General features: G+C 66.4%; 48 protein-coding genes, 4 tRNA genes, 1 pseudogene and 1 riboswitch. Of the genes and pseudogenes, 29 read left to right on the top strand and 24 right to left on the bottom strand.

Features of this window, described 5'->3' with window-relative positions:
* Positions 1-30 precede the first annotated feature (30 nt).
* A complete protein-coding gene (locus Q9R30_RS17715) occupies positions 31-777 on the bottom strand; it encodes a phosphoglyceromutase (RefSeq protein ID WP_104996822.1) in 747 nt (248 codons plus the stop codon).
* 111 nt (positions 778-888) lie between these two features.
* On the opposite strand from Q9R30_RS17715, the gene Q9R30_RS17710 reads away from it, so the two are divergent.
* A complete protein-coding gene (locus tag Q9R30_RS17710) occupies positions 889-1,746 on the top strand; it encodes a class I SAM-dependent methyltransferase (RefSeq protein ID WP_199775321.1) in 858 nt (285 codons plus the stop codon).
* Between the two features lie 15 nt (positions 1,747-1,761).
* On the opposite strand, the gene Q9R30_RS17705 is transcribed toward Q9R30_RS17710, so the two are convergent.
* Positions 1,762-2,121 (bottom strand): DUF2516 family protein, encoded by a 360-nt coding sequence (locus Q9R30_RS17705; protein ID WP_104996821.1) that lies wholly within the window; start codon positions 2,119-2,121, stop codon positions 1,762-1,764.
* Between the two features lie 10 nt (positions 2,122-2,131).
* A complete protein-coding gene (locus Q9R30_RS17700) occupies positions 2,132-3,334 on the bottom strand; it encodes an aminotransferase class I/II-fold pyridoxal phosphate-dependent enzyme (RefSeq protein ID WP_311218405.1) in 1,203 nt (400 codons plus the stop codon).
* 116 nt (positions 3,335-3,450) lie between these two features.
* Between Q9R30_RS17700 and tmk the strand changes: the two genes are divergently transcribed.
* The 6 genes from tmk to Q9R30_RS17670 all read left to right on the top strand — a co-directional run bounded on the left by tmk (position 3,451) and on the right by Q9R30_RS17670 (position 9,062).
* Complete coding sequence (gene tmk, locus Q9R30_RS17695; protein WP_311218404.1) at positions 3,451-4,149, top strand: dTMP kinase; 699 nt, start codon at positions 3,451-3,453, stop codon at positions 4,147-4,149.
* Positions 4,146-5,288 (top strand): DNA polymerase III subunit delta', encoded by a 1,143-nt coding sequence (locus Q9R30_RS17690; RefSeq protein WP_104996818.1) that lies wholly within the window; start codon positions 4,146-4,148, stop codon positions 5,286-5,288. The genes tmk and Q9R30_RS17690 overlap by 4 nt, the downstream gene beginning before the upstream one ends.
* A gap of 16 nt (positions 5,289-5,304) precedes the next feature.
* Positions 5,305-6,870: an alpha/beta hydrolase gene (locus tag Q9R30_RS17685; RefSeq protein ID WP_311218403.1), complete on the top strand. Its 1,566-nt coding sequence runs from the start codon at positions 5,305-5,307 to the stop codon at positions 6,868-6,870.
* Positions 6,871-6,974: 104 nt separating this feature from the next.
* Positions 6,975-7,047 (top strand) — tRNA-Thr (locus Q9R30_RS17680).
* 395 nt (positions 7,048-7,442) lie between these two features.
* Positions 7,443-8,009 carry a hypothetical protein gene (locus Q9R30_RS17675; RefSeq protein WP_311218402.1) on the top strand — a complete coding sequence of 189 codons (567 nt, stop codon included), beginning with the start codon at positions 7,443-7,445 and terminating at the stop codon, positions 8,007-8,009.
* A 105-nt stretch (positions 8,010-8,114) separates the two neighbouring features.
* Positions 8,115-9,062, top strand: coding sequence for a DUF6454 family protein (locus tag Q9R30_RS17670; protein ID WP_311218401.1), 948 nt, complete (start codon positions 8,115-8,117; stop codon positions 9,060-9,062).
* Positions 9,063-9,399: 337 nt separating this feature from the next.
* Here the strand turns inward: Q9R30_RS17670 and Q9R30_RS17665 are convergent, their stop codons facing one another.
* Positions 9,400-10,995, bottom strand: coding sequence for an alkaline phosphatase D family protein (locus Q9R30_RS17665; protein ID WP_311218400.1), 1,596 nt, complete (start codon positions 10,993-10,995; stop codon positions 9,400-9,402).
* Between the two features lie 191 nt (positions 10,996-11,186).
* Between Q9R30_RS17665 and Q9R30_RS17660 the strand changes: the two genes are divergently transcribed.
* From Q9R30_RS17660 to Q9R30_RS17650, 3 genes are all read left to right on the top strand, one after another.
* Positions 11,187-12,890, top strand: coding sequence for a phosphodiester glycosidase family protein (locus Q9R30_RS17660; RefSeq protein WP_311218399.1), 1,704 nt, complete (start codon positions 11,187-11,189; stop codon positions 12,888-12,890).
* A 70-nt stretch (positions 12,891-12,960) separates the two neighbouring features.
* Entirely contained in the window at positions 12,961-13,929 is a 969-nt protein-coding gene (locus tag Q9R30_RS17655; RefSeq protein ID WP_311218398.1) for a hypothetical protein, read from the top strand.
* A 38-nt stretch (positions 13,930-13,967) separates the two neighbouring features.
* Positions 13,968-14,153 carry a hypothetical protein gene (locus Q9R30_RS17650; RefSeq protein ID WP_104996811.1) on the top strand — a complete coding sequence of 62 codons (186 nt, stop codon included), beginning with the start codon at positions 13,968-13,970 and terminating at the stop codon, positions 14,151-14,153.
* Positions 14,154-14,261: 108 nt separating this feature from the next.
* On the opposite strand, the gene Q9R30_RS17645 is transcribed toward Q9R30_RS17650, so the two are convergent.
* From Q9R30_RS17645 to Q9R30_RS17610, 8 genes are all read right to left on the bottom strand, one after another.
* Complete coding sequence (locus Q9R30_RS17645; protein WP_104996810.1) at positions 14,262-15,107, bottom strand: aldo/keto reductase; 846 nt, start codon at positions 15,105-15,107, stop codon at positions 14,262-14,264.
* A gap of 63 nt (positions 15,108-15,170) precedes the next feature.
* Positions 15,171-15,647, bottom strand: a complete 477-nt coding sequence (locus tag Q9R30_RS17640; protein WP_311218397.1) for a hypothetical protein — start codon at positions 15,645-15,647, stop codon at positions 15,171-15,173.
* A gap of 7 nt (positions 15,648-15,654) precedes the next feature.
* Entirely contained in the window at positions 15,655-16,287 is a 633-nt protein-coding gene (locus Q9R30_RS17635) for a bacterial proteasome activator family protein (protein WP_104996808.1), read from the bottom strand.
* Positions 16,288-16,365: 78 nt separating this feature from the next.
* Positions 16,366-16,569, bottom strand: coding sequence for a YbdD/YjiX family protein (locus Q9R30_RS17630; protein ID WP_104996807.1), 204 nt, complete (start codon positions 16,567-16,569; stop codon positions 16,366-16,368).
* Positions 16,569-18,869: a carbon starvation CstA family protein gene (locus Q9R30_RS17625; RefSeq protein WP_311218396.1), complete on the bottom strand. Its 2,301-nt coding sequence runs from the start codon at positions 18,867-18,869 to the stop codon at positions 16,569-16,571. Before Q9R30_RS17625 ends, Q9R30_RS17630 begins: the two co-directional genes overlap by 1 nt.
* 224 nt (positions 18,870-19,093) lie before the next feature.
* Positions 19,094-19,378, bottom strand: coding sequence for a DUF1540 domain-containing protein (locus Q9R30_RS17620; protein ID WP_104996805.1), 285 nt, complete (start codon positions 19,376-19,378; stop codon positions 19,094-19,096).
* Between the two features lie 94 nt (positions 19,379-19,472).
* A complete protein-coding gene (locus Q9R30_RS17615; protein ID WP_311218395.1) occupies positions 19,473-20,006 on the bottom strand; it encodes a PadR family transcriptional regulator in 534 nt (177 codons plus the stop codon).
* A 51-nt stretch (positions 20,007-20,057) separates the two neighbouring features.
* On the bottom strand, positions 20,058-21,041 hold the full coding sequence (locus tag Q9R30_RS17610) for an NAD(P)H-quinone oxidoreductase (RefSeq protein WP_104996803.1): 984 nt from the start codon (positions 21,039-21,041) through the stop codon (positions 20,058-20,060).
* Positions 21,042-21,148: 107 nt separating this feature from the next.
* Here Q9R30_RS17610 and Q9R30_RS17605 point away from each other — a divergent pair.
* Positions 21,149-21,236, top strand: a tRNA-Ser gene (locus tag Q9R30_RS17605).
* 111 nt (positions 21,237-21,347) lie between these two features.
* Here the strand turns inward: Q9R30_RS17605 and Q9R30_RS17600 are convergent.
* On the bottom strand, positions 21,348-23,288 hold the full coding sequence (locus Q9R30_RS17600) for an FAD/NAD(P)-binding protein (RefSeq protein ID WP_311218394.1): 1,941 nt from the start codon (positions 23,286-23,288) through the stop codon (positions 21,348-21,350).
* Positions 23,289-23,373: 85 nt separating this feature from the next.
* Here Q9R30_RS17600 and Q9R30_RS17595 point away from each other — a divergent pair, with 85 nt between their 5' ends.
* From Q9R30_RS17595 to Q9R30_RS17580, 4 genes are all read left to right on the top strand, one after another.
* Entirely contained in the window at positions 23,374-25,617 is a 2,244-nt protein-coding gene (locus Q9R30_RS17595) for a prolyl oligopeptidase family serine peptidase (RefSeq protein WP_311218393.1), read from the top strand.
* Positions 25,587-26,174 carry a GNAT family N-acetyltransferase gene (locus Q9R30_RS17590; protein WP_311218392.1) on the top strand — a complete coding sequence of 196 codons (588 nt, stop codon included), beginning with the start codon at positions 25,587-25,589 and terminating at the stop codon, positions 26,172-26,174. The genes Q9R30_RS17595 and Q9R30_RS17590 overlap by 31 nt, the downstream gene beginning before the upstream one ends.
* 70 nt (positions 26,175-26,244) lie before the next feature.
* Positions 26,245-26,332: transfer RNA gene (locus Q9R30_RS17585), tRNA-Ser, on the top strand.
* A gap of 124 nt (positions 26,333-26,456) precedes the next feature.
* Complete coding sequence (locus Q9R30_RS17580) at positions 26,457-27,890, top strand: MFS transporter (protein WP_311218391.1); 1,434 nt, start codon at positions 26,457-26,459, stop codon at positions 27,888-27,890.
* Between the two features lie 30 nt (positions 27,891-27,920).
* On the opposite strand, the gene Q9R30_RS17575 is transcribed toward Q9R30_RS17580, so the two are convergent.
* On the bottom strand, positions 27,921-30,131 hold the full coding sequence (locus tag Q9R30_RS17575) for a RecQ family ATP-dependent DNA helicase (protein WP_311218390.1): 2,211 nt from the start codon (positions 30,129-30,131) through the stop codon (positions 27,921-27,923).
* A gap of 143 nt (positions 30,132-30,274) precedes the next feature.
* On the opposite strand from Q9R30_RS17575, the gene Q9R30_RS17570 reads away from it, so the two are divergent.
* From Q9R30_RS17570 to Q9R30_RS17555, 4 genes are all read left to right on the top strand, one after another.
* Complete coding sequence (locus tag Q9R30_RS17570; protein ID WP_104996798.1) at positions 30,275-31,693, top strand: phosphomannomutase/phosphoglucomutase; 1,419 nt, start codon at positions 30,275-30,277, stop codon at positions 31,691-31,693.
* Between the two features lie 6 nt (positions 31,694-31,699).
* Positions 31,700-32,188, top strand: a complete 489-nt coding sequence (locus Q9R30_RS17565; protein WP_104996797.1) for a hypothetical protein — start codon at positions 31,700-31,702, stop codon at positions 32,186-32,188.
* A 15-nt stretch (positions 32,189-32,203) separates the two neighbouring features.
* Positions 32,204-32,653, top strand: coding sequence for an Rrf2 family transcriptional regulator (locus Q9R30_RS17560; protein ID WP_311218389.1), 450 nt, complete (start codon positions 32,204-32,206; stop codon positions 32,651-32,653).
* 142 nt (positions 32,654-32,795) lie between these two features.
* Entirely contained in the window at positions 32,796-33,956 is a 1,161-nt protein-coding gene (locus Q9R30_RS17555; protein ID WP_311218388.1) for a globin domain-containing protein, read from the top strand.
* A gap of 78 nt (positions 33,957-34,034) precedes the next feature.
* On the opposite strand, the gene Q9R30_RS17550 is transcribed toward Q9R30_RS17555, so the two are convergent.
* Entirely contained in the window at positions 34,035-35,870 is a 1,836-nt protein-coding gene (locus Q9R30_RS17550) for a phosphoenolpyruvate carboxykinase (GTP) (protein ID WP_311218387.1), read from the bottom strand.
* A 277-nt stretch (positions 35,871-36,147) separates the two neighbouring features.
* Between Q9R30_RS17550 and Q9R30_RS17545 the strand changes: the two genes are divergently transcribed.
* From Q9R30_RS17545 to Q9R30_RS17520, 6 genes are all read left to right on the top strand, one after another.
* Positions 36,148-36,224 (top strand) — tRNA-Arg (locus Q9R30_RS17545).
* 82 nt (positions 36,225-36,306) lie between these two features.
* Positions 36,307-37,758, top strand: a complete 1,452-nt coding sequence (locus tag Q9R30_RS17540) for a dihydrolipoyl dehydrogenase family protein (RefSeq protein WP_396136742.1) — start codon at positions 36,307-36,309, stop codon at positions 37,756-37,758.
* A gap of 80 nt (positions 37,759-37,838) precedes the next feature.
* Positions 37,839-38,525 (top strand): ABC transporter ATP-binding protein, encoded by a 687-nt coding sequence (locus Q9R30_RS17535; RefSeq protein ID WP_234005503.1) that lies wholly within the window; start codon positions 37,839-37,841, stop codon positions 38,523-38,525.
* Positions 38,522-40,558: a YhgE/Pip domain-containing protein gene (locus tag Q9R30_RS17530; protein WP_311218385.1), complete on the top strand. Its 2,037-nt coding sequence runs from the start codon at positions 38,522-38,524 to the stop codon at positions 40,556-40,558. Before Q9R30_RS17535 ends, Q9R30_RS17530 begins: the two co-directional genes overlap by 4 nt.
* Positions 40,555-41,253, top strand: coding sequence for a TetR/AcrR family transcriptional regulator (locus tag Q9R30_RS17525; protein WP_311218384.1), 699 nt, complete (start codon positions 40,555-40,557; stop codon positions 41,251-41,253). Before Q9R30_RS17530 ends, Q9R30_RS17525 begins: the two co-directional genes overlap by 4 nt.
* 8 nt (positions 41,254-41,261) lie before the next feature.
* Complete coding sequence (locus Q9R30_RS17520) at positions 41,262-41,972, top strand: hypothetical protein (protein ID WP_104996790.1); 711 nt, start codon at positions 41,262-41,264, stop codon at positions 41,970-41,972.
* Positions 41,973-42,002: 30 nt separating this feature from the next.
* Here the strand turns inward: Q9R30_RS17520 and Q9R30_RS17515 are convergent, their stop codons facing one another.
* Together Q9R30_RS17515 and Q9R30_RS17510 are read right to left on the bottom strand one after the other, a co-directional pair.
* A complete protein-coding gene (locus tag Q9R30_RS17515; protein WP_104996789.1) occupies positions 42,003-42,533 on the bottom strand; it encodes a histidine phosphatase family protein in 531 nt (176 codons plus the stop codon).
* An 81-nt stretch (positions 42,534-42,614) separates the two neighbouring features.
* Positions 42,615-43,481, bottom strand: coding sequence for a winged helix-turn-helix domain-containing protein (locus tag Q9R30_RS17510; protein ID WP_104996788.1), 867 nt, complete (start codon positions 43,479-43,481; stop codon positions 42,615-42,617).
* A 660-nt stretch (positions 43,482-44,141) separates the two neighbouring features.
* On the opposite strand from Q9R30_RS17510, the pseudogene Q9R30_RS17505 reads away from it, so the two are divergent.
* The 3 genes and pseudogenes from Q9R30_RS17505 to Q9R30_RS17495 all read left to right on the top strand — a co-directional run bounded on the left by Q9R30_RS17505 (position 44,142) and on the right by Q9R30_RS17495 (position 47,388).
* Positions 44,142-44,881 (top strand): annotated as a pseudogene (locus tag Q9R30_RS17505) (response regulator transcription factor).
* 8 nt (positions 44,882-44,889) lie between these two features.
* Complete coding sequence (locus tag Q9R30_RS17500) at positions 44,890-46,419, top strand: HAMP domain-containing sensor histidine kinase (RefSeq protein WP_311218383.1); 1,530 nt, start codon at positions 44,890-44,892, stop codon at positions 46,417-46,419.
* Positions 46,420-46,514: 95 nt separating this feature from the next.
* A riboswitch (cyclic di-AMP (ydaO/yuaA leader) is annotated at positions 46,515-46,675 on the top strand.
* 5 nt (positions 46,676-46,680) lie between these two features.
* On the top strand, positions 46,681-47,388 hold the full coding sequence (locus Q9R30_RS17495; RefSeq protein WP_311218382.1) for a hypothetical protein: 708 nt from the start codon (positions 46,681-46,683) through the stop codon (positions 47,386-47,388).
* Between the two features lie 32 nt (positions 47,389-47,420).
* Here the strand turns inward: Q9R30_RS17495 and Q9R30_RS17490 are convergent, their stop codons facing one another.
* The 3 genes from Q9R30_RS17490 to Q9R30_RS17480 are packed head-to-tail and all read right to left on the bottom strand — an operon-like array spanning position 47,421 to position 49,564.
* The gene (locus tag Q9R30_RS17490) at positions 47,421-48,101 is read right to left on the bottom strand and encodes an HAD-IA family hydrolase (protein WP_396136741.1); all 681 of its coding nucleotides are present in this window, start codon (positions 48,099-48,101) and stop codon (positions 47,421-47,423) included.
* Between the two features lie 32 nt (positions 48,102-48,133).
* Entirely contained in the window at positions 48,134-48,769 is a 636-nt protein-coding gene (upp, locus tag Q9R30_RS17485) for a uracil phosphoribosyltransferase (RefSeq protein ID WP_104996783.1), read from the bottom strand.
* A 12-nt stretch (positions 48,770-48,781) separates the two neighbouring features.
* Complete coding sequence (locus Q9R30_RS17480; protein ID WP_104996782.1) at positions 48,782-49,564, bottom strand: phosphatase PAP2 family protein; 783 nt, start codon at positions 49,562-49,564, stop codon at positions 48,782-48,784.
* Between the two features lie 83 nt (positions 49,565-49,647).
* Between Q9R30_RS17480 and Q9R30_RS17475 the strand changes: the two genes are divergently transcribed.
* Positions 49,648-50,148 (top strand): nucleoside deaminase, encoded by a 501-nt coding sequence (locus Q9R30_RS17475; protein ID WP_104996781.1) that lies wholly within the window; start codon positions 49,648-49,650, stop codon positions 50,146-50,148.
* Here Q9R30_RS17475 and Q9R30_RS17470 read toward each other — a convergent pair.
* From Q9R30_RS17470 to Q9R30_RS17455, 4 genes are all read right to left on the bottom strand, one after another.
* Positions 50,145-51,209, bottom strand: coding sequence for a glycosyltransferase family 4 protein (locus tag Q9R30_RS17470; RefSeq protein ID WP_199775320.1), 1,065 nt, complete (start codon positions 51,207-51,209; stop codon positions 50,145-50,147). The two genes, Q9R30_RS17475 and Q9R30_RS17470, sit on opposite strands and share 4 nt — an antisense overlap.
* Before the next feature lie 4 nt (positions 51,210-51,213).
* The gene (locus tag Q9R30_RS17465; protein ID WP_104996779.1) at positions 51,214-51,627 is read right to left on the bottom strand and encodes a 6-carboxytetrahydropterin synthase; all 414 of its coding nucleotides are present in this window, start codon (positions 51,625-51,627) and stop codon (positions 51,214-51,216) included.
* 4 nt (positions 51,628-51,631) lie between these two features.
* Entirely contained in the window at positions 51,632-52,708 is a 1,077-nt protein-coding gene (locus tag Q9R30_RS17460) for a zinc-binding alcohol dehydrogenase (RefSeq protein WP_311218380.1), read from the bottom strand.
* Between the two features lie 135 nt (positions 52,709-52,843).
* On the bottom strand, positions 52,844-53,831 hold a 988-nt coding region (locus Q9R30_RS17455), incomplete at its 5' end, for a DUF222 domain-containing protein (protein WP_311218379.1).

Below are 53,831 nucleotides of genomic sequence, written 5' to 3'. Positions count from 1 at the left end.
AAGTGACCGGCCCGCCGTCGTATGTACTGCTTACTTCTTGCCCTGGTTGGCGACTGCCAGGATGGCCTGTTCCGCGGCTTCCGGGTCAAGGTAGGTTCCGCCGGGCTTGATCGGCTGGAAGTTTTCGTCGAGGTCGTACACCAACGGGATGCCGGTGGGAATGTTCAGGCCGGCGATGGCTTCGTCGCTGATGCCGTCCAGGTGCTTGACCAGTGCGCGCAGCGAGTTTCCGTGGGCCGTGACCAGGACGGTCTTGCCGGCTTTGAGGTCCTCCTTGATGTCCGATTCCCAGTACGGCAGGAGGCGGACCAGGACATCCTTCAGGCACTCGGTGCGGGGAAGGGCGTCTCCGAGGTCTGCATAGCGGGGATCGTGCGCCTGGGAGAACTCGGAGTTGTCGTCCAGGGGCGGCGGCGGGGTGTCGTAGGAGCGGCGCCACTCCATGAACTGTTCCTCGCCGTACTCGGCAAGGGTCTGCGCCTTGTCCTTGCCCTGCAGCGCACCGTAGTGGCGTTCGTTCAGCCGCCAGTCGCGCTTCACCGGGATCCAGCCGCGGTCGGCCTTGTCCAGGGCGATGTTCGCGGTGTTGATGGCACGCTTCAACAGCGAGGTGTAGAGGATGTCCGGGAGAACATTATTCTCAACCAGCAACTCCCCTCCTCGTGCTGCCTCCTCGCGGCCCTGATCGTTCAGGTCAACGTCCACCCAGCCGGTGAACAGGTTCTTTGCGTTCCATTCGCTGTGGCCGTGGCGCAGCAGAATCAGCTTGTAAGTCATGATTTTCATCCTAGCCGAGCAGTGTTGCCGCCCGCCCAGCGTTACAAGCGATGCCCGGTTAGGCGTCACCTATTGGTGCAGGACCTAGTGCTGCAGGGATAAGGTTGGGCGGTGGTGCAAAAGGCTGAACGGGTAACCGCCCCGCAAATTTTGGGCAGGAATACCGGCAGGCCGGGCAGGCCGGTTGGCAACGTCACCCGCGGCACCACCAACCCCAACCGGATGCGCCGGGTGGACCGTTGGCTGACGGGACCGCAGGCCTGGCGGCTCCGGAACGCCGCGGATCCGCTGGTGGTGGACCTGGGCTACGGCGCTGCGCCGGCCACCGCCGTCGAGCTTTATGAACGGCTTTCTGCCGTCCGCCGGGATGTCCGGGTCTTTGGAATCGAAATCGAACCGGAGCGCGTCCGCGCGGCTATTCCCCTGGAGCGGCCCGGGCTCAGCTTCCGTGTGGGCGGCTTCGAACTGCCCGTGCCTGGCCAGCCGGTCCTGGTGCGCGCGTTCAACGTCCTGCGGCAGTACGAGGAAGCGGACGTGGCCGGAATCTGGCGACTGGTGCAGGACCGGCTGGCCCCCGGCGGCCTTTTCATCGATGGCACCTGCGACGAGATCGGGCGGCGGGTGACGTGGGTGGCACTGGATGCGGAGCGGCCGCTGTTCCTGAGCATCTCCGTCAGGTTCGGCAGCTTCGTCCTTCCCTCGGACGTTGCCGAAAGGCTGCCCAAGGCACTGATTCACCGCAATGTCCCGGGCGAACCGGTGCACGCGCTCTTGCAGGCCATGGACCGGGCCTGGCTTGAGTGCGCGCCGCTGGCGTCCTTCGGGAACAGGCAGCGCTGGCAAGGCATGTGCAGGAGCCTGCGGGACACGGGCTGGCCAGTCCAGGACGGGCCTTCGCGGTGGCGGCTCGGGGAGCTCACCGTGGACTGGGATGCCGTGGCACCCCTGGCCGGCGGAGGCGCCGGCTAATTCACCCCGGCTAATTCACCAGGGGCCGTAGGGCCCCGTGTTGCGGCTGCCGCCCCTGCCCGCGTCCTTAACGGCCGGCCGTACGTCCGCCAGGTAAACCGAGGCAGCAACGACGGCGGCGAGCCCGAACAGCCCAAAGGTTCCGAAGAATGCACCGCCACCACCGCTATACAACGAGAGGGCGCCGATCAGGGCCGCGCCGCCGGTCAGTGCCAGCCAGAAAGCCTTGGTCCGCTTGCCCGTGGCCTCGAACGCGTTTGCACGGTGCCGGGCACAGTCCGCCACCGCCCAGAGCTCCAGCCCCAGCGCAACCAGGGCAAGGATAAAGAACAGGGCCTTCTCAACAGGCTGGATGATAACGAGTTCAACGTCCACAAGCCCAAGCCTAGCCGTCCAGCGAGTCCAGCGCCTGCTTCACATCAGCCCAGAGATCCTCCACGTTCTCAATTCCCACACTGAGCCGCACCAGGTTCTCCGGGACGCTGGCCGGCTCAGCGGTGTGCCGCCGTCGCCGTTCAATGAGTGACTCCACACCGCCCAGCGATGTGGCGGGCAGCCACAGCTGGACTGCGGCAACCAGTTTGTCGGCTGCGTCAGCGCCGCTCATGCCCGCCGCCGGACGTACCTGGATACAGATGATGGATCCGAAGCCCTTCATCTGCGCCTTGGCGCGTTCATGGCCGGGATCCGCGGACAGGCCCGGGAACCGGACGGATTCCACCGCAGGGTGGTCGCCAAGCCGCTCGGCCAGGACCATTGCAGAAGCCTGGGACCGTTCGATCCGCAGCGCCAGCGTCCTCAGGCCGCGCAGCGCCAGCCATGCTTCGAAGGGCCCCGCAATCGCACCGTGGATAGTCCGGTGATGGAGCAGCGCGGACCGGATGTCCGGGTTGGAGGTGGCCAGGGCGCCAAGGACGACGTCGGAATGGCCCGCAAGGTACTTGGTCACCGAGTGCAGGACGACGTCGGATCCGAGCAGCAGGGGCTGCTGCACCAGGGGTGTAGAGAAAGTATTGTCCGTGACGACGATGGCCCCGACGGCGTGGGCGGCGTCGGTGAGGGCGGAGACATCCGCGATGCCGAGCATGGGGTTGGTAGGGCTTTCGAGCCACAGCATCGCCGCCGGCCGGGCCTGCGGCCCCGCAGCGGGGCTGCGGGGTGCGAGGGCCTCCCGGACCGCGCCGGTGTCCGCAATGTCTACGGTCCGGAGCTCGATGAAGCCCTTCTGGGCGAGCTCAGCGGCCATGACCAGCGACCCGGAGTAGCTGTGCGTGGGCATGACCAGCACTCCCCCGGCAGGGATCAGGGACAGTGCCGAACTGACCGCCGCGAGTCCTGACGCGTAGAGGAGGCCCGGCAGTTCTGAGCCCTCCAGCTGGCCGAGCGCCTCTTCGAAGGGGTCCCAGGTGGGATTGGAATACCGGCCGTAGCCGCGGTCGCCGTCGCCGAGTGCCCCGGTACCGAAGTATGTGGAGGAAAGGACCACAGGGTGATTCACCGGCTGGTCGCGTTCCCGCGGGGGACGCCCCGCCGCAACCACAACCGTCTCGGCTGACAGGGCCGCCGCCTGCTGTTCAGAAAGACTCATGGTGACAGCGTACTGTCCGCCGGGGACGGCCCGGAAAGCCGTTACCCGCCCGATGGCGCCCGCGGGAATCCACAGCTGAATCGGGAATTGCCGGCGGGGGTCGGTAGGCTTGGGTGGTGAGCAAACAGAGTGCCGGTCTTTTCATCGCGTTTGAGGGCGGCGACGGCGCGGGCAAGTCCACGCAGGCTGCACGCCTTGCAGAAGTCCTCGAATCCCGTGGCCTGACTGTCCTGCTGACCCGCGAGCCGGGCGGGACCCCCATCGGCGAGAAACTGCGCTCCCTTGTGCTGGACCACGGTCACGGGGAAATTGATGCGCACACGGAGGCCCTGATTTTTGCCGCCTCCCGGGCAGCGCACGCCAGCCAGGTGATCCGGCCTGCGCTTGAACGCGGCGAAATAGTCCTGACGGATCGGTACATCGACTCGTCGGTGGCATACCAGGGTGCAGGACGCGCCTTGGGCGAGGACGCGGTGCGGTCCCTCAACGAGTGGGCCACTTCCGGCCTGCAGCCCCACCTCACTGTCCTGCTGGACGTTGATCCAGCGATAGGCCGCCGCCGCCGCACGGCCGGCGAGACGGCGGAGGACCGCCTGGAGTCCGAAACTGACGAGTTCCACCTCCGGATCCGGGAGGCCTTCCTGGAACTGGCGCACCGGCGTCCGGAGTCCTACCTCGTGCTGCCTGCCCACGAATCCGTCAGCGGGCTGTCCGCCCGGATCCTGGAGCGGGTGAATACCCTCCTGGCCGAACAGGACGAAACACCGGCGGGCGCATCGCAGGCCCGGGCCACGGCGGCCGGGGGCGCCCCGTGACGGTATGGGACGACCTTCAGGGCCAGCCCGCCGTCGTCGAACAGCTGCGGCAGGCCTCCAGCGGCGAGGGACTGACGCATGCCTGGCTTTTCACCGGCCCGCCGGGTTCCGGGCGTTCCAATGCGGCCAAGGCCTTTGCCGCAGCACTGAACTGCGACCAGGAGGACGTCAGCCTGCGCGGATGCGGGCGCTGCCCCGCGTGCCTGACCATCCTGGGCGAGACCCATTCGGACGTCACTTTCGTCCGCACCGAGAAGGTCACCATCACCATTGACGAAGCCCGTGAACTGGTAGCCACTGCCGGGAACCGGCCCTCCGCGGGCCGCTGGCGGATCATCGTGGTGGAGGACGCCGACCGCATGGCCGAGCGCACCACGAACGTCCTGCTCAAGGCCATCGAGGAGCCAACTCCCCGGACTGTGTGGATGCTGTGCGCACCGTCCCCGGCCGACGTCCTGGTGACTATCCGGTCGCGCTGCCGCAGCGTGGCGTTGCGGTTGCCGCCGGCTGCGGACGTCGCCGCCCTGCTGGTCAAGCGCGACGGCGTGGATCCGGCCCTCGCGGAGCGCGCCGCGCGGGCAGCTCAAAGCCACGTGGGCATCGCCCGCCGCCTTGCCCGCGATCCTGCGGCCAGGGAACGCCGGCTGGAAACCGTGCGGTTTCCGCTTGGCTTGCGGGGCGTTACGGCTGCCGTGATGATGGCGGACAAACTAGTCAAGATCGCCACCGCGGAGGCCACCAGCTCCAACGAAGAACGGGATGCTGCCGAGAAGGCCGCCTTGCTGGCAACACTGGGCGCACCCGAGTCGGGGACGCTCCCGCCTGCCATGCGCAGCCAGGTCAAGCAGCTGGAGGAAGACCAGAAGCGCCGGGCCAAGCGGTCCATCACGGATTCCCTTGACCGGACGCTGACGGATCTCCTCTCCTTTTACCGGGATGTGCTGATTATCCAGCTCGGGAATGCCGTGGAGCTGGTGAACGTTGAGCTGAGGAGCGAATTGGAGGATTTCGCCACCCGCTCCACGCCGGAATCCACTCTTGCCCGGATGGATGCCATCAACAAAGCCCGCGAACGCATCACCACCACCAACGTTGCACCGCTGTTGACCATTGAGTCCATGGCAGCCAGCCTGATCTAGTCCTTCAAGGAGACCGATGACTGCCCGCCCCCTGCCCGCACGGCCGCGATCCGTGGCGCTTGGCGTCCGCGCCCTTGGGGCCATGGTCCTTGCCATGGTTCTGGCGTCCTGCAGCCTCCTCACCGGCGGCGGCCGCAGCGAGGAGGCTGCCACCGCCAAGGCCGACCCGTCGATCGTTGCTTCTGCTCCCGCCGGGCTGGAGAAGTTCTATTCCCAGGAGGTCGTTTGGGAACCGTGCGAGGGCGAGTTCCAGTGCGCCAAGGTGACTGTGCCCATGGACTACGGCAATCCCGACGGCGGTACAATCCAGCTCGCAGCGCTGAGGGCTTCGAGCACGGGGAAAAAGACGGGCAGCCTGCTGGTCAATCCGGGCGGTCCCGGCGCCTCCGGCTACGACTTCGTCAAGGATGCCGCTGGAACCCATTTCTCCCAGGCTGTTCGCGATTCGTTCGACGTCGTGGGCTTCGACCCGCGGGGCGTGAAGCGGTCCGCCCCCGTGAGCTGCATGACGGACGCGGAACGGGACGCAGCCAGGGCGAAGATCTACGACCTCGAAACGGATGCCGGCCTGGCTGCCGCCCTGGCGGACAACAAAGCGATCGCCACCCAGTGCGGGGAGCAAACCGGCCCGGTGCTGGGTCACATCGACACCATCAGCTCCGCGAAGGACCTGGACGTCCTCCGGGCCGTGGTCAATGATGCGAAGCTCAACTACCTCGGCTACTCCTACGGCACCTTCCTGGGGTCCACGTACGCTTCGCTCTTCCCTGACAATGTTGGCCGGATGGTCCTCGACGGTGCCCTGGATCCGTCCATCAGCAATGAGGAACTGACCAGCGGCCAGGCCCGCGCCTTCGAAAGGGCCATTCGGGCATATGTAGCCAGCTGCCAAGGCCAGGACGGATGCCCGCTGAGCGGGGATGTGGAGGCGGGCGTCCAGCAGATCCGCGACCTGATTGCCGCCGTCCAGCAGACTCCGCGCACGGCAAAGGACGGCCGTGTAGTCAATGCCACCACGTTCGTCAGCGGCCTCATCACGCCGCTGTACAACGACCAGAGCTGGCCCGCCCTGACGCAGGCGTTGGAAGCGGCAATGACCGGGGACGTAAGCCTTATGCTGCGGCTCGCGGACCTCGGCGCAGACCGCTCATCCGACGGAACGTACACATCCAATTCGACCTTTGCGTTCAACGCCATCAACTGCCTTGATTACCCCATGGTGTCCGACACTGCCGGGATGCGCGCCGAACAGCAGCGCCTGATGCAGGACTCCCCCACCTTCGGGTATTTCTTTGCCTATGGCGGCACCAACTGCGTCGACTGGCCGTACCCGAACGTGCGCACCCCCGCCCCGGTGGAATACGACGGCGGGTCCACCATCGTGGTGATCGGCACCACCGGTGACCCTGCCACGCCGGTGGAATGGGCGTCATCGCTGCGCAAGCAGTTGGGCAATGCGGCACTTATGACCTGGAAAGGCGAAGGTCACACCGCCTACGGCCGGTCCAACGGCTGCATCGAGGATGCGGTTGACGCCTACCTTGTCAGCGGAAAGATTCCCACGGACAACACGGTGTGCTGAAGGCCTCCGACTGTACCCGGGCGCCCATTTTGACCCGGGCGCGGGGACTCTATTACAGTTGACTCTTGCATGAGGCGCCCGGTTCCGCCGGAGGTTCATGCGGTGCTTCCTTAGCTCAGTCGGTAGAGCGTTTCACTCGTAATGAAAAGGTCATCAGTTCGATTCTGATAGGAAGCTCGGGATAAACCCCGGACAGCCCCTAAATCTAGGGGTTTCCGGGGTTTTTCGCTGGTTAACGCCCGTCCACCGCATAGGGCCGGGCCACACTTTGTCTCCGGTCGTCGTCATTGAGCTTCGGACATTACAGGACCTGCATCGGCACGAACCCGTGCCCCAGTCTCTATCGGCGCTGGGAGGCAGGGAAAGAGCTTACCTGGGACGATGTCGAGGCCATCCATTCGGAGTTGGATTCGAAATGAAGGCGACCGTCCCTGGCAGCAGGCATCTAACCTCCATGGGTCTATGGCTGCCGCCCTCCTATATTCGTGGCCGCTGAGGCTTTACAGCTGGCAGGCCTACGCCTCATCCTGTTGTGAAGGCTCAAGTAGCGGGGCCTCGGACAGGAGACCGGCATGGCTGATTCCACAGGCTTCCTCGGCCGCGCATTCCATCGAAACACCGCCGCAGCCCCGTCCCTGGCCGACTTACTGCCAGCATCCGGCCCGGAGTTGCGAATGCGGTTCGAACCCCGTTTGGCCGAGCTCGTGGGTACTGTCGTGGCCACACTCCGCGTCGCCGGAAGGACGCCCGTACCGGTCCACGATTCGAATGGACGGCAGTGGGCTCCCGCCTACATTCTGGGCAGGCTGGAGCAAGATCACGCCTCAACCGGTGCCGCTTCCGACACGGCGGTGGCTGAGGTGGTGGTGGACGGCTCCGGCCGCATGGTCCGCAACCACACGGTGCAGGTCATCCGCGGCGCACACCGACTGACGCCCATTAGCTGCCCGAGCCTGGCCGACCGCTACGAAGAGCTCATCCTCGCCGTCAAAATGGGAGAAGAACCCCGTGGCGACGCAATGGTTCTGACACGGCACGGGGACCTGCTGATTGTCGGCCCCGGGCAGGCGCCTATAACATTGTCCGATTACCTGAACGACCTCTGCCGTTCGGCTGTCGGGCGCGCTGTAGCTCTCTAACTCTTAATCCTCTTGACACCTGCCGTTGTCTGTCCTGCCATCCCGGGCGCCTACGTTTGAACGCGCCCGGCCACCGGGCATCCCCATCACGCACCTGGAGCAGACATGAAGATGAAGCGCGTCCTGGCCATCGCAGCCGTCGCCGCCGCCGCCCTGACAGCCGGAACCTCCGCTGTTGCCACCAACGGCCAAACACCGAATGGCCTCACGGCAGAAGCGGAAGCCTTCACCAAGGTTGACCGCAACACCCAGTGGAACCAGGTCCAGAAGCTCAAACTGGACTTCCCGACCTTCCACACGCAGGGCATGTCGCTGGTGGGAGACAAGATCTTCCTCAGCAGCGTCGAGATCATCGAACCGAGCGTGCGCTACCCGTCACCCGTGGACGGCTACGACCGCAGCGCCGGCGAGGGCCGCGGCCACGTCTTCGTCATCGACCGGCAGGGCAAGCTGCTGAAGGACATCGTCCTGGGCGAAGGCGACATCTACCATCCGGGCGGCACGGATTTCGACGGCGAAAACGTCTGGGTGCCGGTGGCCGAGTACCGGCCCAACAGCAGCTCCATCGTCTACACCATCAACCCCGACACCTACGAGGTCACGGAGCAGTTCCGCCAGGCGGACCACGTGGGCGGCGTCGTCGCCGACCGCAAGACCAAGCGGATCAGCGGCGTCAGCTGGGGTTCCCGCAAGCTGTTCACCTGGAACGGCCAGGGCGCGCTCCTGGGGACGCAGGCCAACCCCAGCCACTTCATCGACTACCAGGACTGCGAATACGCAGGAGCCGGGCACCAGCTCTGCTCGGGTGTCACCAACCTCAAGACCGCCGACGGGAAGCCGTTCCAGTTGGGCGGCCTCGCCCTGACCGACCTCGCAACGGGTGAAGTCGTCCACGAGGTGCCCTCCCAGCTGTTCTCCACCGCCGGGCACTCGATGACCCGCAACCCGGTGGCCCTCGAGTCCGACGGCGGCGTGCTGCGCATGTTCGCTGCCCCGGACGACGGCGAAGAAATCGCCGGTACAGAGCTGTTCGTGTTCGAAGCCCGCCCCTAAGCCGGCACTAATCCGTGGCCGCGGGAGGGATCGGGATTCCGGTCCCTCCCGCGGCACATCCTGGGCAGTAATCCCCGCCGATGGTGGCCGGGCAGGGCTACACTGGCCGGATAACGACGGAGTGGGGGAACCAGGGCGGCGCTGCCGTTCTTTCCGCTGGTCGGTCGGAGCCAGCGAACGCGAGGAATCCCGTGACCTTCTTCCAGGACTTTCCCATCCCGGCGTCCGGCCCCAGGCGCCCCGCCACGAGGTTTGTGCCGCCTCCTTGCCGGTTGCGGCAGGCCGCGACGGGCGTCCAGTGTTTCTGGCCGGAAGACTAGCCAGACCTGGCAAGCCGCTACGAAACCCGCACTGCGCCTGGCGTGCCGTCTTCGACCTCAAACACCGCATGCGTGTACTGTCCTGCGCTCCGTGTGCCCACTGCGGTGGCCATCCGAAGCTCCGTACGCCAACGCTCAGGAGTGACCTGGCAACGGACGTAGCCGCGCCGGTCGCCGTCGAAGAATTTAATGTGCGGGTTGAACCCGATCATGGGCTCGTAGTAGGGCCCGTAAACTGGCACGTCACCGTTAGAGCTGATGGAGGTCCCGACGAACTCGGTGGCCACCACCGGCGAATCGGGCCGGTCGAAGTCCAGGTGGACATCGTTGACGAAGGTGGAGTGCCAGTCGCCGGTGACGAACACGGCGTTGCGCACCGCAGGCCCCGCGATAACATCCAGCAGCCTTTGGCGCGCCGCCGGGAAGCCGTCCCAGGCGTCGTGCCACAGCAGCTCGCCAGCGGCACCGTCGTGGTCCAGGCGGGACACCATGACGTTGTTCCCCAGGATGTTCCACCGTACGTCCGAGTCGCGCAGGCCGGCGTAGAGCCACTGCTCCTGTTCCGGGCCGAGCATGCTGATTGAGGGGTCGTAGGCCGCTTCGCATGCCTGGGCTTCGCCCCAGCCGCAGGGCGGGGCGTCACGGTACTGTCGCCCATCCAGGACGTCCAACTGAGCAAGGCGGCCATAGCGCAACCGCCGGTAAAGCTGCATGCCCGTGTCCTGGGGCAGCGACCGTGCCCGCAAGGGCTGGTGCTCGTAGTACGCCATGTAGGCCGCGGCCCGCACTGCGGTAAAGGCCTGGGTCTGGCCCTCCCAGCCTCCGGCATAGTCATTCTGGACCTCGTGGTCATCCCAGGTCACGATGAACGGGAACCGGGCGTGGGCAGCCTGCAGGTCGGGATCCGACTTGTAGAGGGCGTAGCGGGCCCGCCACTGCTCAAGCGTTTGCGGGGCCGGCTGCGCGGCGGCAGGCACTGGTGTGCGGCGCAGGCCGCCGTCCGCGGAGATCTCGTACTCGTAGACATAGTCACCCAGGTGCACCACGAAGTCGAGTTCCTCTGCCGCCATGTGGCGGTAGGAGGGGAAGAAGCCGTCATCCCACTTCTGGCAGGAGGCGAAGGCAAAATCCAGCTGCCTGACATCCGCCCCCGGGGCGGGCAAGGTTTTGGTCCGGCCTACCGGGGACCAGTGGTTGCGGAACTTGAACTCGTAGAAGTACTCGCTGTCCGGTTCCAGGCCCTCCACTTCCACGTGGACCGAGTGCCCCAACTGCGCGGGAGCATGTGCGCTGCCGCCCTGGACAACATTGCGCATCCCGGCGTCGGTGGCTACACGCCACTCCACGACGGGGTGGCCGGGGGGCATGCCGCCGTTCGGCTCGAACGGTTTCGGGGCAAGGCGGGTCCACAGCACCACGCCGGAAGGCGTGGGATCGCCGGATGCAACGCCAAGCGTGAAGGGGTCATCCTTGCTCCGCGCGGGCGTCGTGGCAGCGTCCGCCTTGGTGGCCGGGGCGGCGGCCAGCGCGGCAGCGGCGGAGACACCGGCCACGCCGGAGAGGAAGAGGCGGCGGTCTATAAGGCGGGAGTTTCCAGGCAGGATCAAGGGCATGCTGCCAGCGTCCCCTTGAGCCTTGAACAGGACGCCTCCCGCCGGGAACTCCGAGGGAACCCGCCGGTAAACAAGCGATGAAGGGGTGCGGCAGCTGCCAGCGGAAACTAGCCGTGAACACTCCGCCACAACCTGCTGAACTCCGGCGTGTGGCTTCGTCCTCCAGCTAGGCGCCTGGCTAGGGTCGCAGCATGCAATCCCCACACAAACTCCCCGTCAAGGCTGCCGTCACCGCCCTGGTCCTCGGGCTTCCCGCAGCGTTCCTCACCACCGCCGGCCCTTCCGCAGCTACCCCGGCCCTCCCGTCAGGGGACGCCCAGGCCCTTCCCGCCGTCGAACTTAACCTCGGCGCCCAGGACCTGCCCGAAGCGCGCGACGTGACGGAACTGGCGCCCGGCCTGACCCGCACGTCGATTAGCCGCGGAACCCCCAACCCTTCCCTTTTTTGGACGGCTGAAGTGGCCATCCCGGCGAATTCACCCGACCCGGACGCCCCGTCGTCGGCCCTGTCCGGTGAGGCACAAGCCCAGTCCGTCGCCAACGCACTCATCGCAGCCGGCGTGGCAGCCAGGGTGGAGAAGGTGCGGTCCCCGCAGTTCGCCGGTGCCGGCGGTGATTTGGGTTACCGGGTGCGCGCCGGCCAGTTCGCCACGAAGGACGACGGCGCTTCCACCGTTGCGCGGATCAAGGCGGCAGGCTATTCATCGTCCGTGCTTTACACAGGATGGGACGGTGACGCCGGGAGCATTGACCAGTCAAGGGGCCAGTGGAAGCTGGAAGTCCTGACCATTGACCCGAAGGAGTTCACAGGCGAGCTGGCTTCAACATACGGCCCCGACCTGGTCAACCGGGAAACCACCAGCCAACTGGCGGCTGCCGATGGTGCTCTCGCCGGCATCAACGGGGGCTACTTCGTCCTGGACCCAAAGGCCGGCGCCCCCGGCGATCCCGCAGGAACAGCCGTGTTCAACGGCGAGGTCCTCAGCGAACCGGTCGGTGACCGGCCCTCGCTGGTGATCGACGGCAAGAAGAACGAGTCCAGCATCCAGCGGTTGGGCTGGCGGGGCACCGTGGCCGCGGTGGGCGGCGGCCCGGAGAACAACGACGGCGGCAAGGCCGCCAAGGATGCACAGCTGGCCCTGGACGGCATCAACCGTGTCCCGGGGCTCATCCGGAACTGCGGCGGAACGGGCGATGCTCCCACCGTCCTCCCGCTGCACGACTACACCTGCACGGACCCTGACGAGGTCATTGCCTTCACCGCGGACTTCGGCCCGTCCACACCGTCCGGGCCGGGGCTGGAAGTGGTGCTGGACGGCCAGGGCACAGTCACCTCGGTCAACACTTCCCGGGGCACGGCCGTGCCGGCCGGGGGACGAACGCTGCAGGCCACGGGTGCCGACGCTGCCACGCTGGGCAGCTTGGCAACGGTGGGCGCCCGCCTGGACGTCGATGCGGACCTCATCAGCGAGGACGGCAAACCCCTGAAGACCAATACGTCCACGGACGTGGTCAACGGCGGCCCGGTCCTGGTGTCCGGCGGCGCCGAAAATGTCACGGTGAAGCGGGACGGAATGGTGCGCACCGGGGACAATAACAGCTTCTACTACGGCTGGGTGCACAAGCGTAACCCGCGCACCATCGCCGGCGTTGACGGCCAGGGCCGCACGCTCCTGGTCACCGCCGACGGACGCCAGACGGCATCCCTTGGGCTGAGCATCAAAGAGGCGGCAGACGTTGCCACGTCACTGGGCATGGTGGAGGCCATCAACCTCGACGGCGGCGGATCCACCACCATGGCCGTGGGAGGGAAGGTCGTCAACAGCTCCTCCGACGCATCGGGCGAACGTCCCGTAGGCGACGCAATCCTCGTCCTCCCCCGCCGCAAGGACTGAACGCCGGCTGCGGGTGTGGCAGCCCGCGGGGCGTGCACCCGCGGCAGCCGCGGCACCTAAGATGGCGTGCATGGAAGACGAGGCCCTGGCTGGGATCGCGAGCGGGCTTTACGCCAGGCCGCTGGAAGACTTCGTGGCAGCACGCACGGCTGCGGCCAAGGAGGCTGCCGGGTCGGACAAGGACCTTGGAGCAGCAGTGCGCACCCTGCCCAAGCCGTCAGCCGCCGCGTGGGCCGTCAACATGCTGGCCCTGCACCAGCCCGGTGTCCTCGCGGAGCTGGCGGACCTTGGTGGCAGGATGCGCGAGGCACAGTCGTCCCTGGACGCCGGGGCGCTGCGGGAGCTGGGCCGTGAGCGCCGCGTCCTGCTCGCTGCCGCCGTCGAGACCGCCCGCGCTGTTGCCAGGGAGCAGGGCCGGGGCATCAGCGATGCCATGGCGGGCGACGTCGAAGAGACCCTTCGGGCCCTGACGGCCGATGAAGGGGCAGCGGCCGCCGTGCGGAGCGGGCGCCTCCTGAAGGCGTTGTCCGCCGACGGAATGAACACCGTGGACCTGGAGGGGCTTGTTGCCGTTCCCTCCGCGCTGCCGCCGGCTGCGATAGCTCCGCCTCCTGGGCCAGCAGCCACAGTAAGCAGGAAAACACGCACGACGACGGCAGGCACCGCCCGTGCCAGGCCGGACAGGCCGCGGCTAGAGGCAGTCCGCCAGGCCCCGCGTCCAGCGTCACCGCCTGCATTGGAGAAAGCCAAAGCCGCCCTGGCGGAAGCGCAGGCCGCCGAGGCTGAGGCGGCCCGGGCTGCCCGCGAACTGCAGGACCAGGCGGACCAGGCACGGACCGGGATCGCGGAACTCATTCAGGAGGCAGCTGAGCTCCGTGCCCGGCTCAAGGGCGTTGAAGAGCGGCTGGAGCGCTCCCGGAAAGTGCTGGCGGCCACCACTGCGGAGGCCAAGCAGGCGGTGCGTGCCGCGGAGAAAGCCGAGCGGACGGCGATGCTCGCGCAGGAGCGGGTCCTCCGGCTGGGCAACACGCGGGGCTGATTCCAAAGAATGTCAGACCCCGGTTGCAGACTGGATTCATGGAAAACCAACTGGTACAGGAATTTCACGTCACGTACTTCGACGCCGACTGCGGCCGTGCCCGGGCAGAGGTTTTTGACACCCTGGCCGAGGCGGAACGTTTCGCCAGCCGGCACTGCCGCGAAGAGGACGGCTGGGCCGTCGTTGACGCAGTGGCAGTCGAGCACGTCCGCACTGCCGCCTGACATGTTCCAGCTCCCTGCCGAACCCGTTTAACGCGGGCCGCCCCGGCTTGTTGGACAATCCGGGGCGGTTTGCGGGGCCGGCACCCGGGCGCGGGCGCCGGCCGCCGGCTAGGCGAAGTCGGAAACTGCAGGGTCCGCGCCGATGCGGCCTTCGCCGTTGGCGGAGCGGTCCAGCGCGTTGATTGCCTCCACGTCGTCGGAATCCAGGCTGACCTCAAGCGCTGCGAAGTTTTCCCGGATCCGGGATTCGGTGACGGACTTGGGAATCACCACGTTGCCGATTGCGAGGTGCCAGGCAATGACAACCTGTGCCGGGGTGGCGCCGTGCTTGGCTGCGATCGAAGCGACCGTTCCGTCGTCCAGCAGCTCGCCGCCTTGGCCCAGGGGCGACCACGCCTGCGTCAAAATGCCGTTGGCCGCGCCGAACCCACGCAGTTCCCGCTGGCTGAAGTACGGGTGGAGCTCGATCTGGTGGATGGCCGGAACCACGCCGGTCTCATCGATGAGCCGCTGCAGGCCCTCGACCGTGAAGTTCGAAACACCAATGGACTTGACCCGGCCGCGCTTCTGCAGCTCGATCAGCGCCTTCCAGGTGTCCACGTACTTGTCCTGCTTGGGCTGCATCCAGTGGATCAGGTAAAGGTCCAGGGTCTCCAGCCCGAGCCTGTCCATGGATTCCTCGAAGGCAACCAGCGTGGACTCATATCCCTGGTCTGCGTTCCAGAGCTTGGTAGTGATGAAGAGCTGCTCCGGGGACAGGCCGGAACTGGCAATCGCCCGGCCCACACCCGCCTCGTTACCGTAGATCTTGGCGGTATCGATGTGGCGGTAGCCCGCTTCAAACGCCTGGCGGACCACCTTTTCAGCCACGCCGTCCTCAACCTGCCACACGCCGTAGCCGAGCTGGGGGATGGTGTTTCCGTCATTAAAGGTCAAGGTAGGTGAAAGAGTCATTTGTCCATCCTGCCAAACTATCGGCTCCACCCGGAGGATACGGGCGTGAAGTAAGCCAGGCGCTTAATCGGGACTAACCGACTGCTGCGGCCCTGAATCCTCTTCGCTGAGGTGCCGTTCGGCGTCGGCCACCTGCTGGAAAACGGACTCGGCCCGGCGGCGGACGGAGGCTGCACCTACCGGGACGGGGCCAACGGCGAGCCGGAGCATGGCGGCCGCTTCCGCCGTCGTGGCCAGCGAATTGCCCGCCTTGGACAGGGCACGGTGAACCCCGGAAAGGGCCACGGGGATATCGAGGCCGTCGTTGGGCGAACGCCGCTGCGCTTCCATGCATACCAGCCGCACCCGTTCGAGGAGGCTGGCCAATTCATTGGCGATCTCCAGCAATTCGGCGTACAGCTGGTCATCCTCCACGCCCTCGAGAACCTGGTGGAAGCGGTCCAGCCCCCGTTGGAAACGGTCATGGGCCCGGCGCCACAGCCCCTGGCCCAGTTCCGCGTCGTCCTTGCGCCCCTGCCTGGCGGCGCTGAAAAAGCCCAAGCGGAGCCTACAGGTATTGTCCGGGACCGTGGTCCGGGTCGTCCCGCTGGCCAGGCCGTGCCGGGCTTCCGGAGCGCGCACCGGCGCCGGCGCGCTGTGGCTCCCCGTTCTCGCCGATGACCACTCCCGGGGCAATCATGGTGCCCGGCGGGAGCTGGCGGAGCTGCATCTGCGCGGCCGCTTGCTCACGGGCCGCGTGCTGGGCAGCAATGGCAGTCTGGATGCCGTGGAACAATCCCTCCAGCCACCCGACAAGCTGGGCCTGCGCTATCCGGAGTTCAGCGTCGGAAGGCGTACCCGCATCGGGGAAGGGCAGGCTGATCCTGTCGAGTTCCGCCACAAGTTCAGGAGCCAGCCCGTCCTCCAGCTCCTTGATGGAACGGGCGTGGATCTCGGCAAGCCTGCCCCGGGCAGCCTCATCCAGGGGCGCAGACTTCACTTCTTCCAGGAGCTGCCGGATCATGGTTCCGATCCGCATGACTTTGGCCGGTTCATCCACCAGGTCCTGGACATTGCTGCCCTTGGGCTTCCTGCCACCGGCAGGTGCGGACGGCGGGGGCACCTGCGGCTGCCACTCATCGACGGGAGTGCCCTCTACCGGGAGGTCCTCAGCTGACTGAGTGCCTTGTGGATCGCTCATGCGTTCATACTCTCATGAGCAATCCACCCGGAACCCACTGGATGATCCCTCCCGGCGGCTTGTACGCTGCAAGCTCAATCAGCAGCACCGGCCCTGGGGGTTGTTGTCCTGGCGGTCGGTCCGGTCACGCCAGAACTCACGCTCGGTCAGGGGTGCCTCCCCGTGCCCGGCCGCCCTGTGGTGCTCGAGGTAATTGGCGTAGGCGTCCGCGCCCAGGACTCCGCCAAGGTAGCGGGCGAAGCCCTTGAACCCACTGGAGAGTCCGGTGAGAGCCGCGCCCATCAGTGGTGCCCTGCCCGTTCGAAGCGGAGTTCAGCCGGAACCTTCTCCCATTCCGCCATCAGTTCACGCTCGGCAGGAGTGGGAATGAGTCCGGCAGGGGCAAAGACACGTGAAGGCTTGGCGGGATCTTCATTGTCCGTGATGACCGCTCCCGACCTGCGGCTGCGGAAAGACTTGATCGTGGCAAGCAGCGCCGTCGCGATCACAATGATGCTGAGCACCACGAAGATCACCGAGAGCCAGCCCTGGATGGCGGTGTTGCGGACCACGGCCTCCATTGCAGCCACCGTTTTGGCAGTACCGAACTCGGTCTTCCCGTCGGCCAGGGCCTTGCTGAAGGCCGCGTTGTTGGCGAAGTAGCCCACAGCCGGGGTGGACGAGAAGATCTTCTGGTAGCTCGCCGTGATGGTGACCACGGCAGCGAACGTTAGCGGCAGCGCGACGATCCACAGGTAGTTGAACGTTCCCCGCTTTGCCACGATGGCCAGGCACACGGACAGTGCAATCGCGGCAAGCAGCTGGTTGGCTATGCCGAACAACGGGAACAGCGTGTTGATGCCGCCGAGCGGATCGGTGACGCCCATGAGCAGCACGGCCCCCCAGGCCCCGACCATGACCGCGGTGCAAAGCCAGGCACCCGGCCGCCAGGAGTGCTCCTTGAACTTGGGGATGAAGTTGCCGATCGAGTCCTGCAGCATGAACCGGGCAACACGGGTGCCGGCGTCCACTGCGGTGAGGATGAAAAGGGCTTCGAACATGATGGCGAAGTGGTACCAGAACGCCATCATGGCCGTCCCGCCGATGAACTGCTGCATGATGTGGGCGAGCCCAACGGCCAGGGTGGGAGCACCACCGGTTCGCGAAACGATGCTTTCTTCGCCCACGTTGGCGGCGGTTTCACTCAGGAAGTCAGGCGTGATGTTCACCCCGGCCAGGCCCAGGCTGTTGACCCAGGTGGCTGCTGTCTCCACCGTGCCGCCGGTCAGCGCTGCCGGGGAGTTCATAGCGAAGTAAAGGCCGCGGTCGATTGATATTGCCGCCACCAGGGCCATGATGGCCACGAAGGACTCCATCAGCATTCCGCCGTAGCCGATGAAACGCGTCTGCCGCTCCTTTTCCACCAGCTTGGGTGTGGTACCTGACGAAATCAGTGCATGGAAGCCGGACAAGGCACCGCACGCAATGGTGACGAACAGGAACGGGAACAGGGCGCCCGGGAACACCGGACCGTTTTCCCTGCTGGCGAACTCGCTGAAGGCGGGTACGGTGATCTCCGGCCGAACCACGATGATGGCGAGCGCCAGCATCACGATCACGCCGATCTTCATGAACGTGGAGAGGTAGTCACGCGGCGCCAGGAGCAGCCACACGGGCAGGATGGCCGCGATGAAGCCATAAATGATGATGCCCCAGGCGATGGTCACCTTATCGAGGCTGAAGATGTCCGCGCCCCACGGGGTTTCCGCCACGATGCCGCCGCCGATAATGGCAGCCATCAGCAGGACGAAACCGATCAGCGAAACCTCCATCACCTTGCCGGGCCGCAGGTAGCGGAGGTAGATGCCCATGAACAGCGCAATCGGAATGGTCATGCCGACGGAGAAGACACCCCACGGGCTCTCGCCCAGGGCGTTGACGACGACGAGCGCCAGGATGGCCACGATGATCACCATGATGAGCAGGGTGGCGATGAGGGCGGCAGTGCCGCCGATAACGCCCAGTTCCTCGCGTGCCATCTGGCCCAGGGAGCGGCCGCCGCGCCGCATGGAGAAGAACATCACGAGGTAGTCCTGGACGGCGCCGGCCAGGACGACGCCGATGATGATCCAGAGAGTTCCGGGCAGGTAGCCCATCTGGGCCGCGATGACCGGGCCCACCAGCGGGCCGGCGCCGGCGATGGCGGCAAAGTGGTGGCCGAACAGGACATTGCGGTCCGTCCGGACATAGTCCTTGCCGTCGGCCTTGTACTCCGCCGGAGTGGCGCGGTGGTCATCGGGCCTGGTGATGTAGCGCTCGATGACCTTGGAGTAGAACCGGTAGCCGATCAGGTATGTGCACACGGAGGCGAACACGAACCAGATGGCGTTCACGGTTTCGCCGCGGATGATGGCCAGCATGAACCAGGCCACGCCGCCGAGGAGTGCAATCGCAGCCCAGAGCGCGATCTTTCCCGGTGTCCATTTCCGTTCTTCGGCCTCACGGACCTCGTCATCCACCGCTGTCGGCGGCAGCGCCGGGTCGGTGGCAGCCACGCCCCTGCCTCCGGATGCACTACCCCGCTGATCAGGCGTCTTGGCCATGTCTCCTCCTTGAGATTGTTATGCGTCTTCTGTCACGCACCCTACCAAGCCGGAGTCATAATCCGGAGGCGTTCTTCCAGCTGCCGCAGAAACGTGCGGCGAGCGGAGTGGACGCGGCGACGACCGGAGCGGGCTGCCACCGTTCCTGCACCAACGCAGAGAAGGCCCCCGTCCGGAAGGTCCGGGCGGAGGCCTTGGCTCGCGGGAAAAGCGTAAAGCTGCCCCTACGCGTGTGAGTAGGTGAGGCAGTCAGCGTTGTCCGCGCCGGGGCCTACGTGGACCTCTGCGGCCTTGCACATCAGGTGGTCATTGTGGACGCACTCGGAGCGCTGGCACGCCCCGACGTCGGCAAGGACCTTGGGCAGTCCGCCATGGATTCCGGTCTCGATGAACGTGGCGCAGTGTGCGTGGTTTTCGGCGCCGCCCACCGTGATGGCGGCGGCATTGCAGTTGGTGTGGTCGTTAAAGGAACAGTTCGTTACGCTGCAGTCGGCGACGTGCGTTGTCATGAGCTTCCTCCGTTTGTTCCACCGCCCGGCCGGACGGTTCGTGGAACTTACGGTATGCCTGTCCAGGGCATTCAAAAAGACCCAATTGTGTTACTTATTTCGCCAGCCCCTGCTGGATCATCCTGGCCTCGCACAGATCCAGCCACCGGACTTCCGCCTCCGCCTGGAATATGAGGGAGTCCAGGACCAGCAGCGATGCGATGTCACCCGCGCGCTGGTTCAGCGCCGTGTCCCGGCGGGCCTTCGAATAGTCCTGCAGGGACTTCATGGAGGACAGCCGCTGGCTCTGGATAATGGCCTTGACGTCGACGCCGGGCAGGGTGACGGCCAGCGCCAGCTTGATGGCCAGCTCGTTGCGTGGCGGGTTGTTCCGTTCCACGGGGGCGGCGAACCAGTTCCGGATTTCGGCCTTGCCGGCTGCGGTGATGCTGTACACCACATGGCCGTTTCCGTCGTCGCCGTCCCTGGCCACCAGCGCATCCCGTTCCAGCCGGTCCAGCGTGGTGTACACCTGCCCGATGTTCAGCGGCCAGGTGGCACCGGTGCGGTTCTCGAATTCAATCCGCAGCTGGTAGCCGTAGCGGGGCTGGTCCTCCAGCAGGGCGAGGAGGCTGTGGCGGATGGACATGCTGTTCCTTGTTCTTGGCGTCCGTGTAGCGCGGGCATCGGTGTACGGAACCTACATGACCAGGAGGACCTTCCCCACGTGGTCGCCGGTGTCGAAATACCGGTGGGCGGCGCGCACCTGGTCCAGCGGGAAGGTCTTTGCCACCAGCGGCCTGACCGATCCGTCGCTGACGAGCGGCCACACGGCGTCGCGCACGGCGTTCATGATGGCGCCTTTTTCCGCTACCGGGCGTGGGCGCAGGGCGGTGGCAACGACGGCGGCGCGCTTCTTCAGCAGCTGCCCCAGGTCGAGCTCCCCCTTCGTTCCGCCCTGCAGCCCGATCACCACCAGGCGTCCGTAGTCAGCGAGCGCGTCCACATTTTGGGCCAGGTACTTGGCGCCCACGACGTCGAGGATCACGTCGGCGCCCTTGCCCCCGTTCTGGCGGCGAAGGCTTTCCGGAAAGTCCTCCTCGGCGTAGTTGATGGCGATGTCGGCCCCCAGGAAGGCTTTGGCCGTGCTCACTTTTTCGTCGGATCCTGCAGTTGCGGCAACCCTGGCGCCGAGGGCCTTGGCGAGCTGGATGGCCATGGTGCCGATCCCGCCCGTTGCACCGTGGATCAGGACGGTCTCGCCCGCCTGCAGCTGGGCCGTCATCACCAGGTTGGAGTAGACAGTGGCCGCAACCTCGGGAAGGGCGGCGGCAGTCACCAGGTCAACGCCGTCGGGCACCCGAAGGACCTGCTCGGCCGGGACCGCCACCTGCTGCGCGTACCCGCCGCCGGCCAGCAGCGCCACCACCTTGTCACCGAGGGAGAATGCCTTTGTGACGCCGGGACCGAACCCGGCGATCCGGCCGGATACTTCAAGGCCGGGAATTTCCGATGCGCCGGGAGGCGGCGGGTAGAAGCCCCTGCGCTGCTGCACGTCCGCCCGGTTCAGGCCGGCAGCCACGACGTCGATGAGCACCTCTCCGGTACCCGGTACCGGGGCCTCCACCTCGCGGACCTCCAGAACTTCCGGGCCGCCCGGCTCCGAAATGTAGACGGCTTTCATGGAACACTCCCGTTTCTGACTGAATACTGCGTGCAACCAGTGTGCACCGGACGCCTTCCGGGTTCTGTTTTGTTGCAGGCAAGTGCCTATGAAACACTACTGGGTGAGGAAGGTTGTCCGAGCGGCCGAAGGAGCTAGTCTTGAAAACTAGTGTGCGGTAACCCCGTACCAAGAGTTCGAATCTCTTACCTTCCGCGAAAAAGGACCCCTGCCGGCCAGCATGCTGACCGGCAGGGGTCCTTTCTTTTTGCCCTGCAAAGGCCTGCGGGCACCGGGTTCCGGCTGCCTGATGCAACCGCTGGACGGCTACAGCGCCAGGATGGCCCCGGCGATCTCGTCCGCGTCGCGCAGGGTCCGCTGGCCGCTGCGGTAGTTTGGCCCGCCGGGCTGGACGGCCTCGGCGGCGATGGCGGTGCCCCACTGGACGGATGAGAGCTGCAGCCCCAGCACGTACAGGCCTCCGGTCACGGAGCCGTTGGCTGCGACCGGGCGGTAGGGATGCGGCACCACGTCCAGGCCGGTGGACTGCACGGGGGCGCCCTCCACCGTCATCATGAGCCGCGGCCGCACCAGGCCGTCTGCCAGCAGCTGCTCCAGCACCGGCGAATCACTGGCCGAGACCCGGTTACCGGGCGCGAGCGCCTCCACCATGGTCCGGGCAGCCACCGGAGCTCCGGCCACCCAGGGGGACGACGCCGTGAAGGCGCCGTTCTTCCGGTCCACTGCGAACTTGGGGTCCGGGCCTACGAAGCTCACCACTCCTGCCCTGGCCAGCGCCGCAAGCTGCTCGGAGCGAAGGGCCGGAGGACCGCTGGCGAGTCCTTCCACAAACGACTCGAACCAGCCACGCAGTCCCGCCACCCAGGATTCATCGGTGATGCCGCCGTCGGCCACTGCTGTCTTCAGCGCGGCACGCCCGTGGTGGAGTGCCCCGATGGCCATCTTCACGGGGTCATCCTCCCCGAGCGCGGACCGGCGTGCGTCATCCAGCAGGTAGTCCACGACGGCGGCATCGAGTTCGGCGCGTGAGGCAAAGGATCGTCCGGCAAGGGGGGCGGCGAGCGCCGGCAGGTCCAGCCGGTGCCGTGGCCCCACGTGCACGGCCAGCACGCTCTCCACACTGTCTTCCCAGTTCACGGCACTGTGCGCGTGGGGATGGAGCGCCTCATCCAGGGCGCCGAGGAAGGCCGCCGGATCCGGTACCGCGTTCGGCTGGGAACGTACCAGGGTGGAGTAATACGCCCACAAAGCGTCACGGTGCAGGAGCGGCCAGAAATCGTGGTCGAACGCCGGGCGGATTCCTGCCGTGCGGAATGGTTCCAGCGCCGCTTCGGTGAAGTAGCGCAGGGTGACCGACGCCGGGTAGTAGCCGTTCAGGGCCGCCTTCGCCCGGTAGGGCGTGCCCCGTCGGGAGGCAGCAATGATCCTCGGCTCCTGGCCCGAAGGCTCGTACCTGAGCACCGTTCCGTTGCTGACGAATTTTCCGCCGCGGCCCTCGGTCAGCTGCACCATGGTGTCGAAGAAGTTCAGGCCCATGCCGCGGACCAGGACGGGCTCCCCTGCGGGAACCAGGGACCAGTCCACGTCCGCAGGGACAGCCGGCGGGAAGTATTGGAGGCCCAACCGCTTGGCCGACGCCTGCAGTTCGCGCTGCTCAGGGTTCAGGCGGGACGGGACGTGGCCCAAGGCAAGCACCACGGCGTTGGTGCTCAGCGTCTCTCCCGTGGCCAGGCCGACGTCGAACGTTCCGTCCCCCGCGGGGCGCACGGACTGTGCCGACGTTTCGTGGAAGTCGATGGTGACGCCGTCGGGCGCTTTGGACGCCAGCTCCTCCAGCGTGCTGCGGAGGTAGCGGCCGTAAAGGGCGCGGCTGGGAAAGTCATTCGGGCCCAGGACGGCCAGTTCAGCGAGCTCGTCCTCGGCCAGGGACGGCGAGGGGTCGCGCTGCTGCCGGGCCCGCCACTGGTCGAAGGTGGTTCCTGCGACCGGCGGCGCCAGGTCAGGGTCCTCCGGGATCAGCGTGGGGTAGAAGGATTGCGTGTTCATCAGGAACAGTCGGGACTGCTGCGGCTGCCACACGTGCCCGGGGCCCGCCGGAAAGGGGTCGATGACATCGATGTGGAGACGCACCGTTCCTGCACCGGAAGCGCTCTGCGCGGCGCAGCGGGCAAGCAGGCGTTCCAGCACGCTGGTGCCCCGCGGACCTGCGCCGATGATGGCGGTCCGGATGCTCTGCGTTTTTTCCACGCCATCCAGCGTACGGGCTGCAAACAAAGTGTGCGCTGAACGCTTGACTTGCCAGCCGTCCGCGGATGTTGTTTGGATGGGGCGCATGACCACCACTGAAGCTGATCCAGCGCCCGCCCCCGGTTCCGGCAACCCTTCCGGCACCGACCCGCAGGGCATCACGCCCGAGCCCACTGACGAAAACGCCTGGCTCGAGGACATTTACGGCGAGGAGCAGCTTGCCTGGGTGAAGGAGCAGAATTCGCGCACCGAGGACCTCCTGGAGGACGCGGACTACGCCGGGCTGGAAAGCAGCATCCTGGAGGTGCTGGACTCCACGGACCGGATCGCCATGGTGGGCAAGCGCGGCGACTGGTACTACAACTTCTGGAAGGACGCGAAGAACCCCAAGGGCCTTTGGCGCCGCACCGCCTGGGAGAGCTACTGCACGGATTCCCCCGAGTGGGATGTGCTGCTCGACGTCGATGCGCTGGTGGCAGCTGAGGGCCAGGAGTGGGTTTTCCACGGCGCCACCTTCCTGCGCCCCGCTTCCGGGGAACCGTACCGGCATGCACTGCTGGCCCTCTCCCCCGACGGCGGCGACGCCAACCGGTACCGGGAATTCGACGTGGAGACCCGTGCCTTTGTGGACCCTGCGAAGGGCGGCTTTGACCTGCCGACGGCGAAGGGACACGTTTCCTGGCTGGACGCGGACACGCTGCTGGTGGCCTCCACGGCGGACGGACTGCCGAAGACCGCCTCCTCCTACGCCCGGACGGCAGTCACGCTCAAACGCGGGGATTCCCTGCCCGGAGCGCCGCGGCTGTTCGAGGTGCCCGAGCAGCACATGATGGCCGTGGTTGTTCACGATTCCACTCCAGGCTTTGAGCGCACCTTCGCCGTTGACTACATCGATTTCTTCAACCGCAGGAACCTGGTGCTGCGTGAAGGATCCTGGATCCAGATCGACGTCCCCACCGATGTAAACGTCAGCGCGCACCGGGAATGGGTGCTGTTCCGGCCCCGGCAGGACTGGGTGCTGGGCACATCAACGTACCCGGCAGGCTCGCTGCTCGCTGCCCGGTTCGAGGATTACCTGGCCGGCTCCCGTGACATAGCCGTGCTGTTCACCCCGGATGCGAATACGTCCCTGCAGTCCTGGAGCTGGACCCGGGACTTCCTGCTGTTGAACCTCCTGAAGGACGTGTCCTCCGAAATCCGGGTGCTGGATCCCTCCCGGCCGACGCACAATGCCCAGGCTGCGTGGGCGTCGTCGCCGTTGGATGCCTGCCCGCCGCTGCATGACGTCAACGCCTACGCAGTGGACGACGAAGACGAGGCCGACGGCGGTGCGGGTAACGACTTCTGGCTCGTCGCCACGGGCTTCACCACCCCGACCACCCTGCTGCGCGGCACCTTGGAGCGTGCGGCGTCCGGTACGCCCGGCGTGGTGAGCCGGCACGCGGTGGTCAAGGCGTCGCCGTCGTTCTTCGATGACGGTAACTATGAAGTGCAGCAGCACTTCGCCGTATCCGACGACGGAACCCGGATTCCCTACTTCCAGGTTGCCTCCCGGGACCTGCCACTGGACGGGGAGAACCCCACCCAGCTTTCCGGCTACGGCGGATTCGAAGTTTCCCGGACACCGGCCTACAGCGGCACCGTCGGCAGGGCATGGCTGGAACGCAGGACCTCCGGCGCGCAAGGGGCGGACGGGGAAGCACCGCACTCCCGCGGCGGCGTGTACGTGATGGCGAACATCCGTGGCGGCGGCGAATACGGGCCCGCGTGGCACCGGGCAGCGTTGCAGGAGAACCGGCACAAGGCGTACCAGGACTTCGCTGCCGTTGCCCGTGACCTGATCTCCCGTGGCGTCACGTCGCGGGAGCGGCTGGGGTGCGTGGGCGGGTCCAACGGCGGCCTGCTGGTGGGCAACATGATGACCCGGTACCCGGAGCTTTTCGGGGCCGTTTCCTGCGGGGTGCCGCTGCTGGACATGCGCCGCTACACCAGGCTGTCCGCCGGCCACTCCTGGATCGCCGAGTACGGCGACCCCGACGTCCCGGAGCAGTGGGAGTACATCAGGACTTTCTCCCCCTACCACTTGCTCAAGGACGGGGTGGAGTACCCGGAAACGTTCATCTGGACGGCAACCTCCGATGACAGGGTCGGCCCCGTCCAGGCGCGCAAGATGGCAGCCCGCATGCTGGCCATGGGCATCCCCAACGTCTGGTTCCACGAGGCGCTGGAGGGCGGACACGCAGGCGCCTCGGACAACCGGCAGGCCGCGGCGCTGCAGGCCCGCAGCCAGCACTTCCTGTGGAAGGCGCTGGCCGGCGGGGCCGCGTAACGATGGCGCTCGAGGTGCGGCGGGCGGTGGCCTCCGACGTGGAGCGGCTGGCCGAGATCCACGTCCGCTGCTGGCAGGAGACCTACCGCGGAATGCTGTCCGACGGGTTCCTGGCTTCGCAGAATACCGGCTCGCGGCTGCCGCTGTGGCGCCACCTGCTGGAGGCCGCGGAACCCGCGCATGCCTGGGTGGCGTCCGACGACGGCACGGTAGTCGGGTTCGCCGGCATCCGCAGGGAGCCGGGGGCCGCTTCGCACGGCTTTGCGCCGCCGTCGTCCGGCGACCTGGAACTGTGGGGGCTGTACCTGCTGGCGTCGCACCAGGGGCTGGGCCTGGGCCGCCGCCTCCTGGTGGCAGCGCTGGACAATGAGGCGGCGAGCCTGTGGGTGGCCGCCGACAACCAGCGCGCCATTGGCTTCTACCGGCACTTCGGGTTTGAACCTGACGGCGCCGCCGACGTGATTCCCGGGTGGGAAGACCTTCGCGAAATCAGGATGGTCCGGGGCGGACCGCCCCCCGCAGTGAAGCGCTCACCGGGCAACCAGGGAGTCCCCTGAAGGCCCGGGCGACCCGTTTTGCACTGCATGCCCCGTTCTGCGTATCCTTGGTGGGCTAGGAATAGCAATTGGAGACGTGCCAGAGCGGCCGAATGGGCTTCACTGCTAATGAAGTGTGGGGCACAACTCCACCGGGGGTTCAAATCCCCCCGTCTCCGCGTTTGGCCCCGGTCCTGGACCGGGGCCTTTTGCGTGCCCCGGCATGTCCAACACCCCGGACGCATCCGTCCGTGGGACGGACACCCGGCGCCTTGCACGTCCCGGCGGTGGCAGGATTGTCGGATGGCAGCAAGCAACACGGTGGATGAGGCGCACGGCGCGGTGCAGGCGTGGAGCCCCCGCCTGGCGCTGCTGGTGGCTGCCACTTTCTTCATGGAGTTCCTGGACGGCACCGTCCTCACCACGGCCATCCCCAACATCGCTGCCGACTTCCGGGTTCCCGCCGCGGACGTCAACATCACGATGACGGCCTACCTGCTGACCGTCGCCATGGGCATTCCGCTCAGCGGCTGGCTGGCTGAGCGCTTTGGCGCCCGCCGCATATTTTGCCTTGCCATTGCCATCTTCACGGCAGCATCCCTGGCCTGTTCGCTCAGCCAGGACCTGGTTGCCCTCACCCTCAGCAGGACCGCGCAGGGGTTCGGGGGCGCCATGATGGTTCCGGTGGGAACCCTCCTGGTCCTCCGCGGGACCCCTAAGGCGGACCTCCTCCGCGCCACTGCGTTCCTGGTGTGGCCCGGGCTCCTGGCGCCAGTACTCGCACCGCTGGTAGGCGGGGCCCTGACCACCTATCTTTCCTGGCACTGGATCTTCCTGATCAACCTCCCGCTGGGTGCGGCCGCACTGCTTGCGGCACTCCGGCTGGTTCCTGCTGCCGCGGGCGACGGCGGGCGGCGGCTGGACTGGTTGGGCCTGTCGCTCACCACGCTGGGCGTGGGCGCCCTGGTGGCGGGCCTTGAACTGGTGAGCGCCCACCCTGACGCTCCCTGGGCGGCCCTGAGCGCTGGTTTCGGCGTGGCGGCCGTTGCCTGCGCCGTGTTCTGGATGCGCAGGACCCCTAACCCGCTCTTTGACCTCGGGGTTTTCAGCACCCGCACGTTCAGGGCGATGGCCACCGGCGGGTTCGCCTACCGGCTGGCCATCAGTTCCGTCCCGTTCCTGCTGCCGCTGATGTTCCAGGCCGGGTTCGGCTGGTCCCCGCTGCACGCAGGTGCCATGGTGGCGGCCGTCTTCATCGGCAACATCGGCATCAAGCCGGCCACCACTCCGCTGATCCGGCGCTTTGGCTTCAAGGCGATGCTCGTCTTTGCCTCCCTTGCTTCTGCGGCCACGTTTATCCTCTGCGCCCTGCTCACGGCAGAAACGCCAGGGCCGCTGACGTTTGCCCTGCTGGTCTGCAGCGGCGCCTTCCGCTCGATCGGGTTCTCTGCCTACGCGTCAGTCCAGTACGCCGACATCGCGCCGGCACAGCTCACCTCGGCGAATACTGTTTCTGCCACACTGGTCCAGCTCGCCACTGCTGCGGGCATTGCCATCGGGGCCTTGCTCATCCGCCTGTTCGACGGGCTCAACAGCTTTCCAGCTGACGCAGCCGGACCTTTCCGCGGCGCATTCCTCGCCATGGCAGTGCTGATGTTGGCGAGCACGGCGGACAGCCTGTTCCTGCCGCGGCATGCCGGAGCGGAAGTCAGCCGAGGTAAAGCCCAGCGGGTCTAGCCCTGCCGGCCTAAGTCAGGGCACCCAGATTCAGCCCGCCTGGGCCAGCACCAGAGGAAGCACAGCACCAGCCCCGGCCTGGCGAAGGGCCCGGCCGGCCACGGTGAGTGTCCACCTGCTGTCCACGATGTCATCGACCAGCATCACGCTGCCACCCTGCAACGGGGCCAGTGCGGCCTCAAGCTCCGGCCCCACCACCAGGCGGTCCCACACCCCCGCCAGCCTGTAGGCGCTGTTGCCGCCGCGGCTTCCCGTGGGGCCCCCGTGGGCAAGCTGTAGCTCGCCCAGGTATGGGATGCGGCCGATCTCCGAGATTCCCTTCGCAAGGGATCCCACCAGCTCAGGCTTGCCCCGCGAGGGGATGCTGACGATGGCTGCCGGCCGTCCCGCCCCGCTCCACCCGGGATTGCCGGGGTTGCCCGTACCCCATTCGCGCAGCACCTGGACACATGCCTGAAGCATGCCGGGGTCAACGGGCCGGTCCCCCGCGCCGGCCGCAAACAGCTCCCGCAGTGCCCCGCCCCAGCCCAGGTCTGTCAGCCTTGCGAGGACCCGCCCCTCGGAGACTCCTTCTGCAGGTTTGAGCTTTCCCTTCACCGGGACACCAAGGCGGTCCATGCCGCTGGGCCACTGCAGCCGTGGTTCCAGCACCCCGCCCGCCCTGCTGAGGGTCTGGCCGGCCGCAGCGGTGGCATGCTCGGCAATCTCTGCCGGGAACCACCTGCCGGCGCAGTTATCGCACCTGCCACAGGCGTGGGCGGTCTCGTCGTCAAGGACGGACGTGATGTATTCCATCCGGCAGCCGGCAGTGTCCTGGTAGATCACCATGGAGTCCTGTTCGTCCACGCGGGCCTCCGCTATCCGCCGGTACCGCTCTGCGTCGTAGGCCCAGGGCCGGCCGGTGGACCGCCAGCCGCCGCCCACGCGTTCCACGGCGCCATCCACCGAGAGGACTTTCAACAGCAGTTCCAGCGGAGTGCGTCGGAGGTCCACCCTGGCTTCCAACGCGACCGTGGACAGCGCGGTGCCTGCTTCGGCCAGCGCCGTGAGGACGGCGGCGGCTTTTTCCTCCGACGGCATGGAGGCCGTGGCGAAGTATTGCCAGATGTCCCGGTCTTCGGGGCCCGGCAGGAGCAGGACATCGGCGTTTGCCGCCCCACGGCCGGCGCGCCCAACCTGCTGGTAGTAAGCCACCGGCGAGGACGGCGCTCCGAGGTGGACCACGAAGCCGAGATCGGGCTTGTCAAAGCCCATGCCCAGAGCGGACGTGGCAACCAGCGCCTTTACCTGGTTGTCCTTCAGGAGCTGTTCGGCGCGTTCCCTGTCTGCGGGGTCCGTGCGCCCGGTATAGGCCAGCACCTCGTGGCCGGCCTCCGCCAGGAGGCGCGCTGTATCCTCCGCCGCGGACACCGTCAACGTATAGATGATGCCGCTTCCGGGAAGGTCGGCCAGATGCGTCAACAGCCAGCCCAGGCGCTGCTTGGCATCAGGAAGTGACAGGACCCCCAGCCGCAGGGAATCCCTGCCCAGCGCACCACGGATGGTGAGGACGCCGGCGCCGAGCTGCTCTTCAATGTCGTGGACCACCCGGGAGTTAGCCGTGGCTGTGGTGGCAAGGACGGGAACCGAATCCGGCAACTGGGTAATCAGGTCCGCGATCCTGCGGTAGTCGGGCCGGAAGTCGTGGCCCCAGTCGGAGATGCAGTGTGCCTCGTCGATGACGAGCAGGCCTGTGCGCCGGATGAGTTCGGGAAGCTGGTTTTCGCGGAAGGACGGGTTGGTCAGCCGTTCCGGGGACACGAGCAGGACGTCCACCTGGTCAGCGGCGAGCTGTTCGCGGACGGAGTCCCATTCCAGCTGGTTCGCGGAGTTGATGGCCACGGCACGCACTCCTGCCCGGGCCGCCGCGGCTACCTGGTCCCGCATCAGGGCGAGGAGTGGCGACACGATGAGCGTGGGCCCGGCCCCGCGGCGGCGCAGGAGCAAGGAGGCCACGAAATAGACTGCCGATTTTCCCCAACCGGTACGCTGCACTACCAAAGCCCTGCGGCCGTCGTCGACCAGTGCCTCGATGGCTTCAAACTGGCCCTCGTGGAAACCGGCCGTCGGGTTGCCCACCAGCTCGCGGAGAACGGCGAGCGCCTGCGCGTGGGTCGCCGAAGACGGAAGGATGTTGCTGTTTGCCGGTTCAGGAACGGGTACGGGTTCAATGAGGCTGGTGGCGTGCTGGTTATCGACCATTGATTCAGTATCCCAGCCGCCTCCGACACCAGGCGCACGGGAGCGTCCTATGTGGAAACCCCGCCACCGCAGGTTCGTGTCACATACGCCTGTCCGCACCCGTCCTCCACAGCCACTTTCGCGGCCCACGTAAGATAAAGCCCGTGACTAGCGAACAGACAACGACTTATGACCTTTCGGCATCCTTCAAGGCGTACGACGTCCGCGGCATCGTGGGCGAATCCATCACCGCCGAAATCGTCGAAGCCGTGGGGGCCGCCTTCGTGGACATCCTCCAGCTCGAAGGCCAAACCATCCTGGTGGGCGGCGACATGCGCCCGTCCTCCCCGGAGTTCAGCAAGGCCTTCGCCAACGGCGCAGCCACCCGCGGCGCCAACGTTGAGCTGCTGGACCTGATTTCCACGGACGAGCTGTACTTCGCGTGCGGTTACCTGAACCGTGCCGGGGCCACATTCACCGCGAGCCACAACCCTGCCGGCTACAACGGCATCAAGATGTCCAAGGCCGGCGCCGTTCCCATTTCTTCCGAGTCCGGCCTCAAGGACATCCAGGCCCTCGCCGAGAAGTACCTCAACACCGGCGCCATCCCGGCCGCGGCCAAGCGCGGGCTTATCGGTGTCCGCGACGTCCTCAAGGACTACTCCGAATACCTCCGCAAGCTCGTGGACCTGTCCGGGTCCCGGCCGCTGAAGGTTGTTGTGGACGCCGGCAACGGCATGGCAGGGCTCACCACCCCTGCAGTGCTGGGCGATACCCTGCTCCCCAAGCTGCCCCTGGACATCATCCCCCTGTACTTCGAGCTGGACGGTTCCTTCCCCAACCACCCTGCGAACCCGCTGGAACCGGAGAACCTCCGCGACCTGCAGGCGGCAGTGGTGGAGCACCGCGCGGACATCGGCCTGGCGTTCGACGGCGACGCCGACCGCTGCTTCGTGGTGGACGAGAAGGGCGAGCCCGTCTCGCCGTCGGCCATTACCGGCATGGTGGCGCGCCGCGAGATTGCCCGCGCCAAGGCCCTGGGCGAGGCAACCCCCACGATCATCCACAATCTCCTCACCTCGCGGGCCGTGTCAGAGCTTGTAGAGCACGACGGCGGCCGGGCTGTGCGCACGCGGGTGGGCCACTCCTTCATCAAGGCGGTCATGGCGAAGGAAGGCGCCGTCTTCGGCGGGGAGCACTCAGCCCACTTCTACTTCCGTGACTTCTGGAACGCGGACACGGGCATGCTGGCGGCCATGCACGTGCTGGCGGCCCTGGGTGAACAGGACGGACCCCTTTCGGAACTGGGCCGCGAGTATGAGCCGTACGTCAGCTCGGGCGAGATCAACTCCGAGGTCGATGACAAGCCCGCCGCCGTCGAGCGTGTCCGAGCGGCCTTCGCGGACGAGGACATCACCATCGACACCCTGGACGGCAGCACGTTCACGGCCAACGACGGCAGCTACTGGTTCAACCTGCGTCCGTCCAACACCGAACCCTTCCTCCGGCTCAACGCCGAGGCGACCGACCGCGCCACCATGGAACAGGTCCGGGACCGGGTCCTGTCGATTGTCCGGGCGTAGGCCAGCGTGACAGACACCCCGGAGCCGGGCTCCGAAGGACAGGGCTCCTGGCGCGGCTCGGTGCCGGATGCCACCGCCACGGACCTGGAGAACCTCCTGGGCACGGGCGTCAGTGCCGCCCAGGAGCAGCTGCACCGCAGCGGCGGCTTCCTGCCCTTCGCCCTGACCGTCCAGAACGACGGCGAGGTGCGGCTGGTGGCCGTCTCGCCGGCAGACGCCGCGGAAGGTTCAGACGGCGACTTTGATGCCGACGCCATGATCAGCGACCTCACAGCCCTGCTGCGGCAGAACCGGGAGGACTTCCGGGCTGCCGCCGTGGTCTGCGACATCCTGCTGGTGGAGGAGGACTCGGACGCCATCCACGTGGCGGCTGAACACCGCGACGGCTCTGTCTTCGCTGCCGTGCTGCCCTACTCGGCCAATGCCGGAACCCAGACGTGGGAATTCGGGGAGCTGGCGGCCGATGCCAGCGAGCCCGCGATCTGGGTGGACTAGACCGGCGGCGCCTCCATGAAGATCAACGCGTTCGCCGACGTCAGCCTGCGGGCCCTCATGGTGCTTGCGGCAGCCCCCGCGGGTGCCCTGCTGACCACGCAGAACGTCGCCGACTCCGTAGGCACGCCCTACAACCACGTCAGCAAAGCGATGGCGAAGCTGCGCACCCTCGGATATCTCGAGGTGGTCCGCGGCCGGACCGGCGGTTCCCGCCTTAGCCACGCCGGCCGCAATGCCACCGTGGGTCAGGTCCTGCGGCAGCTCGATACCCGGACCGACGCGGCGGACTGCGTGGCTCCCGGCGGGAACTGCCCCCTGATCAACGAATGCCGGCTCCGCTCCGCACTCTCCCGGGCACGCGAGGCTTTCTACCAGGAACTCGATTCCGTCAACATTGCGAACCTCCCCGTGTCCGGCCAAATGGCCCCGGTCTTCAGCATGATCGGACTCCGCCCGGGGCTCTGACACCCCCGGCCCCGCCTTCACCACCGGCCGATTTGCTTCCAACTTCTACAAGATGTAGAAGTTGGGTATGAAAACCAGCATATGGAATGCAGGTATTCACGAAGGCCGGACGAAGGCCCCGGTCACTACCTCAGGAGTTCCCATGCTCTCGGAAAAATCCCGCCCCGTCATCGAAGCAACGCTGCCCCTGGTCGGTTCACGGATCGGCGCCATCACCCCCAACTTCTACGCGCGCCTGTTCGCAGCGCACCCCGAGCTTCTGGACGGCCTGTTCAGCCGCTCCAACCAGCGCTCGGGCAACCAGCAGCAGGCTCTCGCCGGAAGCATCGCCGCTTTCGCGACCCACCTGGTCAACAACCCGGGCACTCTTCCGGAGACCGTCCTCTCCCGGATCGCCCACAAGCACGCGTCCCTGGGTATCACTGAACCGCAGTACCAGGTGGTCTACGAGCACCTCTTCGCTGCCATTGCCGATGACCTCTCAGAGGTGATCACCCCCGAGATCGCCGAGGCATGGACCGAGGTCTACTGGCTCATGGCCGACGCGCTGATCAAGATCGAGAAGGGCCTGTACGCACGCCAGGCCAACAGCAAGATGTGGGCTCCCTGGCGCGTGGCCGCGACAACCCCCGCCGGCACCGGTGCCATGACCTTCACGCTGGAGCCCGCGGACGACACCCCCATCACCGAAGCGCTTCCGGGCCAGTACATCAGCGTCAAGGTCACGCTGCCGGACGGCCTTCGCCAGGTCCGCCAGTACTCCCTCTCCGGCGACGCCGGCACCGGCCGCACCTTCACCACCAAACTGGACGACGGCGGCGAAGTCTCGCCCGTGCTCCACAACAACGTGCAGGTCGGCGACATCCTGGAGATCTCCAACCCCTACGGCGAGATCACCCTGAAGGACGGTGACGGGCCGGTGGTGCTGGCTTCCGCTGGCATCGGCTGCACCCCTACCGCGTCCATCCTTCGGTCCCTGGCAGAGTCCGGATCCGAACGGCAAGTGCTGGTGCTCCACGCGGAAAGCACCTTGGACAGCTGGGCCCTGCGCAGCCAGATGACGGACGACGTCAATCGCCTGGACGGTGCCAAGCTGCAGCTCTGGCTCGAACAGCCCGCGGCCGGAGCCAAGGAAGGTTTCATGTCCCTGCGTGAGGTGGACCTGCCGGCGGATGCGTCCCTATACCTCTGCGGCCCGCTGCCGTTCATGAAGAACATCCGTGACGAAGCCATCAACGCCGGCATCCCGGCCGCCCGGATCCACTATGAGGTCTTCGGCCCGGACATCTGGCTCGCCAGCTAGAAGCCAACGACGGCGGCCCCGCACCTTTCGCGAAAAGGTGCGGGGCCGCCGTCGTCCCGCTGAGGAACGCCGCTGTTCCTAGGAGGCCTGTCCCAGCCTGGACTTCAGGCCGGCCAGCTCGGACTGAAGTGCCGCCGGGAGCGACTCGCCGAAGTTGGCGAACCATTCCTCGATGGACGCAAGCTCCGTGGCCCACTCGACCGGGTCCACCTTGACGGCTTCCTCAACCTGCGCCGGGGTCATGTCCAGGCCGTCGAGATCGATGGCATCGCCCGTCGGCACAAAGCCGATGGGTGTTTCGTCGGCGTCGGCCTTGCCCTCGAGCCGCTCGATGGCCCACTTGAGGACGCGGGCGTTGTCGCCGAAGCCGGGCCATGCGAAGCCGCCTTCGGAGTTCCGGCGGAACCAGTTGACCAGGAAGATCTTGGGCAGGCGCTCCGGGTTGGCCTTTGCGGAGAGGTTGACCCAGTGGTTCAGGTAGTCGCCGGCGTCGTAGCCGATGAAGGGCAGCATGGCCATGGGATCCCGACGCACCACGCCTACGGCACCGGCTGCTGCTGCAGTGGTTTCCGAGGACAGGGTTGCTCCCATGAAGATGCCGTTGGACCAGCTGCGCGCCTCGGTGACCAGCGGAATGGTGGTCTTGCGGCGGCCGCCGAACAGGATGGCGGAGAGCTCCACACCATTGGGGCTGTGGTACTCCTCGGCCAGCATGTCGATCTGGTCGATCGGGGTGCAGAAGCGGGAGTTCGGGTGCGCAGCAGGCGTGTCCGAATCCGGAGTCCAGGAGTTGCCCTGCCAGTCGGTGAGGTGCGCGGGCACTTCCTCGGTCATGCCCTCCCACCACACGCCGCCGTCGTCAGTGAGGGCGACGTTGGTAAAGATGCTGTTGCCCTTTGCAATGGCACGCATCGCGTTGGGGTTGGTGCCCCAGCCGGTGCCGGGGGCCACGCCAAACAGGCCGGCTTCGGGGTTGACGGCGCGGAGCTCGCCTTCCTTGCCGAAGCGCATCCAGGTGATGTCGTCGCCGAGGGTCTCCACCTTCCAGCCCTTGATGGTGGGGTCGAGCAGCGCAAGGTTGGTCTTGCCGCAGGCAGACGGGAAGGCTGCCGAGACGTAGTACGTCTTCTGCTCGGGGGAGGTCAGCTTCAGGATGAGCATGTGCTCGGCCAGCCAGCCTTCGTCGCGGGCCATCACGGAGGCGATGCGGAGGGCGTAGCACTTCTTGCCCAGCAGGGCGTTGCCGCCGTAGCCGGAGCCGAAGGACCAGATGGACCGCTCCTCAGGGAAGTGGACAATCCACTTGTCCGGGTTGCACGGCCACGGCACGTCATTCTGGCCGGGCTCCAGCGGGGCGCCGAGGGAGTGCAGCGCGGGGACGTAGAACGCGTTGGTTTCAGTGATGCGGTCCAGCACGTCGGTGCCGATGCGGGCCATGATCCGCATCGAGGCAACAACGTAGGCGCTGTCCGTGATCTCGACGCCGAACTTCGGGTCCTCCGCGTCCAGGTGGCCCATGACGAACGGGATGACGTACATGGTTCGGCCGCGCATGGAGCCGGTAAACAGTCCGCGCAGCTTCTCCTTCATCTCGGCCGGTGCCATCCAGTTGTTGGTGAAGCCTGCGTCGCGCCTGTTTTCCGAGCAGATGAAGGTCTGCTCCTCCACACGGGCAACGTCCGCGGGGTCGGAGAAAGCGGCGAAGGAGTTGGGGAACAGTTCCTGGTTCAGCCGGGTCAGGGTGCCGGCAGCCACGAGCTCGTCTGTGAGGCGCGTGTTTTCCGCCTCGGATCCGTCAACCCAGTGGATCCGGTCCGGCTGCGTAAGCTCGGCAACCTCTTCGACCCATGCCAGCAGGCCGGCATGTGTGGTGGGTGCTTTCTCAAGCAGCGGCTTCTGTGCCAGATCGCCCATTACGGTTCCCTTCCTCGGGTTCATCGGTGTGTCCTAAATGTTATGGTCCGGACCACTGCCGTTTTTCGGACGTCTGCTGACGATTTGAGGTCACAGAAATAGAATTCCGCGGGAAATCAAGGAACTTCAGGCTGAAATTCTACGACAAAGTGACGAAGGTCACCTATACCGGTCTAGTAGCCGAGATTACACGTCCTTCGATTTGGCATCCCAGCCAACCCTCGCGTAAAGTAATTCGAGGTTCAGGGAGAGCGGTTCTTCTCCAGGAACACGGAATGCGCCCATAGCTCAGCTGGATAGAGCGTCTGTCTACGGAACAGAAGGTCAGGGGTTCGAATCCCTTTGGGCGCACCATCAAGGTCCGCACCGGTTCGCCGGTGCGGACCTTTTGCGTTGACCCACGTCCGCACCGTCCCGGGCGTAGGCTGTCCCCATGATGCCCGAGCCTGTGAAGCAGGAATTTGACGTTGTGGTGATCGGCGCCGGCGCCGCGGGGGAAAACGTTGCGGACCGCGCCGTCCAGGGCGGCCTTTCCGTGGTGCTCGTGGAGGCGGAATTGGTGGGCGGCGAGTGCTCCTACTGGGCATGCATGCCGTCAAAGGCCCTGCTTCGGCCCGGAACGGCGCTGCACTCCGCACAGACGGCGCCGGGTGCCAAGGAGGCCGTCACGCGGACACTGGATGCTGCCGCAGTGCTTAAGCGCAGGGACCACTTCACGTCCAACTGGCAGGATGACAGCCAGGTTGCCTGGGTCAAGGATTCCGGCATCGACCTCATCAGGGGCCACGCCTGGCTTACGGCTCCCAAATCGGTCCAGGTAGCAGGGCTGGACGGCACCTCGCACCTGCTGCAGGCGCGCCACGCGGTGGTGCTGGCCACAGGGTCAATGCCGAACATGCCCCCGATCGAAGGGCTTGAGGACGTGCAGGTCTGGGGAACCAGGGACGCCACCTCCGCCAGCGAAATCCCGGAGCGGCTCGCTGTCCTGGGCGGTGGCGTCGCCGGGACGGAGCTGGCCCAGGCATACGCCCGCCTCGGGTCCACTGTGACGCTCATGGCGCGCAGCAGGCTGCTGGGGAACTATCCGGAGGAGGCAGCCAGTCTGGTTGCCGCCGGCCTGCGCGCGGACGGCGTGGACATCCGGCTCAATACCGTGACGGAGGGCATCACCGCGAACGACGACGGCACGTTCAGTTTGCAGTTGGCCGACGGGTCAACGGTCATCGCTGACAAGGTCCTCGTCGCCACGGGCAGGCATCCCGCGCTTGAGGGCCTGGGACTGGAAAGCGTCGGCATCGAGCCGGACAGCCGCGGCCGCCTGAACCTCAGTACGGATATTTCCGGCCTGGTGGAGGGCATCCCTGGCGACGGCCCGTGGCTGTATGCCGTGGGTGACGCAGCCGGCCAGAACCTGCTGACGCACCAGGGCAAGTACGAGGCGCGGGCGACGGGCGATGCCATCACGGCCAGGGCCAAGGGCGAACTGAGCGGGCGGCCGGCCGACTGGAGCCGCTATGCACAGACTGCCAACCAGCATGCCGTGCCCAATGTCGTGTTTACCGATCCTGAGGTTGCCACCGTCGGCCGCACCCTGGAAAGTGCCCGCAAGGACGGCTACAACGCCTCTTCGGTGGAACTCCCCATCCAGGTTGCCGGGTCTTCACTGCATTCGGAGAATTACGCGGGCTGGGCGCAGCTGGTGGTCGATGAGGACCGGAAGGTACTGCTGGGCGCCACATTCGCCGGTCCGGACGTGTCCGAGCTCCTGCACGCCGCAACGATCGCCGTAGTGGGCGAGGTCCCGCTTGACCGGTTGTGGCATGCGGTCCCGTCTTACCCCACGATCAGTGAGGTTTGGCTGCGGCTCCTGGAAAAATACGGCCTCTAGGACGTCGAACCGACCCCTATTTGAACTGACCGGTCAGTTTAGTTAGGCTGGGACCGGACGCATTCTGCGAAAGGCCAACCTTGCTCTCAGCACAGCTGCTCTCTGTCATGGGCCGCAGGGACCCCCTGCTTCCGGCGACTTCCCTCCACGTGAACCGCGGCGAACTCCTGTTGGCCACCGGGCGACGGCAGGACCACCGCACAGCTCTTGCGCTGGTGCTCAGCGGCAGGATGAAGGCAACAGGAGGCCTCATCACCTGGGACGGCAGCGAGCGCATCAAACCGCGCCGGCTGGCCAGCGCCCTGGTGGACTCCCCCGGTGTGAACGAGCCGGAACAGCACCTCAGCGTCCGGGACCTTGTCACCGAGGACCTTGCCCTGGTCCCGCGACGCTACCGGGGGGCATTGCTAAGCAACCCGTGGCTGAAGGTGAACAGCTTCGAGGACATTGCCGGCCTCTGGACCGAGCAACTGGACCCCGGCCGGCGGCTTGAGCTCCTGACCGCGCTCGCGCTGGCAAATCCGCGCACGGACTTGCTGGTGGTCGATTCCCCCGACCGGCACGGTGCGGATGAGTCCGAGTGGCTGCCGGGGCTGCAGCGCCTGGCGTTCGACGGCGGACGGCCGCTCGCCGTCGTCGCCACTGTTGGCGCCCTCCCGACGTCGTGGGACGGACCCAGCGCAGCCATCGGCAACGCCGCCGCGGGGGATGCCGCCACGGGGAATGCCGCGGAAACTGCTGAACTTGAAACAGAGGTTGCCAAATGACGGTACTGCGGCTGGCCCGCTCCGAACTCAAGAGGATGACCGGCGGGCTGCTGCCGAAGCTGACCATCCTCGCGCTGACCATGGTCCCCCTGCTGTACGGCGCCGTGTACCTCTACGCAAACTGGGATCCCTACGGCAACCTCGACCACATCGACGCGGCCCTTGTTGTTGAGGACGCCGGCGCCCCGGCCAGCGACGGTACGCGGCTCCAGGCGGGGGCGAAGGTGGCGGACAGCCTGGTGGACGGCAACGTGTTCCACTGGATACCCGTCGCCACCACGGAAGAGGCGGACCAAGGGGTCAGCAGCGGCGAATACGCCTTCGCCTTGAAAATTCCCCGGGACTTTTCGGGCAATCTGGTCTCGCCGGGCAGCTTTGATTCCGCCAGCCAGGCAATGCTGAACGTCACCACCAACGATGCCAACAACTACCTCCTGAGCACCATTGTGGATAAACTCACCACCGCCGTCCACAGCACTGTTGCCACGGAGGTGGGCGAGGAAACGGCCAACCAGCTGCTGACGGGTTTTGGCACCATCCATGCACAGATGGTCAAGGCCGCAGACGGCGCCGGCCAGTTGGCGGACGGCGTGGGGCGGCTCCGCGACGGAGCCGCCGCCCTCCATGAGGGCACCGCCGAGTTGAGCAACGGCGCCGGCGGGCTTTATGCCGGGCAGGCCAAGCTGCGCGACGGCGCCAACGAGCTGACCGATGGCGCAGGCCAGCTCAGCAGCGGACTCTCCACGCTCAAGGACAAGACGTCCACGCTGCCCGCCGATTCCCGAAACCTCGCCGCCGGGGCAGCGCAGGTGGCAGCCGGAAACGCGCAGCTGAACGCCAAGGTGCAGGGCGTTGCAGCCCAGTTGGAGGCCGCAGACCAGGGGCTTCGGACACGGGTGATGGAATCAAACAACAGGCTCATCGCGGCAGGCATCCTCACGCAGGAGCAGGCCGACAGCATCCTGGCCGACTTCGACGCCACGGCCGGCTCGAGCCCTATGGCTGCAGCCAAGACGGGGATCCAGGCAGACGCCGCCCAGATCCAGCAATTGGCGGACGGAGCAGCGTCCGTCAGTGCCGGCGCGGCGCAGCTCGCCGCGGGCACGCCGGACCTGAGGGACGCCGTGTCGCAGGCTTCGTCCGGTGCCGACCAGTTGCACACCGGGGCTGCCGCGCTGGCCACGGGGGAACAGGCCGCGCTCGACACTGCCGGCCGCCTCGCTGAAGGAGCAAGCAGGGTGGATGCCGGGGCAGCCCAGCTGGTGGATGGTGCCGGGACGGCAGCGGGCGGGTCACGCACGCTGGCGGACGAAATCAGTAAAGGGGCAGGGCAGGTGCCCAACCCTGATGACGCCCAGAAGAGCAACCTCTCCCGCGTCATGGCAGACCCCGTTTCGGTCAGCAACGTCTCACAGGCCAAGGCGGAGTCGTACGGCGCCGGGTTGGCGCCGTTCTTCCTCACCCTTGCGTTGTGGATCGGCATCTTCATGCTGGTCCAGGCAATGCGTCCCATCACCCAGCGGGCGCTGGCGTCCAATGCGGCATCCTGGAAGATCGCACTGGGCGGCTGGCTCCCGTTCCTGGCGGTCTCGGCGGTACAGGCAACCCTCCTCACCCTGGTAGTGAATCTTGCCCTGGGCCTCAATCCCGCCCACCCTGTCCTGATGTGGCTCTTTATGCTCGCCGCAGCCATGGCGTTCAGCGCCCTCATCCAAGGCGTTGTGGCGCTGCTCGGGTCTCCGGGGAAACTCGTGGTGCTGATCCTGCTGGTCCTGCAGCTGGTGTCCTCCGGCGGCACCTTCCCCTGGCAAACCACGCCGCAGCCTCTCCATGTGGTCCACGAGGTCCTGCCCATGGGCTATGTGGTGGCCGGGATGCGGCACCTGGTCTATGGCGGGGACCTGGCCATGATCGCACCCACGGTACTGGGCCTGGTGGGCTATACCGCGCTGGGTGCGGCCATGTCCACGCTTGCGGTGCGCAGGAACAAGTACTGGACCCTGAAAACGCTGAAACCTGAGATTGCGCTATGAGTACGGAGCCACCGGGAGCAGCGAAGAGTCTCCGCCCTGCCCGGACCGACGTTACGCGCCAGAAACTCTTCGACGCATCCATGGAACTCATCGGCGAGCGGGGTGCGGCGGGTGTCACGGTTGATGAGATCGCCGCTGCGGCGGGCGTCTCCAAGGGAACCGTCTACTACAACTTCGGCAGCAAGTCGGAGCTCATCGCGCAGCTGCTGCGGCATGGTGTGGACATCCTGAAGGCCCGCCTCCTGTTAGCGCCGGAACAGGGAGCACCGGGATCGGGAGCTGATGGTCCTGCGGACCAAGCCGGGGCCGGCGGCACCCGGGCAAGCGACCCGATGCGGGCCATGGAGGCAATGATCGGCCAGGCCATGGACTTCATGGCGGAGTACCCGTCCTTCGCGCGCCTCTGGGTCAGCGAAAACTGGCGTACGCCCAGCGAGTGGCAGGGCACGTTCGCGGTCCTTCGCGGCGAGCTGCTGGCGGTGATCGGGGAGGCAGTGGAGAAGGTGGCAAAGGAATACCCCGTGGACCCGTCGGTTTCCCGGGGCAGCCTGGAAACCGCCATCTTCGGGGCCTGCTTCGTGGTGGGACTGGACCGCCAGACATACCACCCCGAGCGGACGCGTGACCAAAGCGTTGCAGCAATCATGGCCATCATGCGCGGCTACGTGCTGAAGCAGCCTCCGGCTCAGGGATGATTGGACCCATGGGGAAGAGCGGAAAGTTCGCGGTTATTTCCGGTATTGTTGCGGCCGGCCTGCTGGTGCTGACCGGAATGACGCTCGCTGAGCCGGTGTTCATCGCGTTCCTCGGTGTCCTGGCGCTGGCGTGCCTGGCCTGTATTACGGAGATCCTGAACCGGGGGCGGCGCCTTGCCCTGCTGGTTGCCGGTGGGGGCGCCAGCCTCACCATCGGCTTTTCCCTCGCCTTCATCAGCACGTGGGAGCTGGCTTTCGCCGGCGAGTCCTCGTTTGTAGGAACGCCGTTGCCCACCGACGATCCCGACAATTACTTTTTTGGTGCTGCCGCTGCAGCCGTGGTTACCCTGCTCGTGCTGTTCCTCGGTGCGGCCTGGCCCCGCGGGCGCCGGCTGCAGGCTCTGTCCAGGAAGGGCACGGCTGGGCGGGGCACGGCTGGGCGGGGCACGGGCAGAAAAGGCACTGCCGCCACGGGCCCAGCAAGCAGGGGCGCTTCCGTGAAGGGACGGACGACGGCGCCGGGCAGGCCAGCTGCCAAAGGGACAGCCCAGCGCAAGCCGGCCCAGCAGGCATCGGCACAGCGGACTCGTGGTGAGGGAACCGGCGGCCTCCGCGCGCCTGCGCGGGTGCCTTCCAGCGCAGCCAACCGGCCGTCGTCGTCCGCTTCCCCTGCCAGGACAACGCCGAAAACGGGGGCCAAACCTCCACCGCGCCGGTGACTCCTGCCGGCCCGTCAGGATGGCGCCAGGCTAGTGGCGGGCCCGGGGAACCTTGAACTTGGTGATACGGGCGTCCTGTCCGTCCAATTCGGCCCAGGACTTCTCCGTCTCAAGGACGGTGAGGGCGTTGGTGGGGTACCTGGTGGCGGCGTCCATGTAGGCATCGTGGTCGGAATCCCGCGAGGCGAGGTGCATTGCCAAGTCCTGGACCCCCGGCAGGTGTGAAATCACCATCAGTGTGGTCACGGTGTCCGGAACGTGGTTGATGACCGTCAGCATCCGAAGTGCGGAGGCAGCGTACAGCCCGTCTTCAAGCTTGGGGGTGGGCGCTTTGTCCCCCAGCTCCGAGCACACCCAGGTACAGGTCTGCCTGGTCCGCAGGGCACTGGAGCAGAGGATGAAGTCCGGGACGATGTTGTGCTTGAGCAGCCAACGGCCCGCCAGCGGCGCCTCACGGTGGCCACGCTCCTCCAGCGGACGCTCGTGATCGGCCACGCCGCCAGGCCAATCGGCCTTGGCGTGGCGCATGATCACAAGCCGTCGAAGATGGTGCCCACTCATGGCCTAAGCCTATAGCCAGCCGACGCAGCGCACGGTGCCCCAACCCGGCAGAAAGCCGCTTTGGCGTGGTCGCGAAAAGACCTAGATCGAGTATTCCGGAGCGGCCCAGACAACCACTTCGGGGTGCTCGTAGAACCGGTATCCCTGGCCGCGGACGGTGCGCACGGTGTTGGCGAGCCGGCCCAGCTTGGAGCGCAGCCGGCGGATATGGACGTCGATGGTGCGCTCGTTGGGGACCTCTTCGGCATTGCGCCAGAGACCTTCCAGGAGCTCATCGCGGCCCACGGTGCGGGTTCCGTTTTCCACGAGGTAGTTCAGGAGTTCGAACTCCTTGAACGTCAGGTTGAGGGACTCGCCGTCCAGGTGGACCTCGCGGCGGGCGAGGTCGATCAGGACACCGGACGGGCGCGGCTCCTGGGCCTGCGCGGGACGCGGGGCCTCAGTGCGCGGGCGGGTGTTGACGGTGGGGTCGCCGAAGGTGGAACGGACGACGTCGAGCGCGGAACCGGGGGTGCCTGCGGGAGCCACGGCGACGGCTGCGTAGCTTTCTGCTCCGGACACCAGGGACTGGGCGTAGGCGCGGATTTCCTGGGCCAGCTTGGCGATGGAGGTTCCGGCGGCTGCTGCGGTTTCCTCGTCGATACCCATGTAGAGGACGAATCCGCGGGCGACGTTGTCATTGGCGACGGGCCGGACAGCAGCCGGGCCGGCTACTACGGGAGTGGGGGCCGTCATCGGCGCCGCCTCGGCAGGCTGGACGGCGCGGAGCTGCCCGTAGGAATTGGGGTTATAGCCCTGGGGCGCATAGCCCTGGGCGGGAAAGTTGCTTCCGGAAGCAGAGGGAGCAAGGGCAGGCCGGGGGCCGAAGCCGGGGCGGAGGCCGGAGGGCTGGCCCGCCTTGGCGGCGTTACGGACAGAGATGTGGACGTATCCGGATGCAACTGACATATGTGCTTACCTCAATGTGAATGGCCGTCATCACGGCCCGAATGCTGGGTTTCCCCGCAATGAGAACTGGGGAGGGGCGCCCGACGCTGGGCTGGGGGCGAATGCCTAAGAACTTCGGAGGGTGGGAAGGTCAGGCGTGCATTCGACAACAGCGCATGTCGGCAGCAGCGGATGTGCTGGGCCAATATTCTGCGGCTGCAGGTGCTGTTGAGTTCTTGTTCACATTGGAAGTGTGCAGCGTAACAATGCCAACTTGCAAGTAACAATGGACGCGGTCGTCCGCATAATGAGACGAAATCGGCTAATGTGCTGCAAATCACGATTCTGGCAGAGCCATAAAAATAACGTTCGTTATCCTTGAAGAGGCGCACTTTCGGCCTTGGACAGAACTTTGTTCGGCGGAATGGGAGTTTCACGCTAAAATATTCAGGACCGGGACTGATAGGGAAATCCCACTCACCGCCTTGCCGTCGTGTCCAACCGCCCACGGTTTCGGACAAAAAATTCTCCGGGGAAACTGCACCTCAACGGCAACCCCGCCGCTGGGGCATGGCAGGAGCAGCCGCGTCTCCGGCATTCAGCTCGCTACGCCGGGATATTCACAGCTGGGCCACAGGTTTGCCATAGCCGGGCATAAACCAATGATCGGAGAGTTGTCCCATGGCCACTTCGCACTCCATGACAAACAACCTCCCCAAGCTCACCCATCCGGACGGCTCCCCCATCAGGGCCCTCGTGGTGGATGACGAACCCAGCCTCTCGGAACTCATGAGCATGGGGCTGCACATGGCGGGCTGGTCCGTGGCAGTTGCTGCCGACGGCCCTGAAGCGGTGAAGCTGGCCAAGGACTTCCGCCCCGACGTCCTGGTCCTCGACGTCATGATTCCAGGGTTCGACGGCGTCGAGGTCCTGGGCAGGATCCGCGCTTTCGCGCCCGAGGTCCCCGCGCTTTTCCTGACCGCCAAAGACGCGGTCCAGGACAGGATCGTGGGCCTCGCCGCCGGCGGCACGACTATGTCACCAAGCCGTTCAGCATGGAGGAAGTCCTGCTGAGGCTGCACCGGCTGGTACAGCGCTCCGGCGTTGCCGCCATGGACACTGCTGAACTGGTGGTGGGAGACCTTGTTCTGAACGTGGACACACGCGAAGTCACGCGGGCCGGTGATGACGTCCAGCTAACGGCCACCCAGTTCGAGCTGCTGCGCTACCTCATGGAGAACCCCAAGCGCGTCATCAGCAAGGCCCAGATCCTGGACCGGGTGTGGAACTACGACTTCGGCGGCCAGGCAAACATCGTGGAACTCTACATTTCCTACCTGCGCAAGAAAGTGGACGCCGTGCACCCGCCCATGATCCACACCGTGCGGGGCGCCGGGTACGTCATCAAGCCGGCGGAGTAGACGGCGCCATGACCGCCGTGCACACCGCGGAGCCGCAGCGCCGGAGCTGGCTCACGCCTGGCACCTGGCACCTGCGGACCCGGCTTATCCTGCTGGCCATGGCGCTGCTGATCGCCATCTGCGGTGCGGTGGGCGTGGCCAGCTACGCCTCCATGGACGCGTTCCTCACCCGCCAGCTGGACGAGCAGCTGAGCCAGGCCGCAGCCCGCTCCAACGATCCCGGCCGGCCTCCCTCCGGCGGCTTCAACGGCAGGGACCCCCTGGATTCCCGCGGCCAAAGCGTGGGAACACTGAACGCGCGCATCCTCAACGGCCAGGTCAACAGCGCTGGCTTCCTTGCCCCGGACACCACGCGCTCCGCACTGTCCACCGAGGACAAGCAGGTCCTGCTGGCACTGGCCACCGACGCCCGGCCTGTTGACCGCAGGCTTTCAAACGGCGACTACCGGCTGATCGCGGTCAAGACCAGTTTCGGCGACGTCCTGGTGACCGGACTCCCCCTGGCCGCTAAGGAGGGCACGCTCGCGTCCCTGGTGTGGACCTTCGTGTTCGTCTCGCTGGGCGGGTTGCTCCTGGTCGGGCTGGTGGGCACAGTCCTGATCCGCCGCACCATGAAGCCCCTTGAACAGCTGTCCGAGGTGGCCACCCGGGTTTCGCAGCTGCCCCTGGATGCCGGCGAGGTGGCACTTGCCGTGCGTGTACCGCCGTCGAACTCCAACCCCGGAACTGAGGTGGGCAGCGTGGGGCACGCGCTGAACCTCATGCTGGACAACGTTGCCAACGCGCTGCAGGCGCGGCAGAAGAGCGAAACCAAGGTGCGGCAGTTCGTGGCTGACGCTTCCCATGAGCTACGCACGCCGCTGACCGCCATCCGCGGCTACACCGAACTGATGAGGATGACGGAAAACTTCACTCCGGACGGGCAGAAGTCGCTGGCGCGGGTGCAAAGCCAGTCGGAACGGATGACCGCCTTGGTGGAGGATCTCCTGCTGCTCGCGCGGCTTGACGAGGGCCAGCCGCTGAAGCTAAGCGAGGTGGACCTAACGCAGCTGGTGGTGGAAGCCGTCAGCGACGAGAAGGTCATGGCGCCCGGGCACACCTGGCGGCTGGAGCTCCCCGACGAGCCGGTGGTGGTCAACGGGGATCCGTCGCAGCTGCGGCAGGTGTTGATGAACCTGCTCTCCAACGCCCGCAAGCACACCCCTCCGGGCACCACAGTGGTAACGGGGGTGTGGAAGACCCCGGAGGGAGCCGCGGTTGTAACCGTAACGGACGACGGCGGCGGAATACCGCCGGAGTTCGTGGACCAGGTCTTCGCGCGGTTCGCCCGCGCAGACGCGGCACGCGCGGGAACGGCCAGCACGCCCGGCGCACCCGCCGCTGAAGGAACCAGCGGTTTGGGGTTGTCCATTGTCGAGTCCATTGTTGAGGCCCACGGTGGACGGGTCACGGTGACGTCTCAGCCCGGCCGCACACAGTTCGCCCTGCAGCTGCCCTTGGTTCGCGAAATTACACAAGGCGGCGCGCCGCCATCGTGATTCCTGTTACCAAAATGTGACTTCTGGGCTGCGCTCCTGTACCGTCGAATGGGTGCGGCCCCCGTTCGGGCCGCATATCCCGGGTTGACGCCAAGCTCTGCCACTTCCCGGATTCCTCTTGAGCAACGGCAGAGGCGGGGGACCCACCGTCCCGGGCACTGAATGCCCTTGGGGTTAAGCCTGCACGTGTTTTTTCCGTGCGGCCGGATGCCCTCATCCGAACCCGACAGCTAACTCCGCAGGTGTGAGAGGCGATCCATCATGTCCAAGTTCCTTGTAAAACCACGCCCGCAATCGGGCTCGGATACCCGCGCTACGCGTCGAGCAGCCAAATTCCCGTCCTTCGGCCGGCGCGCCGGGTTCCTGGCAGTATCCTGCGCCATCCTTGTTGGAGTTGGCGCTGCGGGCCAGGCCACCGACACGGGTGCCCGCGTGGCATCCACCGAGGCGCCCGCTGTCGAGTCCCTGTCGAAGCTGAGCATGGAGCAAAGCGAAATCCGGGCCAACCCTGCGCCTGAGTCCGCGGCTGGGCCGATCAATGTTGTCCCGCAGGCAGCCGAACCGGCTCCAGCTCCGGCAGCCGAGCCCGCACCTGCGCCGGTACCCGCTCCCGAACCGGCGCCGGTACCGGTACCCGAGCCCGCACCCGTCGTCGCGGTTAATGACCCCGCGGGCGCCCAAGCGTACGCTGCCGGCCAACTGGCTTCCTATGGCTGGGCTCCGGACCAGATGCAGTGCCTGCAGACCCTATGGACCAAGGAATCGGACTGGACCACTACGGCCACCAATCCGAGCAGCGGCGCCTACGGCATCGTCCAGTCCTTGCCGGCTGAGAAGATGGCCAGTGCCGGCGCCGACTACCTCACCAACTACCGCACGCAGATCAACTGGGGCCTGGATTACATCCAGGAACGCTACCAGTCCCCGTGCGGTGCACTGAACTTCCACTTGTCGAACAACTGGTACTAAAGCGGCACCGGCCGCGTCCGTTGACTCCAACCTCACAGCCGGAAGGAAATGACCCTCCTGCCCTCGTCATCCACGCCGACCTCGACGGCAACTGCACTGTAGTCAACAATGTGCAGCATGCCGGCAGGCAACGGTCCGGTGTTGGGTCCAACAGCCACCGTACGGATGCCGGCGGCGACCCCTGCTGCAATGCCGGCGGGAGCATCCTCAAACACCACCGCATCGGCAGGATCCACGCCCAAGGCGGCGGCGGCCTGCAGGTATCCCTCAGGATCCGGTTTTCCCCGGGTTACCAGCTCAGCTGTCACGGCCGTGGCAGGCATGGCTAGACCCGCGGCGCCCATCCGGATGTCAGCCAGGACGCGGTCAGCGGACGTGACGAGGGCGATGGCGTCTGCTGGAAGTGCCGCCAGCAACCGGGCTGCCCCGGGCAGGGGCAGGATGCCGTCAGTCCGGACGCGTTCCATGGCACCAAGTTCCGCGGTCAGTGCCGGCACATCGGCGCCGGGCGGAGCGAAGCGCTTCACGGTGTCGCCTGCTTGGACGCCGTGCGAAGTCCGCAGGATCTCTCCAAGGTCCAGCCCGTAGCGGACGGCAAACTCGCCCCAAACCTGTTCAACTACCGCGGTGGAATCAACCAGGGTCCCATCCATGTCAAAGAGGACGGCACGGCAGGTCAGTGCCAGGGTTAGGGGAGGCATCGGGACGGTCATGCCTCCCATTCTGCCCCAGCCCTCCCGGAGACCTAGCCGGCGATGCCGTACAGCCGGTCGCCTGCGTCGCCGAGGCCGGGAACGATGTAGGACTTCTCGTTGAGCCTTTCGTCGATGGAGGCCAGCACGATGGTGACATTGGCATCGGAGAGTTCTTCCTCCAGCTTTGCCAGGCCTTCCGGAGCAGCAAGCAGGCAGATGCAGGTGACATCAGAGGCGCCGCGCTTGAACAGGAACTTAATGGCTTCGCGCAGCGTACCGCCGGTGGCCAGCATGGGGTCCAGGACGAAGATCTGCCGGTCGGTAAGGTCCTCGGGCAGGCGCTCGGCGTAGGTGATGATGTCCAGGGTTTCCTCGTCACGGGCCATGCCGAGGAATCCCACTTCAGCGGTGGGGACGAGCTTGGTCATGCCCTCGAGCATTCCAAGGCCCGCGCGCAGGATGGGTACCACCAGCGGGGTGGGCTTGGTGAACGCCGTGCCAACAGTGGTGCTGACGGGCGTTTCGATGGTGACTGGCTCGGTGCGGACCTCGCGCGTTGCCTCGTAGGCGAGGAGGGTCACCAGCTCCTCCGTCAGCTGCCGGAAGACCGGGGACGGAGTGTTTTTGTCCCGGAGGACGGTGAGCTTATGGGCGACCAGCGGGTGGTCCACAACGAGAGTGCGCATGGGTCAAAAGTATCACCCGGCCGCCGGGCCCCTCCCCGACCGGTCGCCGCTGGCCTCCGCTTCCCCGTTGGGTTCCTCTCGAAGGACGGGGTGTTCAAAGGTAGGCGCCGGGCCCGCGTGCTCGCGGCGGCGTATCAGGTGGAACAGCCGGTGGGCCAGGATCACCATGGACACCCATGCGAGGCCAAGGAACCAGCCGGCCATCACATCGGTCAACCAGTGGTGTCCCAGGAAAACCCTGCTCAGGCCCATGGCGATGATGAAGATGGCGCCGGCCGTTATTGCGGCGATCCTTGCCCACAGGATTTGGAACTGGAGGCACATCAGATACACCAGGACCCCTATCACCACTGTTGTGTTCAGCGTGTGTCCGCTGGGGAAGGACGGTGTGGTCTCATAGGGCGGCACCGCCTCCGAATGGTCCGGACGGGTCCTGCCGACCAGGCGCTTGCCCAGGGTGGTGGCAGTTGTGGAAACGAGGGCAGCGCCGCCCACCAGGACGATGGGCCGCCACGTCCTGCTCAGTAATGTCAGCCACGCAGTAAGGATGCTGGCGAGGATTGGCATGCCGATCCCGCCGCCCACGTTGGTAAAGCCCGTGGCGAAGGCGTCCACCTCCGGATTCCGCAATGACTGGGAGTATTCCAGCGCAGGAATATCCAGGCTGGCAAGCCCTTCCTCGGCCACCACATTGGCATACACCTCTGCGCCGAGCAGGGCCAAGGTGACCACGAGTGTTCCGCCGATGATCATGGTCAGCCACAGGGCGGCATAGGGCTTGATCCACTTGTCCATGCGGTCTCGGACGGTGCTCACTGTGCCTCCCGGCGTCTGGGGCGTCACGGGCTCTGGTTATCCCACGAAACTATCATTGAGCCATGGTCTCAGCAGAGAAAAAATATAACGCGTGGATGGGCTTTGCCCTTGCCGAGGCCCGCCGCGCCCTCGCTACGGAGGATGTGCCGATTGGCGCGGTGGTCATAGGGCCCGACGGCGCCGTGCTGGGTTCCGGCCGGAACCAGCGGGAGGAGCTGGGCGACCCCACCGCCCACGCCGAGATAGTTGCCATCCGGGAGGCGGCGGAGCGGTTGCGCCAGCTTTCAGTGCTCGACGGCGGCAGCGGCGACGGCTGGCGGCTCGCCGACTGCACGTTGGTGGTGACCCTGGAGCCCTGCGCCATGTGCGCCGGCGCCATTGTCCTGGCCCGGATTCCCCGGGTGGTTTTCGGTGCCTGGGATGAGAAGGCGGGGGCGGCAGGATCCGTCTTCGACGTGCTCCGCGAACGCCGCCTGAATCATTGGGTTGAGGTTTATCCCGGGGTGCGCGAGGCAGAGTGCGCCGGGCTGCTGCGTGAGTTCTTCGCCGGGCACCGGCTCTAATTCCTGATGGCGTCCAGCACCACCGCCGCTGTCCGGTCCCAACCCGGCAGCGTGCCCGCCGCCCCAACCGCCCTTTCCCGCCAGGAATCCCTGGTTGCGGGGTCCTCGAGCCAGCCGCGGAGGACCTGGGCCAGCAGGGCGGGGTTGGCAGGGTCATCATCGGCAGGGAAGGCAACCTTCGCTCCGGGAAGCGGGCCGTCGTCGTCCGTACCTGGTATGCCCAGGCGCAACGCTTCTACGGCGCCCGTCCCGTCACGCACGATCACCGGGATGCCCCGGGCGAGCGACTCGGTGACCACCATGCCGAATGCTTCAGCGCGGGAGACCAGCAGGCTGAGGTCCGCCCGCTGCCATGCGCTTTCCAGCGCCTGGCCGGTCAACTCTCCAGTCACTTGGATCCGGCTGCCCAGCCCGTTCGCCTGAACGGCAGCGCGAACCTTGCCGGTGTATTCCTCGTCTGCCCGGTCTGATCCCACCAGCGCTGCCGTCCACTCAAGGTCCTGCAGCCGGCCCAGTGCCCCAACCACCAGCAACTGGTCCTTGTTGGGCAGGAGTGCGGCCACGGTGACGATATGGGGCGGCGTGGATCCCGAAGCCAACGGCGCCGGATCAGTACCGGGAAGGGCGACCTTCAGCCCGCGAAGGCCGTGGCGTGCCGCCAGGACGTTCCTTGCCCAGGTGCTGGTGCACAGCACCCCGGTGGCGGCACGCAGGGACCTTGCCTCAAGTCCGTAGCGGGCGGGGGCAGGCATGTGGACCAGCACCCAGGTTTCCCGGCCGGCTTTGGCCGCGAATTCCAGCTCATCCGGCGCGCCCATGGCGATCAGCCCATCCACGAGGATCACGGTGCCCTGCAGTCCTGCGTCCGGTTCCCAGGCGCCAAGCAGTCTGCCCAGCCGGCGCCGTGCGCGGGCATTGGCTTCCGGCCAGGAGCCGTCCACTGCGATTACCTCGACCTCTGTCCCCAAAACCTCCAGGCCCCGCACCAGCCGCGCGTTGTAGACGTTGCCGCCGGAATGGTGGTGGATGTTGCCGGGGACCAGCAGACGGATGGGGGGCACGGGATCAGGCTGCTGGAAGGTCCGCTGCCGGGAGGTCCAGCGAGTAGGTGGCCCAGGCGTCCGGGTTTTCGCGCAAGGTGACGTCGATGCCCTTAAGCTGGCCGCCGTCGTCGTCATCTTTCAGCTTTTCCGCAACTGAATGGGCAATGTATTCCGCCAGCGCCTCGGTGGTGCTGAGTTTGCCCGCGAAATCCGGATGCTCGTCCAGGTTGCGGTAGTTCAGGCCTGCCAGAACGTCCTCGATGATGGTGCCGGCGGCGCCGATGTCCAGCACGATAGCGTCCTTGTTGAGCGTCCGACGGCGGAAGGACACTTCGGCGACGAAGGTTGCCCCGTGCAGGGCCTGGGCCGGCCCGAACGCCTCACGGGGGAGGCTGTGGGCGATCATGAAGTGGCGGCGGACGGTCAGGCTGAACATGGACTTACCTCTGGTCTTCTCGGGTCTGGCGCGGGTCTTTGGTCTGGCGGTCTTCGTTCTCGCGGTCTTCGTCGCGGGGGTATTCGATGACGTGGCACAGGGCTTCAAACTTCCCGTTGGCGAGGTCCTGAACCGTCCCGGGCAACTCGGCGAACGGCGAGATACCCGTGAGGAAGGTGTCGAATACGGGGTCCTTCAGCAGCGAGACGGCAAGGTCCAGGCGGTCGGCGCTGGTCCTGCGGTGGCGGCGGGCACGCGCCACCACACCCACCTGGCTGGCCCGGATGGATAGCCGCCGGGCATGGAAGTCCTCCCCCAGCGGCAGGGTGACCTCGCGGTTGGCGTACCAGGACATCTCGATGACGTCCCCCTCGTCGCCCACGAGCTGCAGGCTCCGTTCCAGGCCTTCCTGGGATGCCGAGCAGTGGAAAACGATGTCGCAGTCGGCGAGCGCGTCATCCGGGTGGGCGAAGTCCACGCCCAAGGAGTCGGCCAGGTGCCTCCGGCGCGCATCCAGGTCAACCAGCTGCAATCGCTGCAACGGAAAGGTCCTCAGCAGGGTGGCAACCATGCCGCCCACCAGCCCCGCTCCCACCACCGCAATTCGGTCTCCCAGCCGCGGACCCGCCTCCCACAATGCGTTCACGGCGGTTTCCACCGTGCCGGTGAGCACTGCCCGGCGGGAGGGCACGTCGTCGGGGATCTTCGTCAGTGAGCCAACCGGCACCACGTAGCGGTCCTGGTGCGGGTTCAGGCAGAAGACGCGCTGCCCCGGCCAGCCTTCCGGCCCCTCCTCGACAACCCCAACGGAGAGGTACCCGAACTTCACCGGCCCGGGGAAGGTTCCCTCCTGGCGGGGTGCCCGCATCTCCTCGGCAACCCGGGGCGGAACAGCGCCTGCATGGACCACCATTTCCGTGCCCTTGCTGATGCCGGAGTACAGGGCGCGGACCAGGGCCTCGTCCGGTCCGGGGGTCGGAAGCGCCTCAGGACGCAGCTCGCCGTGCTCCCTGGCTGTGGTCCAGTAGGCGGTTGCATGCGAGGGACTGGATTGCTGCGGTGGACTGGATTGATTAGTCATCTTGCTGATGAATCTAGCCGTCAACGTGCGCGCGGGAAAGTTGGACGGCGGCAGCACCCGTTGTCCCGTCGATTCCTCCCCCACGGGAGGCGCACTCCGGCAATCGTCATCATCAAAGTCACCACGAGGGTTTCATTACGGGACGCCGGCGCTTGCCTGGCAGGCCATTCCCCACCAGACATCTTCGGGCAGTGGGTCCTTGGGCAGCTGGTATCCGGGCAGGAACCAGTCAGCAAAGGTGTCCTCGGGGAACTCCTCCTTTGGATACAGGTCCTGGAGCGACAGATCTTGGAGCGACTGACCGGTTGCTGGAGGCCAAGCATCAGGCAGGCCATCAGGCGGCGACACTCCCGAAAGGTCGTTGGGCAGCGACACTCCCGAAAGGTCGTTGGGCGGTGGCCACATCTCCACAAGGTCATCAAGCGCGCGGAGCTCTGCCGGCACAGCCCCTTCCGGCCATCGTGGTGGTTCCCAGTCCTGGTGTTCGCTCTTGTAGGTCCGGCCGGTGGGTGAGGTCCAGCCGGGTGGTTCGGTTTTCGTTGCCGGCGTGGGTTTCCAGCCGCTGGTGTGCCGGAGCCTGTGGTGTTTCGGGCAGGGCTGTCCGAGGTTCGATACCCCGGTGGTGCCGCCTTTGTGCCAGGCGAGGAGATGATCGGCCTCGTTGTGGAGGGAGTTGTTGCTGCAGCCGGGGAAGGGGCACTTGCCGTCCCGCAGCCTGAGCCAGTTCCGCATCGCCTTGCTCACCCGGTAGCTGGTACGGCCGATTTCCAGCGGCGCCCCGTCCCGCGGGTCCACCAGCACCCGGTAGAAAGAGTTCGCACCGCCGGCGACGAGGTCCCGGGCCATGGACGCCGGGATGGGCCCGTACCCGTCCAGCATGGCCGGTTCCCCGGTCAGGCCCATCAGCGAGAACACGGGCACGGTGACCAGGACCTCGGCCCGGATCGGCAACGACGGGCCGGCTTCCTTACCGGCATGTGGTTCGTCCCCGACTCCATTACCGCCCTCGCCAGCACTGCCTGCACCGTGGGTGCCGGTACTACTCCCTGCGTTGAGAAACCCTGTGTTGAGAAACCCTGTGTTGAGAAGCCCTGCGGCGAAACTGTCGGCCCTTAGCTGGGTC

Source organism: Arthrobacter sp. AB6, from assembly GCF_031844545.1.
In the GTDB taxonomy this organism is placed as follows: Bacteria; Actinomycetota; Actinomycetes; order Actinomycetales; family Micrococcaceae; genus Arthrobacter.
The sequence above is the reverse complement of the archived record's forward strand: the minus strand, read 5'-3'. Positions and strand labels throughout refer to the sequence as shown.

Excerpts from the sequence above, each read along its gene's own strand:
- Q9R30_RS17555 (WP_311218388.1), top strand. The coding sequence starts at position 32,796 with ATGCTCTCGGAAAAATCCCGCCCCGTCATCGAAGCAACGCTGCCCCTG.
- Q9R30_RS17580 (WP_311218391.1), top strand. The coding sequence starts at position 26,457 with ATGGCAGCAAGCAACACGGTGGATGAGGCGCACGGCGCGGTGCAGGCG.
- upp (WP_104996783.1), bottom strand. The coding sequence starts at position 48,769 with ATGCGCACTCTCGTTGTGGACCACCCGCTGGTCGCCCATAAGCTCACC.
- Q9R30_RS17650 (WP_104996811.1), top strand. The coding sequence starts at position 13,968 with ATGGAAAACCAACTGGTACAGGAATTTCACGTCACGTACTTCGACGCC.
- Q9R30_RS17515 (WP_104996789.1), bottom strand. The coding sequence starts at position 42,533 with ATGAGTGGGCACCATCTTCGACGGCTTGTGATCATGCGCCACGCCAAG.
- Q9R30_RS17550 (WP_311218387.1), bottom strand. The coding sequence starts at position 35,870 with ATGGGCGATCTGGCACAGAAGCCGCTGCTTGAGAAAGCACCCACCACA.
- Q9R30_RS17700 (WP_311218405.1), bottom strand. The coding sequence starts at position 3,334 with ATGAGTCTTTCTGAACAGCAGGCGGCGGCCCTGTCAGCCGAGACGGTT.
- Q9R30_RS17715 (WP_104996822.1), bottom strand. The coding sequence starts at position 777 with ATGACTTACAAGCTGATTCTGCTGCGCCACGGCCACAGCGAATGGAAC.
- Q9R30_RS17620 (WP_104996805.1), bottom strand. The coding sequence starts at position 19,378 with ATGACAACGCACGTCGCCGACTGCAGCGTAACGAACTGTTCCTTTAAC.
- Q9R30_RS17510 (WP_104996788.1), bottom strand. The coding sequence starts at position 43,481 with ATGTCAGTTGCATCCGGATACGTCCACATCTCTGTCCGTAACGCCGCC.
- Q9R30_RS17595 (WP_311218393.1), top strand. The coding sequence starts at position 23,374 with ATGACCACCACTGAAGCTGATCCAGCGCCCGCCCCCGGTTCCGGCAAC.
- Q9R30_RS17460 (WP_311218380.1), bottom strand. The coding sequence starts at position 52,708 with ATGACTAATCAATCCAGTCCACCGCAGCAATCCAGTCCCTCGCATGCA.
- Q9R30_RS17500 (WP_311218383.1), top strand. The coding sequence starts at position 44,890 with ATGACCGCCGTGCACACCGCGGAGCCGCAGCGCCGGAGCTGGCTCACG.
- Q9R30_RS17540 (WP_396136742.1), top strand. The coding sequence starts at position 36,307 with ATGCCCGAGCCTGTGAAGCAGGAATTTGACGTTGTGGTGATCGGCGCC.
- Q9R30_RS17665 (WP_311218400.1), bottom strand. The coding sequence starts at position 10,995 with ATGCCCTTGATCCTGCCTGGAAACTCCCGCCTTATAGACCGCCGCCTC.
- Q9R30_RS17490 (WP_396136741.1), bottom strand. The coding sequence starts at position 48,101 with ATGACCGTCCCGATGCCTCCCCTAACCCTGGCACTGACCTGCCGTGCC.
- Q9R30_RS17465 (WP_104996779.1), bottom strand. The coding sequence starts at position 51,627 with ATGTTCAGCCTGACCGTCCGCCGCCACTTCATGATCGCCCACAGCCTC.
- Q9R30_RS17660 (WP_311218399.1), top strand. The coding sequence starts at position 11,187 with ATGCAATCCCCACACAAACTCCCCGTCAAGGCTGCCGTCACCGCCCTG.
- Q9R30_RS17635 (WP_104996808.1), bottom strand. The coding sequence starts at position 16,287 with ATGAGCGATCCACAAGGCACTCAGTCAGCTGAGGACCTCCCGGTAGAG.
- Q9R30_RS17530 (WP_311218385.1), top strand. The coding sequence starts at position 38,522 with ATGACGGTACTGCGGCTGGCCCGCTCCGAACTCAAGAGGATGACCGGC.
- Q9R30_RS17560 (WP_311218389.1), top strand. The coding sequence starts at position 32,204 with ATGAAGATCAACGCGTTCGCCGACGTCAGCCTGCGGGCCCTCATGGTG.
- Q9R30_RS17670 (WP_311218401.1), top strand. The coding sequence starts at position 8,115 with ATGAAGATGAAGCGCGTCCTGGCCATCGCAGCCGTCGCCGCCGCCGCC.
- Q9R30_RS17495 (WP_311218382.1), top strand. The coding sequence starts at position 46,681 with ATGTCCAAGTTCCTTGTAAAACCACGCCCGCAATCGGGCTCGGATACC.
- Q9R30_RS17575 (WP_311218390.1), bottom strand. The coding sequence starts at position 30,131 with ATGGTCGATAACCAGCACGCCACCAGCCTCATTGAACCCGTACCCGTT.
- Q9R30_RS17475 (WP_104996781.1), top strand. The coding sequence starts at position 49,648 with ATGGTCTCAGCAGAGAAAAAATATAACGCGTGGATGGGCTTTGCCCTT.
- Q9R30_RS17525 (WP_311218384.1), top strand. The coding sequence starts at position 40,555 with ATGAGTACGGAGCCACCGGGAGCAGCGAAGAGTCTCCGCCCTGCCCGG.
- Q9R30_RS17625 (WP_311218396.1), bottom strand. The coding sequence starts at position 18,869 with ATGGCCAAGACGCCTGATCAGCGGGGTAGTGCATCCGGAGGCAGGGGC.
- Q9R30_RS17610 (WP_104996803.1), bottom strand. The coding sequence starts at position 21,041 with ATGAAAGCCGTCTACATTTCGGAGCCGGGCGGCCCGGAAGTTCTGGAG.
- Q9R30_RS17520 (WP_104996790.1), top strand. The coding sequence starts at position 41,262 with ATGGGGAAGAGCGGAAAGTTCGCGGTTATTTCCGGTATTGTTGCGGCC.
- Q9R30_RS17655 (WP_311218398.1), top strand. The coding sequence starts at position 12,961 with ATGGAAGACGAGGCCCTGGCTGGGATCGCGAGCGGGCTTTACGCCAGG.
- Q9R30_RS17685 (WP_311218403.1), top strand. The coding sequence starts at position 5,305 with ATGACTGCCCGCCCCCTGCCCGCACGGCCGCGATCCGTGGCGCTTGGC.
- Q9R30_RS17645 (WP_104996810.1), bottom strand. The coding sequence starts at position 15,107 with ATGACTCTTTCACCTACCTTGACCTTTAATGACGGAAACACCATCCCC.
- Q9R30_RS17630 (WP_104996807.1), bottom strand. The coding sequence starts at position 16,569 with ATGGGCGCGGCTCTCACCGGACTCTCCAGTGGGTTCAAGGGCTTCGCC.
- Q9R30_RS17615 (WP_311218395.1), bottom strand. The coding sequence starts at position 20,006 with ATGTCCATCCGCCACAGCCTCCTCGCCCTGCTGGAGGACCAGCCCCGC.
- Q9R30_RS17480 (WP_104996782.1), bottom strand. The coding sequence starts at position 49,564 with ATGGACAAGTGGATCAAGCCCTATGCCGCCCTGTGGCTGACCATGATC.
- Q9R30_RS17675 (WP_311218402.1), top strand. The coding sequence starts at position 7,443 with ATGGCTGATTCCACAGGCTTCCTCGGCCGCGCATTCCATCGAAACACC.